Source organism: Martinezella lusitana, assembly GCF_010668395.1.
GTDB classification, from domain to species: Bacteria; Pseudomonadota; Alphaproteobacteria; order Rhizobiales; family Rhizobiaceae; genus Rhizobium; species Rhizobium lusitanum_A.
Genome location: NZ_WUEY01000037.1, coordinates 1 through 43,236 on the forward strand (window position 1 = coordinate 1; position 43,236 = coordinate 43,236).

The 43,236-nt window shown below is 61.8% G+C and carries 40 protein-coding genes, 1 tRNA gene and 1 pseudogene; 19 read left to right on the forward strand and 23 right to left on the reverse strand.

What is annotated here, in order from left to right; genetic code table 11:
• Positions 1-452 precede the first annotated feature (452 nt).
• Positions 453-2,393 (forward strand): M23 family metallopeptidase, encoded by a 1,941-nt coding sequence (locus GR212_RS34770; RefSeq protein WP_163994237.1) that lies wholly within the window; start codon positions 453-455, stop codon positions 2,391-2,393.
• A gap of 66 nt (positions 2,394-2,459) precedes the next feature.
• Here the strand turns inward: GR212_RS34770 and clpB are convergent, their stop codons facing one another.
• The 7 genes from clpB to GR212_RS34805 all read right to left on the reverse strand — a co-directional run bounded on the left by clpB (position 2,460) and on the right by GR212_RS34805 (position 12,906).
• Positions 2,460-5,060, reverse strand: a complete 2,601-nt coding sequence (gene clpB, locus GR212_RS34775) for an ATP-dependent chaperone ClpB (protein WP_163994239.1) — start codon at positions 5,058-5,060, stop codon at positions 2,460-2,462.
• Positions 5,061-5,385: 325 nt separating this feature from the next.
• Positions 5,386-6,075 carry a DUF4167 domain-containing protein gene (locus GR212_RS34780; RefSeq protein ID WP_163994241.1) on the reverse strand — a complete coding sequence of 230 codons (690 nt, stop codon included), beginning with the start codon at positions 6,073-6,075 and terminating at the stop codon, positions 5,386-5,388.
• Between the two features lie 348 nt (positions 6,076-6,423).
• Entirely contained in the window at positions 6,424-7,299 is an 876-nt protein-coding gene (gene prmC / locus GR212_RS34785; protein WP_163994243.1) for a peptide chain release factor N(5)-glutamine methyltransferase, read from the reverse strand.
• On the reverse strand, positions 7,296-8,375 hold the full coding sequence (prfA, locus tag GR212_RS34790) for a peptide chain release factor 1 (protein ID WP_163994245.1): 1,080 nt from the start codon (positions 8,373-8,375) through the stop codon (positions 7,296-7,298). The genes prmC and prfA overlap by 4 nt, the downstream gene beginning before the upstream one ends.
• Positions 8,376-8,465: 90 nt before the next feature.
• Positions 8,466-10,733 carry a phosphoenolpyruvate--protein phosphotransferase gene (gene ptsP, locus GR212_RS34795; RefSeq protein ID WP_163994247.1) on the reverse strand — a complete coding sequence of 756 codons (2,268 nt, stop codon included), beginning with the start codon at positions 10,731-10,733 and terminating at the stop codon, positions 8,466-8,468.
• A 100-nt stretch (positions 10,734-10,833) separates the two neighbouring features.
• On the reverse strand, positions 10,834-12,108 hold the full coding sequence (locus GR212_RS34800) for an aspartate kinase (protein ID WP_163994249.1): 1,275 nt from the start codon (positions 12,106-12,108) through the stop codon (positions 10,834-10,836).
• A gap of 171 nt (positions 12,109-12,279) precedes the next feature.
• Positions 12,280-12,906 carry a hypothetical protein gene (locus GR212_RS34805; protein WP_163994251.1) on the reverse strand — a complete coding sequence of 209 codons (627 nt, stop codon included), beginning with the start codon at positions 12,904-12,906 and terminating at the stop codon, positions 12,280-12,282.
• Between the two features lie 264 nt (positions 12,907-13,170).
• On the opposite strand from GR212_RS34805, the gene ubiG reads away from it, so the two are divergent.
• Complete coding sequence (gene ubiG / locus GR212_RS34810; protein WP_163994254.1) at positions 13,171-13,917, forward strand: bifunctional 2-polyprenyl-6-hydroxyphenol methylase/3-demethylubiquinol 3-O-methyltransferase UbiG; 747 nt, start codon at positions 13,171-13,173, stop codon at positions 13,915-13,917.
• Positions 13,918-14,169: 252 nt separating this feature from the next.
• Here the strand turns inward: ubiG and GR212_RS34815 are convergent, their stop codons facing one another.
• Genes GR212_RS34815 through GR212_RS34830 form a run of 4 tightly spaced genes read right to left on the reverse strand, consistent with a single transcriptional unit; the run spans position 14,170 to position 16,541 of the window.
• The gene (locus GR212_RS34815) at positions 14,170-14,598 is read right to left on the reverse strand and encodes a DUF1178 family protein (protein WP_163994256.1); all 429 of its coding nucleotides are present in this window, start codon (positions 14,596-14,598) and stop codon (positions 14,170-14,172) included.
• Positions 14,595-15,452 carry a carbon-nitrogen hydrolase family protein gene (locus tag GR212_RS34820; RefSeq protein ID WP_163994259.1) on the reverse strand — a complete coding sequence of 286 codons (858 nt, stop codon included), beginning with the start codon at positions 15,450-15,452 and terminating at the stop codon, positions 14,595-14,597. Before GR212_RS34820 ends, GR212_RS34815 begins: the two co-directional genes overlap by 4 nt.
• Before the next feature lie 24 nt (positions 15,453-15,476).
• Positions 15,477-15,734: a glutaredoxin 3 gene (gene grxC / locus GR212_RS34825; RefSeq protein WP_163994262.1), complete on the reverse strand. Its 258-nt coding sequence runs from the start codon at positions 15,732-15,734 to the stop codon at positions 15,477-15,479.
• Positions 15,735-15,764: 30 nt separating this feature from the next.
• Complete coding sequence (locus GR212_RS34830; protein ID WP_163994335.1) at positions 15,765-16,541, reverse strand: ComF family protein; 777 nt, start codon at positions 16,539-16,541, stop codon at positions 15,765-15,767.
• Positions 16,542-16,634: 93 nt separating this feature from the next.
• Between GR212_RS34830 and GR212_RS34835 the strand changes: the two genes are divergently transcribed.
• A complete protein-coding gene (locus GR212_RS34835; RefSeq protein WP_163994265.1) occupies positions 16,635-17,519 on the forward strand; it encodes a methyltransferase domain-containing protein in 885 nt (294 codons plus the stop codon).
• Positions 17,520-17,538: 19 nt separating this feature from the next.
• On the opposite strand, the gene GR212_RS34840 is transcribed toward GR212_RS34835, so the two are convergent.
• On the reverse strand, positions 17,539-17,721 hold the full coding sequence (locus GR212_RS34840) for a Flp family type IVb pilin (RefSeq protein WP_163994269.1): 183 nt from the start codon (positions 17,719-17,721) through the stop codon (positions 17,539-17,541).
• A gap of 92 nt (positions 17,722-17,813) precedes the next feature.
• Positions 17,814-18,128: a hypothetical protein gene (locus GR212_RS34845; protein ID WP_163994272.1), complete on the reverse strand. Its 315-nt coding sequence runs from the start codon at positions 18,126-18,128 to the stop codon at positions 17,814-17,816.
• 385 nt (positions 18,129-18,513) lie between these two features.
• Here GR212_RS34845 and GR212_RS34850 point away from each other — a divergent pair, with 385 nt between their 5' ends.
• Complete coding sequence (locus tag GR212_RS34850) at positions 18,514-18,840, forward strand: hypothetical protein (protein WP_163994275.1); 327 nt, start codon at positions 18,514-18,516, stop codon at positions 18,838-18,840.
• Positions 18,841-18,892: 52 nt separating this feature from the next.
• On the opposite strand, the gene mutT is transcribed toward GR212_RS34850, so the two are convergent.
• The 4 genes from mutT to GR212_RS34870 form a co-directional block, all read right to left on the reverse strand.
• Positions 18,893-19,306 (reverse strand): 8-oxo-dGTP diphosphatase MutT, encoded by a 414-nt coding sequence (gene mutT, locus GR212_RS34855; protein WP_163994278.1) that lies wholly within the window; start codon positions 19,304-19,306, stop codon positions 18,893-18,895.
• Positions 19,303-20,124, reverse strand: a complete 822-nt coding sequence (locus GR212_RS34860) for a GNAT family N-acetyltransferase (protein ID WP_432444433.1) — start codon at positions 20,122-20,124, stop codon at positions 19,303-19,305. Before GR212_RS34860 ends, mutT begins: the two co-directional genes overlap by 4 nt.
• Positions 20,093-21,334, reverse strand: coding sequence for a bifunctional glutamate N-acetyltransferase/amino-acid acetyltransferase ArgJ (gene argJ, locus GR212_RS34865; protein ID WP_163994282.1), 1,242 nt, complete (start codon positions 21,332-21,334; stop codon positions 20,093-20,095). Before argJ ends, GR212_RS34860 begins: the two co-directional genes overlap by 32 nt.
• A 174-nt stretch (positions 21,335-21,508) precedes the next feature.
• A complete protein-coding gene (locus GR212_RS34870) occupies positions 21,509-22,435 on the reverse strand; it encodes a peptidylprolyl isomerase (protein ID WP_163994284.1) in 927 nt (308 codons plus the stop codon).
• 246 nt (positions 22,436-22,681) lie between these two features.
• Between GR212_RS34870 and secA the strand changes: the two genes are divergently transcribed.
• On the forward strand, positions 22,682-25,402 hold the full coding sequence (secA, locus tag GR212_RS34875) for a preprotein translocase subunit SecA (protein WP_163994287.1): 2,721 nt from the start codon (positions 22,682-22,684) through the stop codon (positions 25,400-25,402).
• A gap of 91 nt (positions 25,403-25,493) precedes the next feature.
• On the opposite strand, the gene GR212_RS34880 is transcribed toward secA, so the two are convergent.
• Positions 25,494-26,123: a glutathione S-transferase family protein gene (locus GR212_RS34880; protein WP_163994290.1), complete on the reverse strand. Its 630-nt coding sequence runs from the start codon at positions 26,121-26,123 to the stop codon at positions 25,494-25,496.
• A gap of 246 nt (positions 26,124-26,369) precedes the next feature.
• On the opposite strand from GR212_RS34880, the gene GR212_RS34885 reads away from it, so the two are divergent.
• Together GR212_RS34885 and GR212_RS34890 are read left to right on the forward strand one after the other, a co-directional pair.
• Positions 26,370-27,785, forward strand: a complete 1,416-nt coding sequence (locus GR212_RS34885; RefSeq protein ID WP_163994293.1) for an oligosaccharide flippase family protein — start codon at positions 26,370-26,372, stop codon at positions 27,783-27,785.
• 2 nt (positions 27,786-27,787) lie between these two features.
• Positions 27,788-29,059 (forward strand): GNAT family N-acetyltransferase, encoded by a 1,272-nt coding sequence (locus GR212_RS34890; RefSeq protein WP_163994296.1) that lies wholly within the window; start codon positions 27,788-27,790, stop codon positions 29,057-29,059.
• Positions 29,060-29,105: 46 nt separating this feature from the next.
• On the opposite strand, the gene GR212_RS34895 is transcribed toward GR212_RS34890, so the two are convergent.
• A complete protein-coding gene (locus GR212_RS34895; protein ID WP_163994299.1) occupies positions 29,106-30,752 on the reverse strand; it encodes an AMP-binding protein in 1,647 nt (548 codons plus the stop codon).
• 253 nt (positions 30,753-31,005) lie between these two features.
• On the opposite strand from GR212_RS34895, the gene GR212_RS34900 reads away from it, so the two are divergent.
• Positions 31,006-31,986, forward strand: a complete 981-nt coding sequence (locus GR212_RS34900) for an aldo/keto reductase (protein ID WP_163994303.1) — start codon at positions 31,006-31,008, stop codon at positions 31,984-31,986.
• 329 nt (positions 31,987-32,315) lie between these two features.
• Complete coding sequence (locus tag GR212_RS34905; RefSeq protein ID WP_163994306.1) at positions 32,316-33,110, forward strand: class I SAM-dependent methyltransferase; 795 nt, start codon at positions 32,316-32,318, stop codon at positions 33,108-33,110.
• A 17-nt stretch (positions 33,111-33,127) separates the two neighbouring features.
• Here GR212_RS34905 and GR212_RS34910 read toward each other — a convergent pair whose 3' ends face one another.
• Entirely contained in the window at positions 33,128-33,715 is a 588-nt protein-coding gene (locus GR212_RS34910; RefSeq protein WP_163994309.1) for a TetR/AcrR family transcriptional regulator, read from the reverse strand.
• A 234-nt stretch (positions 33,716-33,949) separates the two neighbouring features.
• Between GR212_RS34910 and GR212_RS34915 the strand changes: the two genes are divergently transcribed.
• From GR212_RS34915 to GR212_RS34935, 5 genes are all read left to right on the forward strand, one after another.
• Positions 33,950-35,248 (forward strand): MFS transporter, encoded by a 1,299-nt coding sequence (locus tag GR212_RS34915; RefSeq protein WP_163994312.1) that lies wholly within the window; start codon positions 33,950-33,952, stop codon positions 35,246-35,248.
• A gap of 141 nt (positions 35,249-35,389) precedes the next feature.
• A tRNA-Leu gene (locus GR212_RS34920) sits at positions 35,390-35,474 on the forward strand.
• Positions 35,475-35,998: 524 nt separating this feature from the next.
• Entirely contained in the window at positions 35,999-36,355 is a 357-nt protein-coding gene (locus GR212_RS34925; RefSeq protein ID WP_204326894.1) for a DUF6693 family protein, read from the forward strand.
• Positions 36,356-36,505: 150 nt separating this feature from the next.
• Positions 36,506-37,099: a YqaA family protein gene (locus GR212_RS34930; protein ID WP_112803048.1), complete on the forward strand. Its 594-nt coding sequence runs from the start codon at positions 36,506-36,508 to the stop codon at positions 37,097-37,099.
• Between the two features lie 18 nt (positions 37,100-37,117).
• Complete coding sequence (locus GR212_RS34935) at positions 37,118-37,630, forward strand: disulfide bond formation protein B (RefSeq protein WP_163994315.1); 513 nt, start codon at positions 37,118-37,120, stop codon at positions 37,628-37,630.
• 275 nt (positions 37,631-37,905) lie between these two features.
• Here GR212_RS34935 and GR212_RS34940 read toward each other — a convergent pair whose 3' ends face one another.
• Positions 37,906-38,463, reverse strand: coding sequence for an HNH endonuclease (locus GR212_RS34940; RefSeq protein WP_112504300.1), 558 nt, complete (start codon positions 38,461-38,463; stop codon positions 37,906-37,908).
• Between the two features lie 111 nt (positions 38,464-38,574).
• The gene (locus GR212_RS34945; protein WP_163994318.1) at positions 38,575-39,219 is read right to left on the reverse strand and encodes a DNA-3-methyladenine glycosylase family protein; all 645 of its coding nucleotides are present in this window, start codon (positions 39,217-39,219) and stop codon (positions 38,575-38,577) included.
• A gap of 43 nt (positions 39,220-39,262) precedes the next feature.
• Here GR212_RS34945 and gluQRS point away from each other — a divergent pair, with 43 nt between their 5' ends.
• Positions 39,263-40,144, forward strand: a complete 882-nt coding sequence (gene gluQRS, locus GR212_RS34950; protein WP_163994321.1) for a tRNA glutamyl-Q(34) synthetase GluQRS — start codon at positions 39,263-39,265, stop codon at positions 40,142-40,144.
• Here the strand turns inward: gluQRS and GR212_RS34955 are convergent.
• Positions 40,109-41,044, reverse strand: a complete 936-nt coding sequence (locus tag GR212_RS34955) for a YihY/virulence factor BrkB family protein (RefSeq protein WP_163994324.1) — start codon at positions 41,042-41,044, stop codon at positions 40,109-40,111. The two genes, gluQRS and GR212_RS34955, sit on opposite strands and share 36 nt — an antisense overlap.
• Before the next feature lie 113 nt (positions 41,045-41,157).
• On the opposite strand from GR212_RS34955, the gene GR212_RS34960 reads away from it, so the two are divergent.
• The 4 genes and pseudogenes from GR212_RS34960 to GR212_RS34975 form a co-directional block, all read left to right on the forward strand.
• Positions 41,158-41,991, forward strand: coding sequence for an SDR family oxidoreductase (locus GR212_RS34960; protein ID WP_163994326.1), 834 nt, complete (start codon positions 41,158-41,160; stop codon positions 41,989-41,991).
• A 120-nt stretch (positions 41,992-42,111) separates the two neighbouring features.
• Entirely contained in the window at positions 42,112-42,315 is a 204-nt protein-coding gene (locus tag GR212_RS34965; protein ID WP_047630776.1) for a twin transmembrane helix small protein, read from the forward strand.
• A gap of 20 nt (positions 42,316-42,335) precedes the next feature.
• Positions 42,336-42,914: a cob(I)yrinic acid a,c-diamide adenosyltransferase gene (locus GR212_RS34970; RefSeq protein ID WP_163994331.1), complete on the forward strand. Its 579-nt coding sequence runs from the start codon at positions 42,336-42,338 to the stop codon at positions 42,912-42,914.
• 195 nt (positions 42,915-43,109) lie between these two features.
• Positions 43,110-43,236, forward strand: a pseudogene (locus GR212_RS34975) (electron transfer flavoprotein subunit beta/FixA family protein); the annotation flags it as partial.

The window sequence follows — 43,236 nt, forward strand, 5'->3', positions numbered from 1 at the left end:
CCCAGAACCAACAATCAGCATCGCAGCCAATCCAGGAAACACTAGAGCGAAGGACTTCGTCGCCAGCAGCGCCGCCGCCCTCGTCAGTGATCGGGCTTATAGACCCCCCAACCCGATATAGTCAACAGCCGTTTTTGGAAAAAATCAAAAAACAAATAACTGATTGATTCTTATGAGAGTTTTATGAACACCCCGTCACCATCGGAAATGGACGGCAAAATACCCACAGATATCCCGCCGGGAAGCGCCCCATATAAGTGGTGTAATAGCGAACCATGCCGCGAACCGGCGCCTTTGCTCGCCTTGCCTGCTCAGGTACCCCTAGCATTTTACGGGAAATAGAACGTCGCTCGACGTGAAAAGCGGGCGTCTGATTTGACACCCCTGTCATAAATATGCACATCTTCGCCCCCAGCCTGGGGCTCGCGGAAAGGAAGCGGATCACGATCGGCATGATGACGGACAAGATGATGCTCCGATCGCTCGGCAACGAGCCGCCAATCCTGGCCGATGGCAGGCGGGCGCCGGATCGGCGCGAGGTTTCGCTCCGGTGGCTTTCCGGCACCTTCCTGACGGGCGTCACGTCCAGCATCCTCATGGGCGTCGCCCTGTTTGCCGCACTCGACGGTCGCCAGCAATTGGCCATCCCGGCCGAGGCATATGCGACGGCCGACAGCCACGACGCCTCGGACGATCAGGTCACCCGCGGCGGCCGGCTGATTTCCACCGCAATCGCCTCGAAACCCTCCGATCGCAATATCCTCGAGGTTTCGACGGTCGTGCGCGACGGGGACAAGGAAGTGGTACGGCGCCAGCCCTTCGCTCATGTGAAGATCGCGCTCGCCACCAACCGCATCGCCAACGAGAGCTATCCGCCCTTCGATCCGCTGGCGATCTTTTCCGCCGACGAAAACATCCCGCCGCCGGCCAACAAGACCGGGGCGATCTACGGATCGGACGTGGAATCCGAAGTCAGCCTGAAGACGGTGCCCTTCCCCGCCAAGGATATTCCTTTCCAGCTCGCCGGCTCGATGTCGCTTGAGGAAGTCGAGGAGAACGTCCGCTCCAACGGCTCGGTGCTCGCCGACGGCAATACGCAGCTTTCGGCGCTCTACTATGTCGATCCACGCCGGTTCGCCAACGACGATTCCGATGTCGACCTGACCGCCGGCCTTGCCGCCCGCATCGTCGAGGAGAACATGTCGGTCGCCGCTCCGGAAGCCGTGACCGCGCAGACGGAAGAATTCGCCGACGACATCATACCGGTTCGCGAAAGCATGCCGATCGCTACGGCGCTGACGGGGGCCGGCTACCTGAAGGCGGACGCGGACGATGTCGCCGCGAAAATACAGCCGCTCTTCGGCTCGGCCAATGTTTCCACCGGCGATGTGCTGCGCATCGGCATCCTCCAGAAGGGCGAGCAGGCCAAGATCATTCGCGCCAGCATCTATCGCGGCACGAACCATCTGCTCACCATCGCCCAGAACGACCATGGCGACTTCGTCGCCGGCAGCGCGCCGCCGATGCTCGACGCCATCGCCACGGCATTCGACAACGACGCCCCCGCCTCTGCCGCCGGCCGCGATCTGCCGAGCGTCTACGACGGCATCTATCGCGCCGCCCTTTCCTACGGCATGAGCAAGGAGATGGTGGCGCAGGTCGTCAAGCTGCTCGCGAGCAACGTCGACTTCCAGGCACAGCTGAAACCCACGGATTCTCTGGAAGCCTTCTTCTCGGTCGCCGACGACAAGGGACAGGCGACGGCCGATTCCGAGCTGCTCTACGTCAATGCCAGATTCGGCGATAACGTGACGCGCTTCTACCGCTTCGAGGATCCAGCCGACCACTCGATCGATTATTTCGACGAAAACGGCAAGAGCATCCGGCAATTCCTGCTGCGCAATCCCGTTCCCACAGGCATCTTCAAATCCGGCTTCGGCATGCGCCGCCACCCGATCCTCGGCTTCGCGCGCATGCATACCGGCGTCGACTGGGCAGCGCCACGCGGCACCCCGATCATCGCGGCCGGCAGCGGCATCGTCGAGAAGGCGGGCTGGGATTCGGGCGGCTTCGGCAACCAGACGCTCATCCGCCATGCCAATGGCTACGTGTCCTCCTACAACCACCAGAGCGCCATCGCCAAGGGCATCGTTCCGGGCGCGAAAGTGGTGCAGGGGCAGGTGATCGGCTTTATCGGCTCGACCGGCCTCGCAACCGGGCCCCACCTGCACTACGAGCTCATCGTCAACGGCACGAAGGTCGATCCGCTGCGGATTCGCCTCCCCGGCGGCAAGTCGCTCGACGGCGACGCGCTCGCCAAGTTCCAGGAGGAGCGCAAGCGTATCGATACGCTGCTCAGCGACGACAAGACGAAGCAGGTCGCCAGCAAGTAGCCTCCGCAGCCGACAGCAAAATGGCGGCCCGAAGGCCGCCATCCGTAGCTATTCGTTCATTGCCGCTTAGGCCGCTTCGTTCACAGCCTGGCGCGAGCGAAACAACAACCGGTCCGATCCGCTGGTGACCTTGACGACGGAGCCATCCGGAATCTGCCCGGAAAGGATCTGCTCGGCGAGCGGGTCCTGGACATACTTCTGGATCACCCGCTTCAGAGGCCTTGCACCATAGACCGGATCATAGCCCTTGTTGGCCAGCCAGTTGCGGGCATCCTCGTCGAGCTCGAGCGTGATCTTGCGTTCCGACAGCAGCTTCAACAGCCGCTCCAGCTGGATATCGACGATCGCGCCCATCTCATCGCGCTTCAGGCGATGGAACAGAATGATCTCGTCGACACGGTTGAGGAACTCCGGCCGGAAATGCGACCGGACCACTTCCATCACCTGCTCACGCACCTGATCGCTGTCATCGCCGTCCTTCAACTGGGTCAGATATTCGGCGCCCAGGTTGGAGGTCATGATGATCATCGTGTTGCGGAAGTCGACCGTGCGGCCCTGCCCGTCCGTCAAGCGTCCGTCGTCCAGAACCTGGAGCAGGATGTTGAAGACATCGGGATGCGCCTTCTCGATCTCGTCGAACAGCACGACCTGGTAGGGCCGGCGGCGGACGGCTTCGGTCAGCGCGCCGCCTTCCTCATAGCCGACATAGCCGGGAGGAGCGCCGATCAGCCGGGCCACGGAGTGCTTCTCCATGTATTCCGACATGTCGATACGCACCATTGCCGTATCGTCGTCGAAGAGGAAGCGGGCAAGCGCCTTGGTCAGCTCCGTCTTGCCGACGCCGGTCGGGCCGAGGAAGATGAACGAGCCGATCGGCCGGTTCGGATCCTGCAGGCCGGCACGCGAGCGGCGAACGGCGCGCGAGACCGCCTGAACGGCGTCGCCCTGGCCGACCACCCACTTTGCCAGCTCGTCCTCCATCCGGAGCAGCTTGTCGCGCTCGCCTTCCAGCATCTTGTCCACGGGAATCCCGGTCCAGCGGGAAACGACCTGGGCGATGTTGTCGGCGGTCACCACTTCCTGCACCATGGAATCGCGGGCACTATCCTGCTCTTCCGCGGCGTGGAGCTCTTTCTCCAGATTGGGGATCACCCCATAGGCAAGCTCGCCCGCCCGCTGGAATTCACCCTTGCGCTGGGCGGTCGCCAGCTCGTTGCGGGCGTCGTCGAGCTGCTTCTTCAGATCGGCGGCAAGGCCCAGCTTCTGCTTTTCGGCCTGCCAGCGCGCGGTCAGCGCATCGGCTTCCTCTTCCAGCGAGGTAAGCTCGGTCTCCAGCCGCTTCAGCCGATCGGCCGAGGCCTGGTCGGTTTCCTTCTTCAATGCTTCGCGCTCGATCTTCAGCTGGATGATGCGACGATCGAGTTCGTCGAGCTCTTCCGGCTTCGAATCCACCTGCATGCGCAGACGCGCTGCCGCTTCGTCCATCAGGTCGATGGCCTTGTCCGGCAGGAAGCGGTCGGTGATGTAGCGGTTCGACAAGGTCGCCGCGGCCACCAGGGCGGCATCGGCGATGCGGACCTTGTGGTGCTGCTCGTATTTTTCCTTCAGGCCGCGCAGGATCGAAATCGTATCCTCGACGGTCGGCTCTTCGACCATGACGGGCTGGAAGCGGCGGGCAAGCGCCGGATCCTTCTCGACATGCTTGCGGTATTCGTCAAGCGTGGTCGCACCGACGCAATGAAGTTCGCCACGGGCAAGAGCGGGCTTCAGCAGGTTGGACGCATCCATGGCGCCATCGGCCTTGCCGGCACCGACCAGCGTATGCATTTCGTCGATGAACAGGATGATCTCGCCGTTTTCCGCCTGCACTTCGTTGAGCACGGCCTTCAGCCGCTCCTCGAACTCGCCACGGAACTTCGCACCGGCAATCAGGGCGCCCATGTCGAGCGCCATCAGCTTCTTGTCCTTCAGCGATTCCGGCACATCGCCATTGACGATGCGCAGCGCCAGGCCTTCGACGATTGCCGTCTTGCCGACGCCGGGCTCGCCGATGAGCACGGGGTTGTTCTTGGTACGGCGCGACAGAACCTGGATCGTGCGGCGGATTTCGTCGTCGCGGCCGATCACCGGGTCGAGCTTGCCTTCGCGGGCCTCGGCGGTGAGGTCGCGAGCATACTTCTTCAAGGAATCGAAACCCTGCTCCGCGTTGGCGGAGTCGGCCGTGCGGCCCTTGCGGATATCGTTGATGACCTGATTGAGGGCAACGGGCGTGATGCCGGCCTTCTTCAGCGTCGCGGACGTCGAAGCCGTCGGCTCGATCGCCAGCGCCTGCAGGAGACGTTCGACGGTGACGAAGCTGTCACCGGCTTTCTTCGAGGCTTCCTCGGCGGCGGCAAAAACCTTGGCGAGCGGCTGAGAAAGGTAGATCTGGCCATCACCGCCGGAAACCTTCGGCAGCTTGGCAAGCGCTGCGTCATTGGCAAGGCGGGCGGCCTTTGCATCGCCTCCGGCGCGCTCGATCAACGAGGACGCCATGCCCTGATCGTCGTCCAGCAGCACCTTCAATACATGTTCGGGAGCAAATTGCTGATTGCCCTGCGCAAGCGCATTCGTCTGGGCGGATTGCAGAAAACCACGCACCCGCTCGGAGTATTTTTCAATATTCATATCTAGACCTCCATGGATCGCCCTGCCCTGACCGGCGCAGACCGATGATTGAGATTGAGCCCCCTCAAGAGGCAGGCCCCGCCCTTCCGCCATTGAGATTTGCGGCAGAGCAACTAAGGAGAATATGGGAGGGTATTTGAAGAGTTTAAAGGGCAGCCGAGTGGAAAAACCGATGCGTGCCGTTCCACGCGCATCCTCGATTAAAGCCACCCGGAATGGCCCGAAAAGCCGTTGGCTCGCATAAAAAAAGGAATGGCGGCCTTTTGCCGCCATTCCCGATTTCTTCGCTTCGATAGTCCAGATCGCCTCGACGGAAGCGAGCAACTTATTCGGAGGTGGCTTCCACCAGAGCAGGGGCTTCGCCCGAAGCTTCTTCGCCCTGGCCTTCTCCATCGCCTGCCGCAGCGCCGCGGCGCGGCTGACGGCGCGGACGGCTGCCGGTGCTGCGACGACGCGGCTGACGCTCGGTAGCGGCGACCGCCGGAGTTTCCTCCTCGATCGCGACTTCGGCCGGAATGCCTTCGATTACCGGCTGGGGGCCCGTGCCGTTGATGACTTCGGGCTCGGGAGCCGGAGCGGCGGCAGCCGGCGGACGAGCCACGGGCTGAGCCATCTGCGGCTGATCGTCGATCTCGTGTGCATCGATATCGTCGATATCGCGGTCTGCAGCATCGCGGTCGTTGTAATTGTGTTGATCTTCGCGCTGGTAGCGCTCCTGCATCTGCGCCTGGGCGCTGGCAATGATCCGATTGTAGTGTTCGGCATGCTGCAGGTAGTTTTCAGCCATAACGCGGTCGCCGGAGCTTTGAGCATCGCGCGCCAAAGCCGCGTATTTCTCGGCGATATGCTGTGCGGTTCCGCGGATCTTCACATCGGGACCGGAGCTGTCGTAAGTCCTGGTCAGCGGGTTCGAGCCCTTGCGGTTGAAATTGTTGTTGTTGTTGTTATTTCCGCCGCCGCCGCCGTTGTTGTTACCACGCCCCCGACCGCGCTTGTTCTGCTGTCCTGGCCTCATAGATCCTTCACCTGAATTCTCTTCGTTGGGATAAAATCATACACGACACCTGCCGCCGTGGTCCGGACACTCCCGAACCAGGGCCTGCGTGCCGCAAGCAAACTGCGCTTTAGCGCCGGTCTGCCGCTCGACTACGTCAGATTAAACTGATCACGCATTGGGTTATCTTCAACCTTTGACACTCTTACCAAAGAGCAGATCCCCGAGGCTGTCCAAGATAAACGAATCGTCTCGTTCATTCCCAGCCGCCCAACGCGTGAGCGCAACCTATATTGCTTCCTCAGGAAATCCAAGCTTTTTCTTTGCGATAACAACAGCGGTTCCACAGATCTGCCGCAGAATGTCTCGCTAATGTTGAAATTCAAACACAAGCACCCTGTCGTTCTGGCCGTAGTCACGAACCGCCTCGACGAGGGAGAACCCTGCTCCTTCAAAAACCGAAGTCACCGTTTCACGCTGATCGTAACCGATCTCCACCCCTATCATCCCATCCGGGTGCAGAAACCGCGCCGCATCCTTTGCGATCGCTCTATATGCATCCAGCCCATCAAGGCCCCCGTCAAGGGCCGCGGGAGGATCGAAATCCTTTACTTCTGGAGCGAGAGTGGAAATGACACTAGACGCAATATAGGGCGGATTTGAGACAATCACATGAAAACGTTCGTGGATGGCGTCAAACCAGCTTCCATGCGCGGTACGAAACCGCGCCGCCAGGCCATTTCGCTCAGCGTTCCCGCGAGCGGTTTCCAGCGCTTCGCTGGATACATCGGAACCTACACCCGTTGCTTTCGGGCTCTCATGGAGCAGGGCCAGACAAATGGCTCCGGTTCCCGTTCCCAGATCCAGGATATGGAGATTGCCGAGCCCGGATTCAAGGCGCCGCATATGCGGTAGCATCGTATCGACGAGAATTTCGGTATCAGGCCGCGGTTCGAGCGTTGCCGCCGAGAGCCGCAGGGAGAGGCCGTAGAATTCCCGCTCCCCAAGAATTCGGTGAACCGGCTCATGGTTGAGCCTGCGGGCAATAGCGTTTCGCACCGTCGCCGCATCTTCCGCTGACACGGCCTCGGAGCCTCGCGTCACGAGCCCGGTGGCGGGAAGGCGGAGAAGCCCGCCGACAAGAATGCGCGCCTCCGTGGCGGGATCGTCGAGATCGGCCTCGGCAAAGCGGGCGCGCACCTCCTGCAGGAGCCCGGATACCGTCGGCCCCTGCCCGCCGCTCATGTCTGTTCGCCGAGCTGGGCGAGCTGGCTCGCCTGATAGTCCGCCAGCAGCGCATCGACCACCTCGTCGATCTCGCCGATCATCATCCGGTCGAGCTTGTAGAGCGTCAGGTTGATGCGATGGTCGGTGACGCGCCCCTGCGGGAAATTGTATGTGCGGATGCGTTCGGACCGGTCGCCTGAGCCGACCTGGCTCTTGCGGTCGGCGGAACGCGCGCTGTCGGCGCGCTGGCGCTCCATGTCGAACAGGCGCGAACGCAACACCTGCATGGCCTTGGCGCGGTTCTGATGCTGCGACTTTTCCGAGCTCGTGACGACGATGCCGGAGGGAAGATGCGTGATGCGCACGGCCGAGTCCGTGGTGTTGACGTGCTGGCCGCCGGCGCCCGATGAACGCATGGTATCGATGCGGATATCCTCGGGCCGGATCTCGATATCGATTTCCTCGGCTTCGGGCAGCACGGCAACGGTTGCCGCCGAGGTATGGATGCGCCCGCCGGCTTCGGTTTCCGGCACGCGCTGCACGCGATGGACACCGGATTCGAACTTCAGCCGGGAGAATACCCCCTTGCCGCTGATCGTGGCGATGATTTCCTTGAAGCCCCCCGCTTCGCCGTCGCTGGAGGAAAGCACTTCCACCTTCCAGCCGTTGCTGGCCGCGAACCGCTCGTACATGCGGAAAAGATCGCCAGCGAACAGCGCGGCTTCCGAGCCGCCCGTGCCGGCGCGGATTTCGAGGATGGCGCTCTTCTCGTCGGCTGCGTCCTTCGGCAGCAACTCGATCTGGATATCCTTTTCCAGCGTCTCGATGCGCTCCTTGACCTCGGGCAGCTCCATTTCGGCGAGATCGCGCATTTCGCGGTCGACGGACTTGTCGGAGAGCATGGTTTCAAGATCGGCAGCTTCGGCGATAGCGCGCTCATAGTCGCGGATCTTGGTGACGACCGGCTGCAGTTCGGAATATTCGGAAGCAAGCTTCACATAGACATCCGCGGCAGGGCCGGCGGACATGCGCGCCTCGATCTCGCCGAAACGGCGTTCCAACTCGCGCATTTTTTCAACGGGGAGCTTCGCCACCCTGGACTCCAATTCTTCTTATTATGTCAGCTTTGATGTGATGCGCATGATCTTGCCCGGAAACCGCTTCGTGTTTTTCAGGATCACGCGCTAAAGCGGAATATTGTGGCTCTCGGCAAAGCGCACAAGGATCTCCCGCATGGAAGTCGTCGGCTGCTTGTCATCCAGCGCGGTCTCCATGACATCCGACAGGGCCCTGAGGTCAAGCCCGAGCAGCATGGCCTTGACCGGGCCGATCGACGCCGGCGACATCGAGACCGAACGGAAGCCGATGCCCAACAAGGCCATCGCCGAAATCGTCTTGCCGGCCAGCTCGCCGCACAGCGTCACCGGCGTCTTGTTGCGCTCGCCGGCGCGCACGATATCGCGCAGGATGCGCAGGAACGGCCGTTCGAGCGGATCGAACCGATCCGACACCCGCGCATTGCCGCGATCCACCGCCATCGAGAACTGGAACAGGTCGTTGGAGCCGACCGAGACGAAATCGACTTCCGCCATCAGCTCGTCCAGCTGCCACAGCAGCGCCGGCACCTCCAGCATGGCGCCGAACTGCAGCTTGCGCGGCAGGCCATGCCCGAAGCGCGAGAGGTGCTGCACTTCCTTCTGCACGAGTTCGCGCACGGCCTTGATCTCGGAGACCTCCGTGACCATCGGCACCATCATCTTCAACTCGCTGTCGGCCGCCGCCTTCAGCATGGCCCTAAGCTGCGTGCGCAGCAGGCCGGGGCGGTCAAGCGAGAGACGGATAGCCCGCCAGCCGAGCGCCGGGTTTTCTTCCTCATGCGCGCGGAAATAGGGAACGACCTTGTCGCCGCCGATGTCGAGCGTCCGGAAGGTGACGACGCGCCCGCCTGCCTGCTTCAGGACATTGCGATAGAATACTTCCTGCTCTTCCGCCTTCGGCATGGTCGAGGCAATCATGAACTGCAGCTCGGTCCGGAACAGGCCGATGCCCTCGGCGCCGGATTCGGCAAGCTGCGGCAGATCGACCAGCAGGCCGGCATTCATCAGGAGCGAAATGCGCTGCCCGTCCTTGGTGACCGGCTCGACCGAACGCAAGGCGCGGAACTGTTCCTGCCGGCGGGCGCGGAACCGCACCTTTTCTTCATAGGAGCGCTGATGATCGGCCATCGGCCGCAGATGCACATAGCCGCCATCGCCATCGATGATGACCGGATCACCGTTTTCCGCGAGCGCGACGATGCCTGTCGCCTGCCCGACGACGGGAATGCCCATGGCGCGGGCGACGATGACGACGTGGCTGGTAACCGCGCCTTCCTCCAGCACCAGGCCGCGAATGTTGGCGCGCGGATAATCGAGCAGTTCTGCCGCGCCCATGGCGCGCGCGAAGATGATCGCGTCGTTCGGGAACCCTTCGGCACTGGTGCGGCCCGAATGTCCGATGAGCTGCCGCAGCAGCCGGTTCGCCAGATCCTCGAAATCGTGCATGCGCTCGCGAAGATACGGGTCGGTCAGGCGCATCATGCGCGCCTTCGTATCGCTCTGCACCTTTTCGACCGCCGCTTCCGCGGTCAGACCGTTGCGGACGGCTTCCTCGAGCTTGCGCACCCAGCCCTGGTCGTGCGCGAACATGCGGTAGGTTTCAAGCACCTCGCGATGCTCGCCTTCCATGGAGACGTCGCGACGCGACAGCATGTCGTCGATCGAGATGCGCAGCGAGCCGAGCGCCTCGGCCAGGCGGCCGATTTCCTTGTCTGCATCTTCGTTCAGCAGGTTGGTGACGACGATGCGCGGCTCGTGCAGCACGACATAGCCGAGGCCGATGCCTTCATTATAGGTATCGCCGTCGATGGTGACCGAGCGGGTGAGATCGAGCTCCAGGCCGGGCTTGGTGATCTTCTTCAGCTCGCCGGTGGCGATCATCTCGGCCAGCACCATGGCCGTCGTTTCGAGCGCTTCCAGCTCTTCCTCGCGGTAGGTGCGGCTCGCCTTGTTCTGCACGACGAGAACGCCGAGCGACCGGCCCGTGCGCAGGATCGGCACGCCGAGGAAGGAGTGGTAAATCTCTTCGCCGGTTTCCGGCAGGTAGCGGAAGGCGGGATGCGATTGCGCGTCCGAAAGGTTGAGCGGCTGGGCGGAAGCGGCAATCGTGCCGACGAGGCCCTGTCCCATCTTCAATTGCGAAAGGTGGACGGCTTCCTTGTTGAGGCCTTCGGTGGCGTAAAGTTCGAGAACGCCGTCCGCACGCAGCACATAGACCGAGCACACCTCGGCAACCATGTTGCTGGCAATCTGGCGGACGATCCGGTCAAGACGCTCCTGCGGCTCCAGCGGCTCCGCCATCAACTCGCGTAGCCGCTTGAGCAGAACGCGTGGACCGCCGGATAGGTCTCTCATTGCGCCACTAGCTCCCGAATCAAGATGTCATGCCTGTCTTGCCCACGTCAGGGCCGGCCGAAACTCGCCTCCGTAACGGTCCGTCGTCAGCAGTCCTGAATCAACTCTTATCCAGACCGTAGCAGGAATGCAAAGTCCTGACTGCGAGTTCTGCATAAGGACCGTCAATCAGGATGGAAATCTTGATTTCTGACGTCGTAATAGCCTTGATGTTGATGCCTTTTTCGGCAAGTGCCCGGAAAGCGGTCGCGGCCACGCCCGCATGCGAACGCATGCCGACGCCGATGACCGACACCTTGACCAGGCCTGATTCGCTCTGGACGACATCGTAGCCGATCTTTTCCTTGTTCTCGCCGAGAACGCGCAGCGCCTTCTCCGCATCGCCGGAAGGAACCGTGAAGGTCATGTCGGTCTTGGACCCGTCCTCGGAGATGTTCTGGACGATCATGTCGACATTGATGTGGCTTTCGGCCAGCGGCCCGAAGATCGCGGCGGAGACACCCGGCCGGTCGGCGAGACGGCGCAGCGAGATCTGGGCCTCATCCTTGGCATAGGCAATGCCGGTGACTACTTCCTGTTCCACGATTTCATCCTCGTCACAAATCAGCGTTCCGGGCGGGTTGAGCAGATCGCCCATGCCCGGAGCATCGGGATCCTCGAAAGAAGAGCGCACGAAGGTGCGAACCTTGAACACCATGGCCAGCTCGACCGAGCGCACCTGCAATACCTTGGCGCCAAGAGACGCCATTTCGAGCATTTCCTCGAAGGCGATCTTCTTCAGGCGGCGTGCCTTCGGCTCGATGCGCGGATCGGTGGTGTAGACGCCGTCGACATCGGTATAGATATCGCAGCGATCGGCCTTCACGGCAGCTGCGATCGCCACCGCCGAGGTATCGGAACCGCCGCGTCCGAGCGTCGAGATGCGATTGTCGGGACCGAGCCCCTGGAAGCCGGCGACGACGGCCACCTGGCCCTCTCCCATGCGGCGGATCATCTCGCCGCCGTCGATTTCGAGAATGCGCGCCGCGCCGTGTGCGTTGTCGGTCCGGATCGGGATCTGCCAGCCCTGCCAAGAGCGGGCATTGATGCCCATGGCCTGCAGCGCGATCGCCAGCAGGCCTGAAGTCACCTGCTCGCCCGAGGCGACGATCGCGTCATACTCGCGCGCGTCGTAGATCGAATGATTTGCACCCGCGACTTTCGGCATGTTCTGGACCCAGCCGACCAGCTCGTTGGTCTTGCCGGACATCGCGGAAACGACGACCGCCACCTCATGGCCGGCATCGACCTCGCGTTTCACATGGCGTGCCACATTCCTGATACGGTCCAGATCCGCGACGGAAGTTCCGCCGAATTTCATCACGATGCGTGCCATGTGCCTCTACCAGTACCCTGCGCCGGGCGGCTGAATGCAGAAAGCCCGACATGCAAAATCGCCCTTCCAGTTCGGTAGCCGGAAAAGCGGGATCTCAATGGGGCCGTCTCTTAGCGAGTTTGTCAGGCGGGCGCAATAGCATCAACCGCCCGATACGCCTAAAACTATTCTTTAATACTCCACTTTTAGGCTCGACCAAAGCTTGCTCAGAATGGCGCCTTCCTTCGGGATGTTTTCCTTGTTGAGGAAGGTCGCAACGAGCACGCCGCCCTCCGGCCGGCCGGTCGCGACGATCTCGTAATCCATGACGTCGTTGTCCGTGGTCGTCTCGGCCTTCACGCCCTTGAGCACACTGCCGCCCGGAAGCGTGCGCTGCGTCGTCTCCTTGGTCATCTTGGCACCGCCGCTGATGCTTTCCTGCACCATCTGCTGCAGCACGAAATCCGTAATTCCGGTCGGATTGAGGCCCTTGTACTCCTGAACGATGATGCCGGTGCCGATCGGCGTCATCAGCGCATATTGCTGCACGCCGCCACCAAGATCGGTCTTTGCGACCGTAAACTTGCCGTCATGATCGAAGGAAAATTTGCCGCCGGTGAACGTCACGGATTCGCTGCGCTGCAGCTCCACCGAAACCTTGCGGCCATCCTTCAGGGTGACGTCGAGCGCATCGCCGGGATTGATGCCCACCTCCACGCCATCGATCGCCAGGCGAAACCCCTTGCCGTCTCCGGCATATGCATGGCCGGCCGCGAGGCAGCCGATGGCGATAGCAGTCGCGAGACGGAATAGTCTCATGAGGAACTCCTCTGCAAGCCGGTTGATCGGAATCGATCCCGGTTCTGAAAGTCCGTTTGACAGCCCGGGCGATTGATCGGCCATACGATACCTCCATGTCAACCTCGGTATCGCAATTCGCGCCTCCCGAGCGGGATACCCCACAGGTGATCGAAAGTCGCAGCCCTTGACATCGCGTGTCGATCGTCCGACTTCACATCTCGGATCAGAATTATTGCCTGCGGTCGTCCGAGCCGCGGAACGACGCCAATCACGGAGTAAGCCATGAGCGAAACGGCAAAGAGCACGATCGACCAGAGCGAAGTGGACCGTTTTTCCGCCATGGCGGCCGAGTGGTGGAGCCCGACCGGCAAGTTCAAGCCCTTGCACAAGTTCAACCCCGTGCGCCTGGCCTATATTCGTGACCGCGCCTGCGAGAATTTCGAGCGGGATCCGAAGAGCAGCAGGCCGCTGGAAGGCCTGCGCGTGCTCGATATCGGCTGCGGCGGCGGCCTGCTGTCCGAGCCGATGGCGCGCATGGGCGCCTCGGTCGTCGGCGCCGACCCCTCCGAGAAGAACATCGGCATTGCCTCGACGCACGCGAAGGCGTCCGGCGTTTCCGTCGACTATCGCGCCGTCACCGCCGAGCAGCTGGCCGAGGCCGGCGAGACCTTCGATATCGTGCTGAACATGGAAGTGGTCGAGCACGTTGCCGACGTCGAGTTCTTCCTGTCCACCTGCGCGAAAATGGTGCGGCCCGGCGGCCTGATGTTCGTTGCGACCATCAACCGCACCATGAAGGCGGCAGCCCTTGCCATTTTCGCGGCGGAAAACGTGCTGCGCTGGCTGCCGCGCGGCACCCACCAGTATGAAAAGCTCGTGCGCCCCGAAGAAATCGAAAAGCCGCTTGCCGCAAACGGCCTCGACATCGTAACCCGCACCGGCGTCTTCTATTCGCCGCTGCAGGATCGGTGGAACCTCTCGAAGGATATGGACGTCAACTACATGTTGGTGGCCAAGCGGGCCGCGTGATATCGCCATGCCAGCAACACTGCGGCTACTGAAGCTCTGATACCCCCTCTGTCACTTCGTGACATCTCCCCCACAAGGGGGAGATCGGCGACCTGGAGCACCCTCTTCACAACAAATAAACATCGAGCCTGCAGAAATCATAGCCTATTGTTTTTGAGAGACGAGCGGCAAACTCCCAACAATCTCCCCCCTTGTGGGGGAGATGTCCCGATAGGGACAGAGGGGGGTGCAGGCTCCCCACCTCAGCCGGCATCAATTGATATCGTCGGGCAGCACGGGGATGGCGGCGATCTCGATGCCTTCCTCGACAAGCGCTTGCGCCTCGTCCGGCGTCGCCTTGCCGATGATTCCGCGCGCATCCGCCTCGCCATAGTGGATCTTGCGAGCCTCTTCCGGAAACTTCGTGCCGACATCCTCGGCATTGGATTTGATGGCCTCGACCGCCTCCTTGAGCTTGACCAACGCTTCCTTGCGGGCGGCATCCATGGCCAGCGTCTGCATCTCGTCCTTTTTACGCGCGGTCGAAACCGAAGGCGCCATCAGGAGCTTGGAAATCGCAGCCGAATTGCAGACCGGGCACGTCAGGAAGCCGCTTTCAACCTGACGGTCGAAATCGGCACTTTCGGAAAACCAGCCCTCGAATTCGTGGGCATTGTCGCAGCTGAGGGAGTAACGGATCAAGCAGCGACGCCTCCAGCCGCCGGCGTCGCAATCTTCTCCAGCGAGAATTCGCGCGCATTCTTCAGATTGGGAATTTTGTCATGGGCCGACTTCACCGCCGCGACATCGATCTCGGCGATGACGACAGCCTCGCCGGTGCCGCCGGCCGATGCCAGCACCTTGCCCCAGGGATCGATAATCATCGAATGACCGAAGGTTTCGCGGCCGTCCTCATGCTTGCCGGCCTGCGCGGCGGCAATGACGAACATGCCGTTTTCGATGGCGCGGGCGCGCAGCAGGATTTCCCAATGCGCCTCGCCCGTCTGCCTGGTGAAGGCGGCAGGCACCGTCATCACCTCGGCGCCGGCAACGGCTTGGGCGCGGAAGAGCTGCGGGAAGCGCACGTCGTAGCAGATGGAAAAGCCGAGCTCGGCAAAAGGAAGCGACGCGATGCGCGCTTCCGATCCCGGCCGATAGACGGCGCTTTCGCGCCAGCTTTCGCCATTGTCGAGATCGACATCGAACATGTGGATCTTGTCGTAACGATTGATGAGCTTGCCGTCAGGACCGAAAAGGAAGCCGCGATTGGCGATCTTGCCGTCGTCGAGCGCAATGGCGGTCGAACCGATATGAAGATGAATGCCGAGCTCCTTCGCCAGCTCGGACGCCGTCTTGACGATGATATCGTTCGGTTCGTCGCGCAGGACGGCACGCAGGCCCGGGCGATCCTTCTGCACCGCACCCGTCATTTCCGGCGTCTGCACATAGATGGCGCCCTGCGACGCGGCATCGCGCACCAGACGCGCCATGTCAGCCGCGTTCTTCACCGGATCGACACCGGAACACATCTGGATGGCGGCAGCCTTGAAGCTCATCGGTTTCTCCTTCGTCAAGACAGGTCAGGCTGCCAGCATCGGATCGAGCTTGCCGGCCCGGTCGAGCGCATGGATATCGTCGCAGCCGCCGACATGCTCGCCGTTGATGAAGATCTGCGGGAAGGTGGAAGCCCCCTTCGCCTTGGCGATCATCTCCTGCCGCAGCTCCGGCGAATAGGTTGCGTTGTGTTCGACATAATCGACGCCCTTGGATTCGAGCAGCGATTTCGCGCGGGCGCAATAGCCGCAGAATTCACGCGTATAGATAACGACGGATGCCATGATCCACTCCGGAAAAGCTCATACTGAATTTCATATAAGATGGCCGACGACCCTTGCAAAGGTCAAAACCGAGACATCGGCCGCACCTGCTTTCTTCAAGGCTCGCGTCGCAGCCGCCACGGTCGCTCCGGTGGTATAGACGTCATCGACCAGAACGATGCGCCGGCCGAATATATCGGCCGCCCGGTGCTCGGAGACGGTGAAAGCGCCGCGCACATTGTCCTGCCGCGCCTTCGCCCCAAGGCCGACCTGCCGGCTCGTGCGCTTGACGCGCAGGAGCGCCGTAGCCAGCAAAGGCTTGCCCGACAGGCGGGCGACATGGCGGGCAAGTTCGGCCGCCTGATTATACTTGCGCCCAAACAGCCGCGCCCGGTGCAGCGGCACGGGAATGATCGCATCGCAGCCGGCGACGGTGCCATCGCTGGCGCGCAGCATCCATCCGGCCATCATCGGCGCCAGATCGGTGCGATCGCGGTATTTCAGGCTGAGAACAAGATCCCGCACGATACCGTCATGAACGGCGGCGGAGCGCAGGCGATCGAAGACGGGTGGATCGGCGATCGCTTCGGCGCTGAGAATGCCAGCACCGAGATCGTGGGAAAACGGGCTGCCCAGAACCTCGCAATAGGGCCGCTCGATGAAGCGAATACCGGACCAGCAAGCCGGGCAGAGACCGCGATGCGCGCCGACCGAAACCCCGCAACCCGGACAGGCGGGCGGATAGACGAGATCGGCGAGCGCCAGCCAGGGCTTCTTCAGCCCGGCACCCAGCATGGATAAGGTGATTTCGTGCCCCATCATTCCCATATGATGGAGACTAGCTTTTTCCCGCAGGCTTTGCGAAGGGAAAACACACATGCCCACCATCTCGCCCAATTGATGATATCGCAGGAAATCGCCATGGAAATCGTGTTCGACCAATCGCTGCTTGCGGCCCGCAAACGCCGGGCATTGAGACAAGGCGACCAGAAGGCTGCTTTCCTGCTTGACATTGCAGCCGGCGAACTAGCGGAACGGCTGGCTGTTACCGAGCGCCATTTCGACGAGGCGGTCGAGCTGCATGGCGCGACCGGCATTGCTGCTCGCCTGGCTCTGGCGACTGGCAAGATCGGACATCTGAGAAGGATCGAAAGCGAGTTGGGCTTTGCTGCCCCCGATGAGACCGTCATCGAGGCGCCGCCGGAGGAATTGCCGCTGGAGGCTGAAACGGTCAATCTCGTGCTCTCGCCGCTGAGCCTGCACGTCACCAACGACACGCCCGGCGTCTTCATCCAAATCCGCCGGGCGCTGAAGGCGGATGGTCTTTTCCTGGCGGCGATCCCCGGCTCCGGAACCCTGCAGGAGCTGCGCGACGTGCTGCTCGCGGCCGAGGTCGAGCTGACCGGGGGCGCCAGCCCGCGCGTCATCCCCTTTGCCGACGTCCGCGATGTCGGCGGTCTCTTGCAGCGCGCCGGCTTCACCCTGCCCGTCATCGACGCCGAGACCTATACGGTGCGCTACGACAATCTGTTTGCCCTAATGCGCGACCTGCGCGCCATGGGCATGACCAACCCGCTCGTCGACCGCAGCCGCAAGCCATTGACGCGCGCCTTCTTCCTGCGTGCGGCGGAACTCTACGCCGAACGCTATTCCGATCCGGACGGCCGGATCAGGGCGACATTCTCGATCATCTACCTGTCAGGCTGGACGCCGCACGAAAGCCAGCAGAAGCCGCTGCGACCGGGCTCCGCCAAGACGCGGCTCGCCGATGCGCTCAAGGTCGAGGAGCACAAGCTCAAGCAATAGCGGCCGGCCCCGCGGCAAATCAATTACTGGAAGCTGTCGAATTCTGAACCGTGTTGGAGAGTGTGTTGAACACCTCCGAAAGGCTGCCGCCGAAGGCGCCGACGCCACTGATGATCGCTGCCGACATCAAGGCGGCGATCAGGCCATATTCGATGACCGTCGCGCCGGTCTTGTCATTGAAAATACGCCGTACGGAACGCATGCGCTCAAAGCTCCCAGCCCCAGCATTGGACATCAACATCAAGTGAATCCGATGCTCGTCATGGCATCCGGCAAGCTATGCTCATGCAATTGTCAGCAGCCGCTGTCGGCGCCGTAACCCTGAACGACACAGACCGAACCCGGCTCATGCTGCAGCACGCTGCGGCGGATCGTGTAACGCTTGCCGTTCTCGGTCTGAGGGATAGAACCGGTCGTAATATTGTCGAGATCCGGTGCGCTCGCAAGCACGCGCGACTTCGATTTGTCGGAGAGCATTGGCGTCAGGATAAGCGAAAGCGCGACCGCCGCCGTACCGAACAGCAGAGCGATATTCAACGCGCCCGTCTTGCGCGACGTGGAATAGGACTGCTCCTTTTCGCGAACAGCTTTCCAGAAATCGTCGTCCATTGTGTCAAGCCTTCTTTAACGCACCCAACAACTGCTTGATTGAGAGCATTGAATGCCAGAAGGTCATAAACGATCCCTTAATATCCACATGCAAATTAATGAGACGTAAAATTCCGGGACAGTGTCCGATTCGGGTTATGAGCCTGATTTAAAATGGCTAATTTTCGTTAACCATACTTGCTGCGAGTCGTTTCCGGATGCGCCGAATATGTGCGCCGCGAACTCAAAAGAGAGCGAACGCATCATCAGGCGACAAATTCCCCTCAGGACAACACGCAAAAGAATAGCTTCAAGTAAATGCACTAATAAGTTGAGATTGACATTCAATCTTTCCGATGCAACCTATGAAGCATGATATCCTCATAGGTTGTAGTAGAGCTAATGCATGGTAGGATTGTTCAAAGCCGTCGGCGGCATCATTGTCGCCCTCGCGATCGTGCTGGCTGTCTCGATGCTTTTCATCGGAGGCATTGGCGGCTTTGTCGCGGGGTTGATCGCCGCGCTTGCCTATGCATTTTGCGGCGCCGTGATTTTCACCTTCGGATTGATGTTGGAACATCTGGAGGCAATCCGACGGAATTCAACCAGACAGTCGGAAATGCTGACGGAGTTGCTCCGGAGAACACCGAAGACAGGACCTTCCCATCGAGAGGCTATGGAGAACAATCTCGATCAGCTCGCCAAGTCGAACTTCCGCTTCAAGGAAATCTAATCCAGCGCAATTCTACCAGGGCAAACAGCAGTGGAAGCACCGGGCCTGACTCTTAAAGCAGATCCTGCAGGAACGGGATCAACGGCTCGTCGGCTGGTGGCATCGGATAGTCGCGCAGGGCCTGCGGCCGAACCCACTTGAGCGCCTGCCCTTCCTGGCCGCGCGGGATGCCCTCGAAGCGCCGGCAGATGTAGAGCGGCATCAGCAGATGAAAGGTTTCATAGGTGTGGCTGGCAAAGGTCAGCGGCGCCAGGCAGGCGATCTTGGTCTGGATGCCGAGTTCTTCCTGAAGCTCGCGCACAAGCGTTTCCTCGGGCGTTTCGCCGGCCTCGACCTTGCCGCCCGGAAATTCCCAGAGGCCGGCGAGTGATTTGCCTTCCGGACGCTGCGCCAGCAGGATGCGGCCATCGGCATCGATAAGCGCGCAGGCGGCGACGAGAAGGATCTTGCGGCCTGCTTCGCTCATGCGTCCCCCGGAGGTTGCCAATAGCAATAGCGATAGGCCTCGCGGAAGCCGAAGCTGGCATAAAGTGCCAGAGCCGGCACATTGTCGGCGCCGACCTGAAGCCACGCAGCCTTGGCGCTGCGCATCCGCGCCCAACGCAATGCCGATGTCAGGATCTCGGCGCCAAGACCCTTGCGCCTGTGCTGCGGCGAAACCGCAACCGACAGAATGCCGGCAAGATCATTGTCCTGCACGCAAAGGGTCGTCGCCACGGGCCCGGCGTCGTCGTTCTCGATGACGAAAAGCCCCGATGGTGGCTTGATGCTGCTCACCACCTCCGCCAGCGCCGGCTTTAAAGCGGGGTCCGCCTCATCGACGACGAGACTGGCATCGACGAACCGTCCCACATCGTGGCTCGGCAGGTGATCCAGCATATCCGGCAATTCCAGATCGACCAGATCGGCGATCATGACGAGCGTCTCGTCAAACCGCGTCCAGCCACGCTTCTGCAGGAGGTCGATCAGCTGCGACGAGGCGAGCGGCGTCTCGCGCACCACCATCGGCCTGCCATAGGCCTCGAACTTGCGCTGCGCCTTCGCCAGCCGGATTTCGAGATCGCGATGATCCGAGGGGTCGAGCGGCACGACCGAGTTCAGTCGCTTCGAGGGATGCCCGGCCGTCAGCCGCACCTGCCAGCTGCCGTCGTACTGCACGGACGAAGCAGGCCATGCCCGGAAGCCGACGGCTTCGAGCCTGCGCACCAAAGGCAGCTTGTTCATCGTGGAATGCGCATGCATCAGCAGAATATCAGCTCCGGTAGTCGCCGTTGATGGCAACATATTCCTTCGTCAGGTCGCAGGTCCATACCGTTGCGCGACCATTGCCGAGGCCGAGATCGACCTTCACCGGAATATCCTGCTGTTTCATCACGTTCGAGGCCGCTTCCTCGGAATAGGAGCCATCCCGCTCGCCATTGACGGCGACGCGGACATCGCCGAACCAGATGGCAAGCTTGTCGCGATCCGCCATCTCGCCGGCCTTGCCGACGGCCATGACGACACGGCCCCAATTGGCATCCTCGCCGGCGGCTGCAGTCTTGACCAGCGGCGAATTGGCAATCGAAAGAGCGATCCGCTTGGCGGCGCCATCGTTCTCGGCACCGGTGACGGTGATTTCGAGCATCTTCGTCGCGCCTTCGCCGTCGCGAACGACCTGGATGGCGAGATCCTTCAGCAGTTCGTTGAGGGCTGCACGGAAGCCGGCAAGCTTCGGATCGTCGGCGCGGTCGATATGCGCCTGCCCGTCAGCCGCGGCAGCGCCGGTTGCAAACAGCATCAGCGTGTCCGAGGTCGACGTATCGCTGTCGACCGTCATGGAATTGAAGCTCGGGCCGACGCCATCGGAAAGCAGCGTCTGCAGCGCGGCGGAAGAAATATCGGCATCCGTGACGACGAAGGAGAGCATCGTCGCCATGTCGGGCGCGATCATGCCCGCGCCCTTGGCGATGCCGTTGATGGTCACCGTGACGCCGCCGATCTCGGCGGTGCGGGTCGCGACCTTCGGATAGGTATCCGTGGTCATGATCGCCTTGGCCGCTTCGAACCAGAAATCGCTTGTCGCGTCCTTCGCCATCGTGTCGAGCACGCCGGCAAACTTGGTGGCGTCCAGAGGCTCGCCGATGACGCCTGTCGAGGCAAGATAGACTTCGTTTTCACCACAGCCGACGGCGGCGGCAGCCGATTTTGCAGTCAGTTCGGTCGCCTGTCGGCCCTTCAATCCGGTGAAGGCATTGGCATTGCCGGAATTGACGACGACGGCGCGCGCGCTGCCATGGGCCAGATTGGCGCGGCAGAAATCGACAGGAGCCGAAGGGCACTTCGAGCGGGTGAAAACACCCGCGACGGCCGCCGGCTTGTCGAAGACCATCAGCAGGACGTCGGTGCGGTTCTTGTACTTGATGCCGGCAGACGCCGTGGTCATGCGCACGCCGCGAAGAGCGGGCATGGACGCGAAGGATTTGGGAGCGAGCGGAGACACGGAACCGGACATGAGAGCCACCTCAACGGGCATGATGCCGAAAAGTGTAGGCGGTTTTCGGATGCCATCATGCTCTGCTTCTTTGATTCCGGAGCCGGATGATTTCAGGTCGCATCGACCTGAAATCATCCGGCTCCAGTGAAAGGCCCGGAAAAACCGGGCCCCGATGATTCTGCTTACAACTGCTTACTGCTGCGGCTGAGCGTCGGGCGCTGCCGCACCATCCGCAGGAGCAACGGCGTCGTCGGCCGGAGCCGCATCCTGCTGCTTCTGCGCATCGTCATAGGCCTTGCTGAGCGCCGGGTCGTTGATGACGACCTTGGTGTCCGTCTTGGCCTTGTTCAGAAGCTCAAGATACTTGTCGCGCATGACGAGCTGACGAACCTGGTCCTTGACCTGGTCGAACGGCGGAGGAGGAGCGTTGCGCTTGTCTTCGACCTTGATGACGTGCCAGCCGAAATCGGTCTTGACCGGCGTCTTCGTGTAGGTGCCGACCGGAAGAGCGAAAGCCGCGTCTTCGAATTCCTTGACCATGCGGCCATGGCCGAAATAGCCGAGATCGCCGCCATCGGCCTTGTTCGGGTCGGTCGACTTTTCCTTGGCCAGTTCGGCAAAATCCTTGCCGCCGTCAAGTTCCTTGATGATCGCCTTGGCTTCGTCCTCGGTCTTCACCAGAATGTGACGGGCGTGGACTTCTTCCTGCTTCGGCAGCGCTGCGACTTCCTTGTCGTAGCGGGCCTTGACCTCGTCATCCGTGATCTTGTCGGCGACATGGGCCTTGAAGAAGGCGTTATGCAGCTCGCGGTCACGCAGATAGGCCATATGAGCCTGGAAATCCGGGGTCTGGTCGAGCTTCTCGGCGGCGGCCTGCTGCGACAGCAGCTTCACGTCGATCGAAGCGGAAAGCGCGGCAACCTTCTTCTGGTCGTCCGGAAGCTGGCCGAGCTGAGGATCGAGATTGGCGATTGCCAGATCGAGCTCGGACTGATGGATTTCGACATCGCCGACCTTGGCGACAACGGGGTCCTTGGCGTCGGCCGCGAAGACCGGAGCCTGGAAGGTAACGATTGCTGCGAAAGCAACCGCAGCAGCAAGTTTGTTGTACTTCAACATAAAATAACCCTTCGGTGGTCTCGACCGGCTCGACAGACGTGAATCCGGCGTGAAAAAGCCTTCAGCAGGAGAATGTGGCCTTTCTGTATCGGCCAAATCCCGTTGACATCAATCGACCCCCCTCTTATCTGTCACGCAACCTCGCGTCCAGAACAGTTTCCGGCCGTTTTATGCTAAACGCCCGTTTTTTTCGGGAATGGATTAAGCAGGAAGCGGCCGGATGAAATCTCAGAAAGGACCAGTCACATGGTCAGCCTAGGTGGAATTGCCCGCAAGTTGTTCGGCTCGTCCAACGACCGCAGGGTCAAGTCGTTCCAGCCGCAAGTCGCCGCAATCAATGCGCTCGAGCAGCAGATGCGCGCCCTGTCCGATGAAGCTCTGGCCGCCAAGACGGTGGAGTTCCGCCAGCAGCTCGCGGAAGGCAAGACCCTCGACGATCTTCTCGTGCCCGCCTTCGCGGTCGCCCGCGAAGCGTCGCGCCGCGTCCTCGGCATGCGACCTTTTGACGTGCAGCTCGTCGGCGGCATGATCCTGCATTCCAATGCCATCGCCGAAATGAAAACGGGCGAAGGCAAGACACTGGTCGGGACGCTGCCGGTCTACCTGAATGCCCTTGCCGGCAAGGGCGTCCATGTCGTTACGGTCAACGACTATCTGGCACAGCGCGACAGCGGCACCATGGGCCGGCTCTACAGCTTCCTCGGCCTGACCACGGGTGTCATCATCCATGGCTTGTCCGACGACGAGCGACGCGCCGCCTATGCCTGCGACATCACCTACGGCACCAACAACGAGCTCGGCTTCGACTATCTGCGCGACAACATGAAGTACGACCGCGCCCAGATGGTTCAGCGCGGCCACAGCTTCGCCATCGTCGACGAAGTGGACTCGATCCTCATCGACGAAGCGCGCACGCCGCTGATCATTTCCGGCCCGCTCGACGACCGCTCCGATCTCTACATCACGATCGATGCCTTCATTCCCGGCCTGACGAAAGACGATTACGAAATCGACGAAAAGCAGCGCTCGGCCAATTTCTCCGAAGAGGGCACCGAGAAGCTCGAAAACATGCTGGCCGAGGCCGGCCTGTTGAAGGGTGAATCGCTCTACGACGTCGAGAACGTCGCGATCGTCCACCACATCAACAACGCGCTCAAGGCCCACAAACTCTTCCAGCGCGACAAGGACTATATCGTCCGTAACGACGAAGTCGTCATCATCGACGAATTCACCGGCCGCATGATGCCGGGCCGCCGCTATTCCGACGGCCAGCACCAGGCGCTGGAGGCCAAGGAACGGGTGCAGATCCAGCCGGAAAACCAGACGCTGGCGCAGATCACCTTCCAGAACTATTTCCGCATGTACGACAAGCTCGCCGGCATGACCGGCACGGCGGCGACGGAAGCCGAAGAATTCGGCAACATCTACGGCCTCGACGTGATCGAAGTGCCGACCAACCTGCCGATCAAGCGTATCGACGAAGACGACGAGGTCTATCGTACGCATGAAGAGAAGTTCAAGGCGATCATCGCCGAGATCCTGGATGCTCACAAGCGCGATCAGCCCGTGCTCGTCGGCACGACCTCGATCGAAAAGTCGGAACTTCTTGCCGATCTCATGCGCAAGCAGGGCTTCAACAACTTCCAGGTTCTGAACGCCCGCTACCATGAGCAGGAAGCCTATATCGTCGCCCAGGCCGGCGTTCCCGGCGCCGTGACGATCGCCACCAACATGGCCGGTCGCGGCACCGACATCCAGCTCGGCGGCAACCTCGAAATGCGCGTCGAGCGCGATCTGCACGATGTCGAGCCCGGTCCGGAGCGCGACGCCGCGATCGCCAGGATCGCCGAGGAGATCCAGCAGCTCAAGCAGCGGTCGATCGCCGCCGGCGGTCTCTACGTCATCGCCAGCGAACGCCATGAAAGCCGCCGCATCGACAACCAGCTGCGCGGCCGTTCCGGCCGTCAGGGCGACCCCGGCCGCTCGAAATTCTACCTGTCGCTGCAGGACGACCTGATGCGCATCTTCGGCTCCGACCGCATGGACGGCATGCTGCAGAAGCTCGGTCTCAAGGAAGGCGAAGCCATCGTCCATCCCTGGATCAACAAGGCACTGGAACGCGCCCAGAAGAAGGTCGAAGCCCGCAACTTCGATATCCGCAAGAACGTTCTGAAGTACGACGACGTGCTGAACGACCAGCGCAAGGTCATCTTCGAGCAGCGCGTCGAGCTGATGGATGCGACCGACCTCACCGAAACTGTCGGCGACATGCGCCACGACGTCATCGAGGATCTGGTTTCCAAGCATATTCCCGAGCGCGCCTATGCCGAGCAGTGGGATGCCGATGGCCTGAAGGCGGCCGTCGCCAACTTCTTCGACCTCGATCTGCCGATCCACGACTGGGTCAAGGAAGAGGGCATCGCGGAAGACGATATCCGCACCCGCCTGACGGAGGCCGCGGAGAAAGCGGCGACCGAGAAGGCGGAGCGCTTCGGCCCCGAGATCATGACCTATGTCGAGCGCTCCATCGTGCTGCAGACCCTGGACAACCTCTGGCGCGAACACATCGTCAACCTCGACCACCTGCGCTCGGTCATCGGCTTCCGCGGCTACGCCCAGCGCGACCCGCTGCAGGAATACAAGGCTGAAGCTTTCGAGCTGTTCCAGGCGCTGTTGAACAACCTGCGCCAGGCCGTCACCGCCCAGCTTTCGCGCGTTGAACTCGTGCAGCAGCCTGCCGAGCCGGAAACGCCGCCGATGCAGGGCCGCCATATCGACGCGACGACCGGCGAGGACGAATTCGCTCCGCTCTCGCTTGTAAGCGAAAACTTCGTGCCGCCGGAAAACCGCGACCCGCAGAACCCGGCAACCTGGGGCCGCGTCGGCCGCAACGAGGCATGCCCCTGCGGCTCCGGCAAGAAGTACAAGCACTGCCATGGCGCCTTCGAAAGCAGCGAAGTCGTCTGAGCGTCATCCGCTGACAGCAAATAAAAATGCCGCCTCCTGGCGGCATTTTTTTTGTGGCGACCGGGGAGCGTTGCGCGCAAATCCATCGAGCTCAAACGGCGGAATGCGGATCGTCGCTATAAAGGTAGATCGGATAGCCAGGCCCGATCGCCTCCCGCACGCGATCGAACCAGGCCGTCAGCGCAGGATAGTCGGTGAGATCGAAGCCACAATCCGCCGCTCGATGGCCGTAGGCATAGACGGCGATGTCAGCGATCGTGAGGTCGTCCCCTGCCAGAAACGGCGTATTCCTCAGGCCACGCTCCAGCGCCGCAAGCGCGCGGAGCGCAGCCGCCCGTTTCGGCTCCACCATGGCTTTCTGCAGCTCGAGCCGTCCCGTCAGCGTCCAGTATCGCAACGTGCCGATCACCGGTTCGACGTGATACTGCTCGAAGAACAGCCATTGCATGACCTTGGCGTGCCGATAGCGGTCGGCCGGAAGAAATCGGGTGCCCTCGGCGGCATAGCAGAGGATTGCGTTCGATTCCGCGATGGTGCGGCCGTCCTCCAGCTCGACAACCGGGATACCGCCTGCCGGATTGAGGTCGAGAAAGGCCTCCGTGCGCCCCTCGCCTTCGAAAATCGACACCAGGCGAGTTTGATAGGGAATATTGAGCAGACCGAACAGCACCCTGGCCTTCCAGCCGTTCTGCGAGGGCAAATAGTCGTAAAGCGTGAGCATGGGATCCTCCTCTGACAGCCGGTCGATTGTGCATGGCCGCGGCCTGCCCGCCACCCGTTTCCTGCCTGCTCCCGCGCCTGTGCCGCCCGCAACGCACGGCGCCTCACGGTTGCTTTCGAAACAACAAAAGACAACCTGCCGCCATGGGCAAAGCCACTTTTACGTGTTGCAAGAACCGATTCTTAACTCTCCTCTGCCAAGACTGTCATGAGGTTTGGATCATACTTAAAGTATTGCGTATCGATCATGGCGGTCTTTCAAACAGCGGAGAGAATGTTGCCGTCCGCATTGCGGACAGCGCTATCGCCATATCTGCGCAAGATCGGCGCCCTCCTCACCGGCCAGGACGAGAAGGCCGTTTCACAGCGCATGGCGCTGATAGCCTTCACCATCCGCGTCGCGGGCGCTGCCCTCGCCTTTCTGTCCCAGATCATCCTTGCCCGCCTGATGGGCAGGTTCGAATACGGCATCTTCGTGTTCGTCTGGGTGCTGATGATCCTCTTCGGCAATCTCGCCTGCTTTGGCTTCCCGAGCGCCATCATCCGCTTCCTGCCGCAATATGATGCTGGCGGCAACCATGCCGCCCTTCGTGGCCTGAACGCCACGGCACGCCTTTTCGTGGTCGCAGCCTCCGGCATGCTGGCGCTGATCGGCGCGCTGCTGCTCTACGTTTTCCGAGGAATGGTCGAGCACTATTACGTCATGCCGATCTTTCTCGGCCTGATTGCCGTGCCGATGATCGCGCTGGGCGATGTTCTGGACGGCACGGCCCGCGCCAAGCACTGGCCGATCATGGCCCTCAGCCCGACCTTCCTGATCCGCCCGACGCTGATATTGCTCTTCATGGTGGCCGCAGTCCTTGCTGGCGCGCCGCGTGATGCCGTCACCGCCATGATGGCAGCCCTGGCCGGTGCCTTTACCAGCGTCCTGCTGCAATATCTCGCCGTGACCTTCCGTTTGCGCCGCCATTATCCGAGCGGGCCGAAGGCCATCGAGTTCAGCGCCTGGCTTGCCGTCGCCTTTCCGATTTTCCTCGTCGAGGGCGTGGGCTATCTTCTCACCAATTCGGACGTCATCGTCGTCGGTATCTTTCTCGATCCGGACGAGGTCGCCATCTATTTCGCCGCCGCCAAGACGATGGCGCTGGTGCTCTTCGTCTCTTTTGCCGTCAGGGCGGCGATAGGGCCACGCTTTGCCGCCATCATCGCCGAAGGCGATCGAAGCAAGCTCGCAGCCTTCGCGACGGAAGCGACCCGCTGGGCCTTCTTCCCCGCGCTCGCCGTCGGGCTTCTGGTTCTCGCGGCCGGTCAATTCCTGCTCTCGCTCTTCGGCGCCGCCTTCATCGAAGGTCAGATCGTGATGGCGATCCTGCTCACCGGTATTTTGGCAAGAGCCCTGGTCGGCCCCGCTGAAATCCTGCTGACCATGGCCGACAAGCAGATGCTCTGCGTCTATCTCTATACCACCGCGCTCGTCGTCAATATCGGCCTGAACGTCGCGCTCATCCCTCATCTCGGCATCGAGGGGGCTGCCATCGCCGGCGCGGCCGCCATGGCGATCGAAGCTTTGCTCCTGCACATCGCCGTCCGCCGAGCGCTCGGCATCACCCTTTTCGCCCTCATGCGGCGCCCCACGGCGCCATCGGCAACGGGGGCACTCTGAACATGGCCCGCCCTCCTTACACCGAAAGCACAGACAGCCAAGTGAACGCCCTGACGCACACGCTCGCAGCGCTGCACTTCGAAACGCCGAAAGCCGAAGCCCGTGTCGAGGTCGGCCGCGAAGGCCGCGAATTCTGTCTCTATCCCGGCAAGCTCGGCTACGAGCTGCAGGAGGAGCTGGACTTCCTGTCCAATCGCGCCATGGAGCCGAACGTCTTCTTCTCCGGCCGCTTCCTGGCGCCCGCCATGCCGCGCCTCGAGGACCGGCAGGTGCGCCTGGCGCTGATGCGCGACAACAGCAGCACGCGCAGCCGCATACGGCTGCTGATGCCCTTCACCGTCGACAAGCCCGGCTTTGCGATCGGCCCATCGATCATCCGTGTCTGGTCAAACTCCTTCGGCCCGCTCGGCACGCCGCTGCTCGACGCAGAGGATGCCGGCGAGACGCTCGACAATCTCTTCGAGGCGCTCGCCCGGCAGGAACTGCACCTGCCGACCACGCTCGTTCTGCCGGATGTGCGCCTCGACGGCCGCTTCGTCCAGATGGCCAAGGTCATCGCCATCGGCCGGAACCTGCCGATCGCCGTCGCCAACCCCTTCCGGCGCCCGATGCTGCAGAGCAACGACGACGCGCTGGCCTATCTCAAGCGCACGATCTCCAACGCGCATCTGCGCGAGATGCGCCGGCAGTGGCGCCTGTTGGAAAACCAGGGCGAGGTCAGCTACAGCGTCGCCCGCCAGCCTCGCGACGTGCACACGCGCATGGAGGAATTCCTGGCGCTCGAGGCAAGCGGCTGGAAGGGCAAGAAGCGCTCGGCGCTCGTCACCGATCGCCACCATGCCGCCTTCGCCCGCGAAGCGATTTCCAACCTTGCAGCCATCGATGCCGTCCGCATCCATTCCATCGATCTCGACGGCAAGGCCATCGCCTCGATGATCGTGCTGATCATGGGCGGCGAGGCCTATACGTGGAAGACGGCCTATGACGAAGCCTATGCCCGCTTTTCGCCGGGCAAGCTGCTGATGGGCGAACTGACGGAATGGCATCTCGACGATGCCAACGTCGTGCGCACGGATTCCTGCGCGGTGCCGGATCATCCGATCATGAGCCGTTTCTGGCATGAGCGCGAGGACATGGGCACGCTCATCATCGGCCTGACGCCGAACGGCGACCGCGATGTCCGCCAGGTGACCACGCAGCTGCACATGTATCGCAGCACCCGCAACATGGCGAAGCTGCTGCGCGAAAAGATCCTCTCGCTGACGAAGCGCTAAAGCGGTTCCGGACGCAAAACCGCTGCACGTTCCTGCGTGAAATACTTTAGCCTTTTGAATCAACGCTCTCGGCGATCGCCCGTTCGCGCAGCAGACGACGGATCACCTTGCCCGATGTCGTCAGCGGCAGGGCATCGACGAATTCGATCTCGCGCGGATATTCATGCATGGAAAGCCGGGTCTTCACCCATTCGCGGATTTCCTCCGCCAATGCCTCGCTCGGCTCGCGGCCGGGCACGAGCACGACATAGGCCTTGACGATTTCCGTCCGCACAGCATCCGGCTTGCCTACCGCGGCTGCAAGCTGCACGGCGGGATGACCGCCTAGGCAATCCTCGATCTCGCTCGGCCCGATGCGATAGCCCGACGAAGTGATGACGTCGTCGTCGCGGCCGACGAAGGAAATATAGCCATCCGCATCCTGCCGGCCGATATCGCCGGTCAGCAGCCAGTCATTGGCGAACTTCGCCTCCGTCGCCGTCTCGTTCTGCCAGTAGCCGAGAAACATCACCGGATCGGGCCGCTTGATGGCGATCTGCCCGCTCTCCCCGACCGGAACTTCGACACCATCGGCATCGACGATGGCGACGCGGTGGCCGGGTGCGGCCTTGCCGGTCGCTCCCCCTCGGCTGACGCCGAAGGCCTCGCTGGAAGAAATGACGAAGTTGCACTCCGTCTGGCCGAAGAATTCGTTGACGCTGACACCGAGCGCGGACCGCGCCCACTCGAAGGTTTCGCGGCCGAGCGCTTCGCCTGCCGAGCCGATGGTGCGGAGCCTGAGGTCGTAACGCTCCCGCGGATTGTCGATGGCCTTGAGCAGCCGCAACGCCGTCGGCGGAATGAAGGCATTGCGCACCTCCATCTCGGCCATGATACTGAAGGCCATGTGCGGATCGAACTTCTGCGCCGGCGAGGAAACGACGGGGACGCCGAGCATCAGGCTCGGCAGAAGTGCATTCAGAAGGCCGCCGGCCCAGGCCCAGTCCGATGGCGTCCACAGCCGGTCGCCGGCCTGCGGAAAGCCCTCATGGGCGAACTGCATGCCCGGAATGTGCCCCGGCAGGACGCGATGGCCATGCAGCGCGCCCTTCGGCGGCCCGGTCGTGCCCGAGGTAAAGATCATCAAGGCAGGGTCGTCGGGGCCGGTATCGGCGACTTCGAACAGACGCGGATGTGCCGCCACCAGATCGGCAAAGCCGGCGACACCCTTGTCAGCGCCGTCGATGCTGATCACCTGCGCCAACTCAGGCAGTTGGTCCCGGATCGGGCGCAGCCTTTCGAGCCCGAAGCGGTTGGTGACGATTGCCGACGCTCCGGACGCCTTCAGCCTGTACTCCAGCGCCTCGGCACCGAACAGCAATGCCAGCGGCAGCGCGATCGCCCCCATCTTGTAGATCGCCACATGCGCCACGACCGTTTCGAAACTCTGCGGCAGCAGCAACGCCACCCGATCTCCGGCACGCACTCCGAGCGCGACGAGCGCATTGGCAAAGGAAGCGGAACGATCGCGCAACTCGCCATAGGTCATGGAAAAGTGATTGCCGTCCGGATTGAAGTGCTGGAGGCAGACACGCTCGGGCTCTTGCTCCGCCCAGGCATCGCAGACAGCATGTCCTATGTTGAATTTCGCCGGAATCTCCCAACGAAAGTCGCGATAGAGGGCTTCATAAGTATCACGCGGGGGCAATTTCATGCAGAATTCCAGAAAATGGTGCGGCGCAGCTAACACCTGTCGCCCCTGGGGTTCAAGGAAACATTTGAGACAGCCGTCTTCCCCGGCGGGCAAATCCTCTTATTATTGAGGAATACTTCGAAGCTCTTCACGAACCGACGCACCGACCGGCGGCGCATCTGGCCCGCCTGGTGACCTTGGTGACGCACACTCCGCCGCCCCCAGACGGCGGCGGCTCTTTACGCCAAATATCTTGAACGGACGGAGAATATCGATGGAATACGTAAAGCTTGGCAGAACAGGCCTTGAAGTCTCACGAATCTGCCTGGGTTGCATGACCTATGGCGACCCCAACATGGGCACGCATGCCTGGTCGCTGAAGGAAGAGGACAGCCGCCCGCTGCTGCGCCAGGCGATCGAGGCCGGCATCAATTTCCTCGACACGGCGAACACCTACTCCAACGGTTCCTCGGAAGAGATCGTCGGCCGCGCCATCAGGGATTTCGCCCGCCGCGAGGATATCGTGCTCGCCACCAAGGTCTTCAACCGCATGCGGCCAGGACCGAACGGCGGCGGCCTGTCGCGCAAGGCGATCTTCGACGAGATCGACAACAGCCTGCGCCGCCTCGGCACCGACTATGTCGATCTCTACCAGATCCACCGCTGGGACTACACGACGCCGATCGAGGAAACGCTGGAAGCGCTGCATGATATCGTCAAGGCCGGTAAGGCCCGCTATATCGGCGCCTCCTCCATGTATGCCTGGCAGTTCGCCAAGGCGATCTACACCTCGCGCCTGAACGGCTGGACGGAGTTCGTCAGCATGCAGGACCACCTGAACCTGCTCTACCGCGAGGAAGAGCGCGAGATGCTGCCCTTCTGCGAAGACCAGAAGATCGGCGTCATCCCCTGGAGCCCGCTCGCCCGCGGCCGCCTGACCCGCGACTGGGACGAAGCCACGGCCCGCACGCAATCCGACGAATTCGGCAAGACGCTCTATACCCAGGCGCTCGAAGCCGACCGCAGGATCGTCGATGCCGTCGGCACCGTCGCCAAGGCACGCGGCGTCCCGCGCGCGCAGGTTGCGACCGCGTGGATCCTGCAGAAGAGCGCCGTCACCGCCCCGATCATCGGCGCCTCCAAGCCCGGCCACATCACGGACGCCGTCGCCTCCCTGGAGGTCAAATTGACGCCGGGAGAAATCGAGGCTCTGGAATCGCCGTACATCCCGCACGGGGTCGCCGGGTTCAAGTGATCGGGAATATTGGAGCTGGTCAGGAAAGGCTGGTAACGCCGCAGCCACCTGCTTGGCCCCTCACCCCGACCCTCTCCCCGCCATGCGGAGAGAGGGGGCTTTTTCCGCCAAATCCACGTCCTGTCCACGCGGTGATTGCGAGTATCTTGCTCTATCGTCCCCTCTCCCCGCGAGCGGGGAGAGGGCTAGGGTGAGGGGCAATCGCACACTCTACAGCCCAACAGGGCTTGCCGCCACACTGGCGGCAAATCGCGCAAAAGTGACTTCACAGGTCGGTCACAGTTGAGGCTTAACAGGTCAAGGTTCCTAGCCCCCGAGGATGATATCTAATGATCACTGTTCCCTTCGAAGCGCGGCGCTTTCAATCGACCGCCGCCTATTACCTGCGCTACCGTATCCCCTATCCGGACAAGCTGATCGATCGCGTCGCCGAGCGCAGCAGCCTGAAGCGCGGCGACCATGTTCTCGACCTCGGCTGCGGCCCCGGCCAGCTCGGCATTGCCTTCGCGCGGCTGCAGGGCGCGGCCGTCACCGCCATTGACCCCGAACCTGAAATGCTCGCCGAAGTCGAGGCCGGCGCCGGGAAAGCCGGCGTCGACGTCACCGTCCGGCAGGGATCCTCCTACGATCTCGGGCCCGATATCGGCCGTCTGCATCTCTGCGTCATGGGGCGTTCGTTTCACTGGATGGACAGGCCGGCAACGCTTGAAGCGCTGGACAAGCTGATCGAACCGGGCGGCGCCGTCGTCCTCTTTCATGACAAAAGCATCCTGGCGGAGCCGGATTGGCGCGGCATCCTCGAGCCGCTGGGGCAAACCTATTCGCCCGAACGCAATGCGGACCGGCTGCTGCGCAAGAGCAAGGCATGGGCGCCGCATGAGGCGATGCTGCTCGCCTCACCCTTCCGCAACCTGGAACGCATCGGCATCGTCTCCGAATACACTAGGGATATCGAGGACATCGTCGGCCGCGTCTTCTCGATGTCGTCTACGTCGCCGCAGGCACTCGGCGACAAGGCCGCCGAGTTCGAAGCCGCGCTTCGCGCCGAGCTGCTTGCGGCCGCGCCCGACGGTAAGTTCAAGGAGGTCGTCGAGGCGAGCGGACTGCTCGCCTTCCGCGACTAGACCTTTCCGGATCTGGATCAGCTCTTTTCTTCACCCGGCCGGGGCGTCAGCTCCTGCCGGGTGGCCGACAGGAATTCCTGCGACAGCTCGGAATTGTCCATCGCCCGCGCCAGGATGACGGCGCCGACCATCGCCGAGAGGCTGGCAAAGGCCTTGCGCCGGCGCTCCTCCGGCGTTTCGCCGGGAACGATCTTTTCAAGCACGCCGACCAGTCCCATCAGGCCGCCGGTGAAGGTGGACTGCATCTCCGGCCCGTGCCGGCTGACCTCCTGCGTCAGCGCTGCAAAGACGCAGCCGGTCGCATGCTCGACCACGTTGCGATGCGAGAGATAGTGGGCCAGCAGCGCTTCCAGCGGCTGATCCGGCGAGCTCGCCGCCACATGCTTCCAGCGGTCCAATGAGCGCGCCACCAGCGCCTTGCTCGCCTCGCAGGCGAGTTCGTCCTTCGAATCGAAATGGCCGTAGAAGCCGCCATGCGTCAGACCAGCCGCCTTCATGATTTCGGCGACGCCGATGCCGTCGAAACCCTTCTCGCGAAACAGCTCTCCTGCCACCGCAAGGATCTTCTCACGGTTTTCGGCGAATTTTTCCCGGCTCACTCTCATCAAAAACTCCATCAGAGCTTCAATAAATCTGTATTGACAATTTATATGATGAGCATCATCAATACGCAACAAATATGATAGCAATCATGTAAATGCCTTTACACAAACGTTCAAGCCGGGAGAACGGCATGGCGCTAGAAGCGTAGACGGTCCCCCTGGCCGTTCGCGATCGAGCACGTTGACAGCTCTCCCGATCCTGACGCCAATATATGCAACCCTATCGGAACGCAGCTCATGGTTTCCACTGCCCTCGCTTCGACGCTCGCCCGGCGCAACATCCACTACGGATGGGTCGTCGTCGGCGCCACCTTCCTCACCATGCTCGTCACGGCCGGCGCCATGGGCGCGCCCGGCGTGCTCATCAAGCCGCTGGAGGATGAGTTCGGCTGGAGTACCTCCTCCATTTCGTCGGCGCTCGCCGTCCGCCTCGTGCTGTTCGGCCTAATGGGCCCCTTCGCCGCCGCCTTCATGAACTATTTCGGCGTACGCAAGGTCATCGTCTTTGCGCTGGCGACCATCAGCATCGGCTTCATCGGCTCGCTGTTCATGACTGAGGTCTGGCAGCTGCTGCTCTGCTGGGGCGTCATCGTCGGCTTCGGCACCGGCCTCACCGCCATGGTGCTGGCGGCAACGGTTTCAACCCGCTGGTTCACCAAGCATCGCGGCCTCGTCGTCGGCATGTTGTCGGCAAGTTCGGCCACGGGACAGCTCGTCTTCCTGCCGCTGATGGCCGAACTGACGACACGCTACGGCTGGCGCACTACGGTCCTCTTCGTCTGCGGCATGATCGTCGTCGCCGCTTTCATCGTGCTGCTTTTGATGCGCGACCGCCCCTCCGACGTCAATCTGCCGCTGGTCGGCGAAATCCACATCACGCCTGCGCCGCCGGCCACGAAGAACCTCAAGGCCGCGCTCGTCTCGCCGCTGTCGATCCTGCGGGAAGTCTCCACGACCTCCACCTTCTGGATCCTGTTCGCCACCTTCTTCATCTGCGGCCTGTCGACCAACGGCCTGATACAGACGCATTTCGTCACCCTCTGCGGCGATTTCGGCATCGTGCCGGTCGCGGCCGCCAGCGTGCTCGCCGTCATGGGCATCTTCGATTTCTTCGGCACGATCGGTTCCGGCTGGCTTTCGGACCGCTTCGACAATCGCTGGCTGCTCTTCTGGTATTACGGCCTGCGCGGCCTGTCGCTCGTCTACCTGCCCTTCAGCAACTTCACCTTCTATGGCCTGTCGATCTTCGCCGTCTTCTATGGGCTGGACTGGATCGCCACCGTGCCGCCGACCGTCAAGATCGCCGCCGACCGCTTCGGCCGCGAAAAGGCCGGCCTCGTCTTCGGCTGGGTCTTTGCCGGCCATCAGCTGGGCGCCGCCACCGCCGCCTACGGCGCCGGCCTCACCCGCACGGAGCTCAACACCTACCTGCCTGCCTTCTTCGTCGCCGGCGCCTTCTGCCTGCTCGCCGCGATCCTGGCGATCACGCTGCAAAAGTCCGGCTCTGCAGCCAAGGGCCCGGCCATGGCGCACTGAGCTTTACGCGGTAAAAAGCCCATGGCGTCCCCACGCCATGGGCCAAACCACAACCCTGCGGAAACACTCGCAATATCTGCCAGCCCCGGCTTGCGCGCCGAGCCGATCACATGCTAGACAGCCGCCTCGTCATGATCCGTTGCCCCATTGGCGGAATTGGTAGACGCGCTCGACTCAAAATCGAGTTTCGAAAGAAGTGCTGGTTCGACTCCGGCATGGGGCACCATCTCACCCTATCATCGACATCTTGATCGGCTTGAAGCGTTGCCGGCTCTCGCGTGGTCCATCAGCTTCGCCAGACATTGGTGAATGCAACCATATCGCTAATATACGATAATAAAATCACGCAATAGTTGATTTCGGCGCAATTGATGGCATAGTGTGCTCGAAACCGGGGCCTGCTATGAAAGTAGCTTACACCATCTTCACTATGGCGACTTCAACTTCGCGGGCTCGATCATTGATAGAAATCTCTTCAAAGTCACCGGCATTTACGATGAAGGTCCGTTAAAAGCGTCTGGCTTCTGCAGGTTGACCAGAACGGCAAAAGGCCGCGTCGCGACGATCGACTGCAAGGCCAAGGGCAGGTTTGGGGTCGCACGCATGAAATCGACTGAAGACAATCCGGACGATTGGGATCTCATCGTCAGAAGAACTGTACCGAACGGTTCGTCAGCCGAGAAACCTTAAAATATCCTATAAAAACCAAGAGATAGATTCATCACCACATTGCCGAAGAGGTAAAATATAGTGTCTGACATTACGACTGCACCCACTCGCATCGGCCGGCTCAGGTGCTCGTTCAGCACCGTCGAAGCGATCGGCAGTGTCGTTCTCTGGATCATATTGACGATCATCACGCTGGGTCTCGCCCTGATCGTTTTCCCTTATTACCTCAACCGCGCAGTCCTGAACAAAACCGAGCTTCTGGACGGATCCGGCCGCGTGATCGGGCGGTTGAACTGCACGTTCAATATCGGTCACTCGATAGGGCATGTCATCGTCTGGGCGATCCTGATCCTCGTCACCCTCGGCCTCGCCAGCTTCCTCTATGTCTATCGCGTCGTCCGTGTCGTTCTGAACGAAACGCGCGTCGAATATTATTGAGAAGACGCGACGGCGGTTGCGGCGGCACTGCGCCAAATCCCCGCACCATCACGAAAAATTTTGATTTTGTGCGGCTTCCGTCAGCCGGCGACCATTTACAGCCATAATCCTGCCCCCTAAAGGTTTGCGACGCAGCAAGAAGGGGGCCTTATGCTTCGTAGACTGTACGACTGGACCATGTCGCTTGCCGGCCGCAAATCGGCGGAAATCTGGTTGGCCGTGATCGCCTTCGTCGAAAGCTCGGTCTTCCTGGTTCCGGCGGATGTCCTGTTCCTGCCGATGTCTCTCGCCAAGCCGGAGCGCGCCTGGCGCTACGCGCTGACGGCGACGGTTGCCTCCGTGCTCGGCGGCATTGCTGGCTGGGCGCTCGGCTATTACGCCTTCGAGACCATCGCCAAGCCGATCCTGGAATTCTACGGCAAGCTCGACGCCTTCAACCAGATGAGCGCCGGCATCACCTATGAGTGGATCCTGCTGCTGCTGGTGACGTCGGGCCTGGCGCACCTGCCGCCGATCAAGGTGGTGACGATCCTGTCCGGCGTCGCCCATATCGACCTCGGCCTGTTCATCGTCTCGGCCATCGTCGCCCGCGGCGCGCGCTTCTTCTTCCTGGCCTTCCTGCTGCGCCGCTATGGCGAATCCATCCGCCACTTCATCGAAAAGCGCCTGGGCCAGATCACCATGGCCGCCGCCGCCGTTCTTATCGCCCTGTACGGCATCTTCCATTTTGCCCTGGCAAGCTGACCAAGGAGCCCCCAACGCATGTCCATGACTTCGCCCTCTTCCCGCGCCGGCCTCGGCTATGGCGCCCTTTTGACGATCGGCATGATCGTCGTCATCGGCTCGGCGCTCGGCTTCCAGTATATCGGCGGCTATATTCCCTGCGCCCTCTGCCTCGATCAGCGCCAGCCCTACTACTATGGCATTCCGGTCGCCATCATCGCCGTCCTGACGGCGGTCGCCGGCCTGCCCTCCTGGATCACCCGCGGTCTCCTCATCATCGCCGGCCTGATGATGGTTGTCGGCGGCGGCATCGGCGTCTACCACGCCGGCGTCGAGTGGCACTTCTGGGAAGGCCCGACTACCTGCTCGACCACGGCAAGCAGCGTCACGCAGAACGCCGGCGACCTGCTCGGCCAGCTCAACACCATCAAGGGTCCGTCCTGCACGGAAGCAGCCCTGCGCATCCTCGGCCTGTCCATGGCCGGCTGGAACGTGATCGCCAGCGTGATCCTGGCGGCAATTGCTTTTGTTGGTGCGAAGAAGGCTGCTTGATATTTTTGGACGAGCGACGGCCCTCTCGTATGAGGTAGCTCTGGTACCCCCCTCTGTCACTTCGTGACATCTCCCCCACAAGGGGGGAGATCGGTTGGAGTGTGCCGCGCCTCCGCTGCAAAACAATGAACTACAATTTCAACTGGCCTGATGCCTGCTCGAGGTAGAGGGTAGATGCAAGTGACCGATCTCCCCCCTTGTGGGGGAGATGTCCCGAAAGGGACAGAGGGGGGTGCCGCACTCTCCTCAAACTTGGACTAGGAAAGCAAAACGCCTTACGGCTGCAACTCCGAATCCCAGTAGAGATAGTCGAGCCAGCTGTCGTGCAGATAGTTCGGCGGGAACAGGCGGCCGTTGTTGTGCAGGTCCTGCACGGTCGGCTGGTACGGCTTCTGCGCCGGGAACATGCCCGCCTGCCTCGGCAGCTTGCTGCCCTTGCGCAGGTTGCACGGCGAACACGCGGCCACCACGTTTTCCCAGGTCGTCTCGCCGCCATGGGCGCGCGGGATGACGTGGTCGAACGTCAGGTCGTCATGGGAGCCGCAATATTGGCATTCGAACCTGTCGCGCAGGAAGACGTTGAAGCGGGTGAAGGCGGGATTGCGGGACGGCTGCACATATGTCTTCAGGCACACGACGCTCGGCAGCCGCATCGAGAAGCTCGGTGACGACACGCATTGATCGTATTCTGCGATGATGTTCACACGGTCAAGAAAAACCGCCTTGATCGCGTCCTGCCAGGACCAGAGCGACAAGGGATAGTAACTCAGCGGCCTATAGTCAGCGTTCAGGACGAGCGCCGGCAAGGACTGCGGGGAGACTGCAATCGTCAAGGAACCCTCCTGATCGATTCGGCATCTGCACCTGTATATTAGGCCGGTTGTTACAGGATTGTGAAGTCGAATAAATTCAGTGCATCGAGGCGAATTCGGCAAGACGGTCGACTAAACGACAGGCAGCGCATCCCGCCGCATTTTCACGGCGTAGTAAGCCCAGAAAAGTCGGGCCGCGATAGAGCGCCAGGGCGCCCAAACCGCCGCTTCCCGGGCAACAGCCTTGGCCAGGGGCCTGACGTCGTGGCCGAAAGCCATGCCGACGGCCGCCTGCAGCGCCACGTCGCCGGCCGGAAACACATCTGCGTGACCGCCGCAGAACATCAGATAGACCTCGGCCGTCCAGGGCCCGATTCCCTTGATCTCCGTCAGCTCGGAAAGCGCCTTTTCCGGTGATTCGGCGCTGAGCGCATGCAGATCGAGGCCGCCGCTGGCAACGGCGTCTGCCACGCGCGCCAGCGTCTCGTGCTTGATTCGCGAAAGGCCGAAGCCTCGCCACGCCTCCGGCGCCAGCCCCGCATAGCCCTCGGCGGTCACCTGCCCCATCCCGGCGATCATCTTTCCCCAGATCGCATCGGCGCTGGCGCGGGAAACGACCTGCGAAACGATGATGTGGGCAAGCCCCTCGAAGCCCGGCTCACGCAGGCGCAGCGGCAAGCTGCCTGCCTCTGCGGCAACGGGCCGCAGGCGCGGATCGAGCTCCAGCAGGGCCGCCAGCCCCCGTTCGATGTCACGCTCTTCGCGAATGATCTGCATGGCGTCTCGTAGTCTCCCATTCGATTTCGTGGCAGAAGAAAGCATGATCGAGATTCCCCGTCAAAAGCCGAAATTCCGTTTTGCCCCGAGCCCCAACGGCCCGCTGCATCTCGGCCATGCGCTGTCGGCCATCCTCAATCACGATATGGCGGCAAAAGCGGACGGCGATTTCCTGCTGCGCATCGAAGACATAGATCAGACGCGCTGCACACCCGATTTCGAAGCGGGCATCTACGCCGATCTCTCATGGCTCGGCCTGCGCTGGCAGGAGCCGGTGCGCCGGCAGTCCGAACATTTTCCGGCCTATCAGCAGGCCTTGCAGACGCTTATCGCCCGTGACCTCGTCTATCCCGCCTTCCTGACGCGCGGCGAGGTCAAGGCCCGCGTCGCCGCCTTCGAGGCAGATGGCAAGCCTTGGCCGCGCGACCCGGACGGCACGCCGCTCTATCCGCCCGACGATCGCGGACGCGGCGATGCCGAGCGGCAGCGCCTGCTGGCATCAGGCATGAAACACGCCTGGCGTCTCGACATGGAAAGGGCGATGGCGGCGGCCGGCGGGCCGCTTCACTGGCAGGAAAGCGGCGACGGCGAGACAGGCCGTATCCCCGCCGACCCATCGGTCTGGGGCGATGTCGTGCTGTCGCGTTCCGATGCGCCCTCGAGCTATCATCTTTCGGTGGTCGTCGACGACGCCGTGCAGGGCATCACCCATGTCGTGCGCGGCCTCGACCTCTTCCACGCCACATCGATCCACCGCCTGCTGCAGACGCTGCTCGGCCTGCCGGAGCCGCTCTATCACCATCACCGCCTGCTGCTCGGCAGCGATGGCAAAAAGCTCTCCAAGAGCATGGGCGACACCGGCATTGCCGAATGGCGACGGCAGGGCCTTTCAGCGGCGGAGCTTCGCCGCCGCATCGGCCTCTGATTCGGACCGAGCCTTTTCCGATGGCGCCTCGTCCACACGGCTCGCCGTCTTGCCGAACAGCAGGCGGCGCACGCGGAACTTCATCAGCGCCGCGTTGATCTCCGCCCCCATGATGAAAATCACCGCCAGCATGTAGAGGAAGATCAGCACGATCATGACAGACGCGAGGCCGGCATAGGTGGCGGTATAATTGGCGAAGGTCGAGAGATAATAGGCAAAGAGCAGCGCCCCGACCGACCAGAATATCAAGGTCAGAAATACGCCGGGGATGACGTCGAGCAGCCGCCTGCGGCCGGCGGCCAGCCACAGATGCAGGATCATGAGGCCTGCCAGCAGCAGGAAGATCGTGCCGTAGATCCGCCAGCTGAAGACGATGTCGAGGACATCGGCAAGCTTCGGCAGCCATTGCCGGGTGTAATTGAGCGCCAGCGGCACCGCGACCAGCAGGATGCTGAGGATCGCAAAGATCAGGACCGCGATCAGCACATAGCCGAGGCTGGCGAGGCGATTGAAATACCACGGCCGGGTTTCGGGCACGCGATAGGCACGGTTGAGCGATATTCGCAGCGCCTCGACGCCGTTCGAGGCGAAATAGGCGGCCGCAAGCACGGAGATGGTCAAAAGCCCGCCGCGCGGGATGGTCAGCACCTGCACGACCTGATCGGCCAAAGGCTTGGCGATCGCCTCCGGCCAGGTGTCGAAGATCAGATGCACGGCCGTCGACGAAAACTGGCTGGCGCCGAGAAAGCTTGCCAGCGCCGTGCCGAAGATCAGGAAGGGGAAAACCGCCAGTAGCGTCGACAGCGCCACATGGCTCGCCATGGCGAACCCGTCATCCTCGACGAAATGGAACACTGCGTCGTAGATCACTTTGTAAATCGTCCGCAGGGCTGTCGGCATTCCATCTCCGCCTGACGTCGGCATTTTCGTCCGATTGATATCGCCGGTTGTCGATTGTATCGGGTCCCTGAATATGGGAAACGAGTTCCGGTTTGTACAGGAATCATCTTCCCATGACGGAACAACGCATTATCCTGCTGACTGGTTGCTCCTCCGGCATCGGCGCTTATTGCGCCCGGGCGTTGCGGGACGACGGATGGCGGGTTTTCGCGACCGTGCGGAAGGAAGCCGATCTCGCCTCACTCGAAGCCGACGGCATCGAAGCGTTTGTTCTGGACTACACCCGCCCCGAGACGATTTCCGCCGTCGTCGCAACCGTGCGCGAGCGCACGGGCGACCGGATCGACGCGCTCTTCAACAACGGCGCCTACGGGCAGCCGGGCGCGGTCGAGGATCTGACGACCGATGTGCTGCGCGAGCAGTTCGAGACGAATTTCTTCGGCTGGCACGAGCTGACGCGCCAGATCCTGCCGCTGATGCGCAAGCAGGGCCATGGCCGCATCGTCAATTGTTCGTCCATTCTCGGTCTCGTTCCCTATCGCTTCCGCGGCGCCTATACCGCCTCGAAATTCGCGCTGGAAGGGCTGACGATCACCCTCAGGATGGAGCTGCAGGATAGCGGCATCCATGTGAGCCTCATCGAGCCCGGCCCGATCGCGACACGCTTCACCGCCAATGCGCTCGCCAAGATCAACGAGCATATCGACCTCGAAGGGTCGGCGCATGCGGTCGAATACCGCAGGCAACTCAGGAGGCTGGACGGTTCCGGCCCGATCAGTAAACATAAATTGGGGCCCGAAGCGGTCTACGATGTGTTAAAATCGGCTTTGAATGCGAAGAACCCGCGTCCACATTATCTGGTAACGACGCCCGCCAAACAGGGTGTTCTCTTGAAAAGGTTATTGCCGGCTAACTTTTTCTATCGTCTGATGCGCCGGCTGGACTAGAGCAATCCCGGGAAAAGCGCGCAGCAGCTTTCCGTCCGGAATTGCGGAAAATGATGAGATGGAGCGGATCCGAGAGCCCGGGAAAGGCTGAGCCGCTCCAAAGACAAGGATGGAGGAGCCATGTCGACCGTTACCTATGTTGCCGCCATCATTGTCATGGGCCTGGTCGCGATCGTTCTCGTTCGCGGCCTGCTGAACATGATGAAAGGCGACAATCCCAACCTTTCGAACCGGCTGATGCAGCTGCGCGTGCTGCTGCAGGCAGTCGCAGTCATTCTGATCATGCTGACGCTCTGGCTGACAGGTGGCGGCCGCCCGGCCTAGGGCCTGACGACGGGAAGACGATGGTCAAGCTCAACAAGATCTATACCAGGACCGGCGATGACGGCACCACGGGCCTCGCCACCGGTCCGCGGCGGCTGAAACACGATCTGCGGGTCGAAAGCTACGGCACCGTCGACGAAACGAACTCCGCCATCGGCGTCGCAAGACTGCATACGGCCGATATGGCCGGTCTCGACGCCATGTTGATGCGCATCCAGAACGATCTCTTCGATCTCGGCGCCGATCTTTCGACGCCGGAGACGGACGAATCGCCGTCCTACGAGCCGCTGCGCATCATCGACCATCAGGTCGAGCGCCTTGAGCGCGACATCGATCTGCTGAATGCCGATCTCGAGCCCTTGCGATCCTTTGTTCTGCCGGCGGGCAGCCCGGCATCCGCCCATCTGCACCTTGCCCGCACTATTGCCCGGCGCGCAGAGCGCTTCATGGTCGCGCTGTCGCACAGCGACGGCGAGCGCGTCGGCCATGCGGCGCTGAAATATATCAACCGTCTGTCCGATTTCCTGTTCGTCGCCGCACGGCACGCCAATGACCGTGGCCACGCCGATGTGCTCTGGGTTCCCGGCAAGAATCGGTAGCGTCGCAAACCAATCACCGAAGACGTACGTATTGACGTTGACGTAAACGTTATTTATCGTCCTGAAGCAATTTGCCTATCTGCGGCATGGAAGCGTTGTAATTGGGGGAAAAACGCGTATCCATGTCGCCATTCGACAAACGGAGCGGCGCCGAACAGGCCATGTTCTAGAGCGCAGTGTTGAAGGAAGGACCTCATGAAGATACTCGTGCCAGTGAAGCGGGTTGTTGACTACAACGTGAAGATCCGCGTGAAGGCGGATGGATCGGGCGTTGAGCTTTCGAACGTGAAGATGTCGATGAACCCGTTCGACGAGATTTCGG

Bases quoted from the DNA above. Each gene is read 5' to 3' on its own strand.
- GR212_RS34770 (WP_163994237.1), top strand. From the start codon at position 453: ATGATGACGGACAAGATGATGCTCCGATCGCTCGGCAACGAGCCGCCA.
- clpB (WP_163994239.1), bottom strand. From the start codon at position 5,060: ATGAATATTGAAAAATACTCCGAGCGGGTGCGTGGTTTTCTGCAATCC.
- GR212_RS34780 (WP_163994241.1), bottom strand. From the start codon at position 6,075: ATGAGGCCAGGACAGCAGAACAAGCGCGGTCGGGGGCGTGGTAACAAC.
- prmC (WP_163994243.1), bottom strand. From the start codon at position 7,299: ATGAGCGGCGGGCAGGGGCCGACGGTATCCGGGCTCCTGCAGGAGGTG.
- ptsP (WP_163994247.1), bottom strand. From the start codon at position 10,733: ATGAGAGACCTATCCGGCGGTCCACGCGTTCTGCTCAAGCGGCTACGC.
- GR212_RS34800 (WP_163994249.1), bottom strand. From the start codon at position 12,108: ATGGCACGCATCGTGATGAAATTCGGCGGAACTTCCGTCGCGGATCTG.
- GR212_RS34805 (WP_163994251.1), bottom strand. From the start codon at position 12,906: ATGAGACTATTCCGTCTCGCGACTGCTATCGCCATCGGCTGCCTCGCG.
- ubiG (WP_163994254.1), top strand. From the start codon at position 13,171: ATGAGCGAAACGGCAAAGAGCACGATCGACCAGAGCGAAGTGGACCGT.
- GR212_RS34820 (WP_163994259.1), bottom strand. From the start codon at position 15,452: ATGAGCTTCAAGGCTGCCGCCATCCAGATGTGTTCCGGTGTCGATCCG.
- grxC (WP_163994262.1), bottom strand. From the start codon at position 15,734: ATGGCATCCGTCGTTATCTATACGCGTGAATTCTGCGGCTATTGCGCC.
- GR212_RS34830 (WP_163994335.1), bottom strand. From the start codon at position 16,541: ATGGGAATGATGGGGCACGAAATCACCTTATCCATGCTGGGTGCCGGG.
- GR212_RS34835 (WP_163994265.1), top strand. From the start codon at position 16,635: ATGGAAATCGTGTTCGACCAATCGCTGCTTGCGGCCCGCAAACGCCGG.
- GR212_RS34840 (WP_163994269.1), bottom strand. From the start codon at position 17,721: ATGCGTTCCGTACGGCGTATTTTCAATGACAAGACCGGCGCGACGGTC.
- GR212_RS34845 (WP_163994272.1), bottom strand. From the start codon at position 18,128: ATGGACGACGATTTCTGGAAAGCTGTTCGCGAAAAGGAGCAGTCCTAT.
- GR212_RS34850 (WP_163994275.1), top strand. From the start codon at position 18,514: ATGGTAGGATTGTTCAAAGCCGTCGGCGGCATCATTGTCGCCCTCGCG.
- mutT (WP_163994278.1), bottom strand. From the start codon at position 19,306: ATGAGCGAAGCAGGCCGCAAGATCCTTCTCGTCGCCGCCTGCGCGCTT.
- GR212_RS34860 (WP_432444433.1), bottom strand. From the start codon at position 20,124: ATGTTGCCATCAACGGCGACTACCGGAGCTGATATTCTGCTGATGCAT.
- argJ (WP_163994282.1), bottom strand. From the start codon at position 21,334: ATGTCCGGTTCCGTGTCTCCGCTCGCTCCCAAATCCTTCGCGTCCATG.
- GR212_RS34870 (WP_163994284.1), bottom strand. From the start codon at position 22,435: ATGTTGAAGTACAACAAACTTGCTGCTGCGGTTGCTTTCGCAGCAATC.
- secA (WP_163994287.1), top strand. From the start codon at position 22,682: ATGGTCAGCCTAGGTGGAATTGCCCGCAAGTTGTTCGGCTCGTCCAAC.
- GR212_RS34880 (WP_163994290.1), bottom strand. From the start codon at position 26,123: ATGCTCACGCTTTACGACTATTTGCCCTCGCAGAACGGCTGGAAGGCC.
- GR212_RS34885 (WP_163994293.1), top strand. From the start codon at position 26,370: ATGGCGGTCTTTCAAACAGCGGAGAGAATGTTGCCGTCCGCATTGCGG.
- GR212_RS34890 (WP_163994296.1), top strand. From the start codon at position 27,788: ATGGCCCGCCCTCCTTACACCGAAAGCACAGACAGCCAAGTGAACGCC.
- GR212_RS34895 (WP_163994299.1), bottom strand. From the start codon at position 30,752: ATGAAATTGCCCCCGCGTGATACTTATGAAGCCCTCTATCGCGACTTT.
- GR212_RS34900 (WP_163994303.1), top strand. From the start codon at position 31,006: ATGGAATACGTAAAGCTTGGCAGAACAGGCCTTGAAGTCTCACGAATC.
- GR212_RS34905 (WP_163994306.1), top strand. From the start codon at position 32,316: ATGATCACTGTTCCCTTCGAAGCGCGGCGCTTTCAATCGACCGCCGCC.
- GR212_RS34910 (WP_163994309.1), bottom strand. From the start codon at position 33,715: ATGAGAGTGAGCCGGGAAAAATTCGCCGAAAACCGTGAGAAGATCCTT.
- GR212_RS34915 (WP_163994312.1), top strand. From the start codon at position 33,950: ATGGTTTCCACTGCCCTCGCTTCGACGCTCGCCCGGCGCAACATCCAC.
- GR212_RS34930 (WP_112803048.1), top strand. From the start codon at position 36,506: ATGCTTCGTAGACTGTACGACTGGACCATGTCGCTTGCCGGCCGCAAA.
- GR212_RS34935 (WP_163994315.1), top strand. From the start codon at position 37,118: ATGTCCATGACTTCGCCCTCTTCCCGCGCCGGCCTCGGCTATGGCGCC.
- GR212_RS34945 (WP_163994318.1), bottom strand. From the start codon at position 39,219: ATGCAGATCATTCGCGAAGAGCGTGACATCGAACGGGGGCTGGCGGCC.
- gluQRS (WP_163994321.1), top strand. From the start codon at position 39,263: ATGATCGAGATTCCCCGTCAAAAGCCGAAATTCCGTTTTGCCCCGAGC.
- GR212_RS34955 (WP_163994324.1), bottom strand. From the start codon at position 41,044: ATGCCGACAGCCCTGCGGACGATTTACAAAGTGATCTACGACGCAGTG.
- GR212_RS34960 (WP_163994326.1), top strand. From the start codon at position 41,158: ATGACGGAACAACGCATTATCCTGCTGACTGGTTGCTCCTCCGGCATC.
- GR212_RS34965 (WP_047630776.1), top strand. From the start codon at position 42,112: ATGTCGACCGTTACCTATGTTGCCGCCATCATTGTCATGGGCCTGGTC.
- GR212_RS34970 (WP_163994331.1), top strand. From the start codon at position 42,336: ATGGTCAAGCTCAACAAGATCTATACCAGGACCGGCGATGACGGCACC.